The sequence below is a fragment of the Paenibacillus sp. FSL R10-2748 genome (assembly GCF_038005565.1).
In the GTDB taxonomy this organism is placed as follows: Bacteria; Bacillota; Bacilli; order Paenibacillales; family Paenibacillaceae; genus Paenibacillus; species Paenibacillus polymyxa_B.
In genome coordinates this window covers 461,372-519,042 of sequence record NZ_JBBOTK010000004.1, presented here as the reverse complement: position 1 = coordinate 519,042, position 57,671 = coordinate 461,372, and the positions used below count along the sequence as shown (strand labels likewise).

General features: G+C 46.2%; 53 protein-coding genes and 1 other annotated feature (2 of these 54 running past the window's edge). Of the genes, 8 read left to right on the top strand and 45 right to left on the bottom strand.

The annotated features are described in order from the left end of the window. From NSS66_RS15345 to hrcA, 8 genes are all read right to left on the bottom strand, one after another. Nucleotides 1–940, bottom strand: partial view of an NAD(P)-dependent malic enzyme gene (locus tag NSS66_RS15345; protein ID WP_025723348.1) — the 5' portion only. It extends 257 nt beyond the left edge of the window; 940 of the gene's 1,197 nt are visible here — the first part of the coding sequence; it begins with the start codon at nt 938–940; the stop codon falls past the left edge of the window. Between the two features lie 63 nt (nt 941–1,003). Further along, complete coding sequence (locus NSS66_RS15340) at nt 1,004–2,350, bottom strand: 2-hydroxycarboxylate transporter family protein (RefSeq protein ID WP_023989508.1); 1,347 nt, start codon at nt 2,348–2,350, stop codon at nt 1,004–1,006. Nucleotides 2,351–2,471: 121 nt separating this feature from the next. Next, a complete protein-coding gene (gene dcuR, locus NSS66_RS15335; protein ID WP_028540448.1) occupies nt 2,472–3,179 on the bottom strand; it encodes a two-component system response regulator DcuR in 708 nt (235 codons plus the stop codon). Then, nucleotides 3,172–4,827: a DcuS/MalK family sensor histidine kinase gene (dcuS, locus tag NSS66_RS15330; protein ID WP_340858312.1), complete on the bottom strand. Its 1,656-nt coding sequence runs from the start codon at nt 4,825–4,827 to the stop codon at nt 3,172–3,174. The genes dcuR and dcuS overlap by 8 nt, the downstream gene beginning before the upstream one ends. Before the next feature lie 155 nt (nt 4,828–4,982). Next, nucleotides 4,983–6,113: a molecular chaperone DnaJ gene (dnaJ, locus tag NSS66_RS15325; protein ID WP_023989511.1), complete on the bottom strand. Its 1,131-nt coding sequence runs from the start codon at nt 6,111–6,113 to the stop codon at nt 4,983–4,985. Nucleotides 6,114–6,360: 247 nt separating this feature from the next. Then, nucleotides 6,361–8,205 (bottom strand): molecular chaperone DnaK, encoded by a 1,845-nt coding sequence (gene dnaK / locus NSS66_RS15320; RefSeq protein ID WP_068942392.1) that lies wholly within the window; start codon nt 8,203–8,205, stop codon nt 6,361–6,363. A gap of 87 nt (nt 8,206–8,292) precedes the next feature. Further along, complete coding sequence (gene grpE, locus NSS66_RS15315) at nt 8,293–8,865, bottom strand: nucleotide exchange factor GrpE (RefSeq protein WP_013311172.1); 573 nt, start codon at nt 8,863–8,865, stop codon at nt 8,293–8,295. 121 nt (nt 8,866–8,986) lie between these two features. Further along, nucleotides 8,987–10,018, bottom strand: a complete 1,032-nt coding sequence (gene hrcA, locus NSS66_RS15310; RefSeq protein ID WP_013372178.1) for a heat-inducible transcriptional repressor HrcA — start codon at nt 10,016–10,018, stop codon at nt 8,987–8,989. 330 nt (nt 10,019–10,348) lie between these two features. On the opposite strand from hrcA, the gene NSS66_RS15305 reads away from it, so the two are divergent. Then, nucleotides 10,349–10,915 carry a hypothetical protein gene (locus NSS66_RS15305; protein ID WP_231517115.1) on the top strand — a complete coding sequence of 189 codons (567 nt, stop codon included), beginning with the start codon at nt 10,349–10,351 and terminating at the stop codon, nt 10,913–10,915. An 82-nt stretch (nt 10,916–10,997) separates the two neighbouring features. Here the strand turns inward: NSS66_RS15305 and NSS66_RS15300 are convergent, their stop codons facing one another. The 6 genes from NSS66_RS15300 to gpr form a co-directional block, all read right to left on the bottom strand. Beyond that, the gene (locus tag NSS66_RS15300) at nt 10,998–11,474 is read right to left on the bottom strand and encodes an N-acetyltransferase (RefSeq protein ID WP_013311174.1); all 477 of its coding nucleotides are present in this window, start codon (nt 11,472–11,474) and stop codon (nt 10,998–11,000) included. Nucleotides 11,475–11,638: 164 nt separating this feature from the next. Then, complete coding sequence (gene hemW / locus NSS66_RS15295) at nt 11,639–12,826, bottom strand: radical SAM family heme chaperone HemW (protein WP_025723343.1); 1,188 nt, start codon at nt 12,824–12,826, stop codon at nt 11,639–11,641. A gap of 409 nt (nt 12,827–13,235) precedes the next feature. Then, a complete protein-coding gene (lepA, locus tag NSS66_RS15290) occupies nt 13,236–15,050 on the bottom strand; it encodes a translation elongation factor 4 (protein WP_023989515.1) in 1,815 nt (604 codons plus the stop codon). Nucleotides 15,051–15,121: 71 nt separating this feature from the next. Beyond that, nucleotides 15,122–15,634: a hypothetical protein gene (locus tag NSS66_RS15285; protein WP_023989516.1), complete on the bottom strand. Its 513-nt coding sequence runs from the start codon at nt 15,632–15,634 to the stop codon at nt 15,122–15,124. Nucleotides 15,635–15,661: 27 nt separating this feature from the next. Beyond that, nucleotides 15,662–16,921 carry a stage II sporulation protein P gene (locus tag NSS66_RS15280; RefSeq protein WP_023989517.1) on the bottom strand — a complete coding sequence of 420 codons (1,260 nt, stop codon included), beginning with the start codon at nt 16,919–16,921 and terminating at the stop codon, nt 15,662–15,664. Between the two features lie 223 nt (nt 16,922–17,144). After that, nucleotides 17,145–18,146: a GPR endopeptidase gene (gene gpr / locus NSS66_RS15275; protein WP_023989518.1), complete on the bottom strand. Its 1,002-nt coding sequence runs from the start codon at nt 18,144–18,146 to the stop codon at nt 17,145–17,147. 198 nt (nt 18,147–18,344) lie between these two features. On the opposite strand from gpr, the gene rpsT reads away from it, so the two are divergent. Beyond that, entirely contained in the window at nt 18,345–18,617 is a 273-nt protein-coding gene (gene rpsT / locus NSS66_RS15270; RefSeq protein ID WP_013311181.1) for a 30S ribosomal protein S20, read from the top strand. Nucleotides 18,618–18,758: 141 nt separating this feature from the next. Here the strand turns inward: rpsT and holA are convergent, their stop codons facing one another. The 8 genes from holA to NSS66_RS15230 all read right to left on the bottom strand — a co-directional run bounded on the left by holA (nt 18,759) and on the right by NSS66_RS15230 (nt 27,452). Beyond that, on the bottom strand, nt 18,759–19,790 hold the full coding sequence (gene holA, locus NSS66_RS15265; protein ID WP_340858311.1) for a DNA polymerase III subunit delta: 1,032 nt from the start codon (nt 19,788–19,790) through the stop codon (nt 18,759–18,761). Nucleotides 19,791–20,003: 213 nt separating this feature from the next. Next, a complete protein-coding gene (locus NSS66_RS15260) occupies nt 20,004–21,467 on the bottom strand; it encodes an anti-sigma factor (RefSeq protein WP_340858310.1) in 1,464 nt (487 codons plus the stop codon). Beyond that, nucleotides 21,464–22,012 carry an RNA polymerase sigma factor gene (locus tag NSS66_RS15255; RefSeq protein WP_023989520.1) on the bottom strand — a complete coding sequence of 183 codons (549 nt, stop codon included), beginning with the start codon at nt 22,010–22,012 and terminating at the stop codon, nt 21,464–21,466. Before NSS66_RS15255 ends, NSS66_RS15260 begins: the two co-directional genes overlap by 4 nt. A 228-nt stretch (nt 22,013–22,240) precedes the next feature. Further along, nucleotides 22,241–23,230: an iron-hydroxamate ABC transporter substrate-binding protein gene (locus NSS66_RS15250; protein ID WP_340858309.1), complete on the bottom strand. Its 990-nt coding sequence runs from the start codon at nt 23,228–23,230 to the stop codon at nt 22,241–22,243. A 165-nt stretch (nt 23,231–23,395) separates the two neighbouring features. Beyond that, nucleotides 23,396–25,936, bottom strand: coding sequence for a DNA internalization-related competence protein ComEC/Rec2 (locus NSS66_RS15245; RefSeq protein ID WP_340858998.1), 2,541 nt, complete (start codon nt 25,934–25,936; stop codon nt 23,396–23,398). Beyond that, nucleotides 25,866–26,018 carry a hypothetical protein gene (locus NSS66_RS15240; RefSeq protein ID WP_340959360.1) on the bottom strand — a complete coding sequence of 51 codons (153 nt, stop codon included), beginning with the start codon at nt 26,016–26,018 and terminating at the stop codon, nt 25,866–25,868. Before NSS66_RS15240 ends, NSS66_RS15245 begins: the two co-directional genes overlap by 71 nt. A 179-nt stretch (nt 26,019–26,197) precedes the next feature. After that, a complete protein-coding gene (locus tag NSS66_RS15235) occupies nt 26,198–26,716 on the bottom strand; it encodes a deoxycytidylate deaminase (protein WP_025723414.1) in 519 nt (172 codons plus the stop codon). An 88-nt stretch (nt 26,717–26,804) separates the two neighbouring features. After that, the gene (locus NSS66_RS15230) at nt 26,805–27,452 is read right to left on the bottom strand and encodes a ComEA family DNA-binding protein (protein ID WP_023989524.1); all 648 of its coding nucleotides are present in this window, start codon (nt 27,450–27,452) and stop codon (nt 26,805–26,807) included. A 295-nt stretch (nt 27,453–27,747) separates the two neighbouring features. On the opposite strand from NSS66_RS15230, the gene comER reads away from it, so the two are divergent. Beyond that, complete coding sequence (gene comER / locus NSS66_RS15225; RefSeq protein ID WP_028540440.1) at nt 27,748–28,593, top strand: late competence protein ComER; 846 nt, start codon at nt 27,748–27,750, stop codon at nt 28,591–28,593. On the opposite strand, the gene leuS is transcribed toward comER, so the two are convergent. Further along, the gene (gene leuS, locus NSS66_RS15220) at nt 28,574–31,012 is read right to left on the bottom strand and encodes a leucine--tRNA ligase (protein WP_340959298.1); all 2,439 of its coding nucleotides are present in this window, start codon (nt 31,010–31,012) and stop codon (nt 28,574–28,576) included. The genes comER and leuS overlap by 20 nt on opposite strands. Nucleotides 31,013–31,073: 61 nt before the next feature. Then, nucleotides 31,074–31,331: a binding site (T-box leader), on the bottom strand. 184 nt (nt 31,332–31,515) lie between these two features. Here leuS and NSS66_RS15215 point away from each other — a divergent pair. Next, nucleotides 31,516–31,905: a tautomerase family protein gene (locus NSS66_RS15215; protein WP_340959297.1), complete on the top strand. Its 390-nt coding sequence runs from the start codon at nt 31,516–31,518 to the stop codon at nt 31,903–31,905. A 72-nt stretch (nt 31,906–31,977) separates the two neighbouring features. On the opposite strand, the gene NSS66_RS15210 is transcribed toward NSS66_RS15215, so the two are convergent. The 15 genes from NSS66_RS15210 to spoVAC form a co-directional block, all read right to left on the bottom strand. Continuing rightward, entirely contained in the window at nt 31,978–32,751 is a 774-nt protein-coding gene (locus NSS66_RS15210) for a class I SAM-dependent DNA methyltransferase (RefSeq protein WP_023989528.1), read from the bottom strand. Nucleotides 32,752–32,754: 3 nt separating this feature from the next. Next, nucleotides 32,755–33,663: a CvfB family protein gene (locus NSS66_RS15205; RefSeq protein WP_028540438.1), complete on the bottom strand. Its 909-nt coding sequence runs from the start codon at nt 33,661–33,663 to the stop codon at nt 32,755–32,757. Continuing rightward, complete coding sequence (gene rsfS / locus NSS66_RS15200) at nt 33,660–34,007, bottom strand: ribosome silencing factor (protein WP_013311194.1); 348 nt, start codon at nt 34,005–34,007, stop codon at nt 33,660–33,662. Before rsfS ends, NSS66_RS15205 begins: the two co-directional genes overlap by 4 nt. Continuing rightward, entirely contained in the window at nt 34,004–34,600 is a 597-nt protein-coding gene (gene yqeK / locus NSS66_RS15195) for a bis(5'-nucleosyl)-tetraphosphatase (symmetrical) YqeK (RefSeq protein ID WP_340959295.1), read from the bottom strand. Before yqeK ends, rsfS begins: the two co-directional genes overlap by 4 nt. Further along, nucleotides 34,584–35,174 (bottom strand): nicotinate-nucleotide adenylyltransferase, encoded by a 591-nt coding sequence (nadD, locus tag NSS66_RS15190; RefSeq protein ID WP_023989531.1) that lies wholly within the window; start codon nt 35,172–35,174, stop codon nt 34,584–34,586. The genes yqeK and nadD overlap by 17 nt, the downstream gene beginning before the upstream one ends. Before the next feature lie 17 nt (nt 35,175–35,191). Next, the gene (yhbY, locus tag NSS66_RS15185) at nt 35,192–35,488 is read right to left on the bottom strand and encodes a ribosome assembly RNA-binding protein YhbY (RefSeq protein WP_013311197.1); all 297 of its coding nucleotides are present in this window, start codon (nt 35,486–35,488) and stop codon (nt 35,192–35,194) included. Nucleotides 35,489–35,556: 68 nt separating this feature from the next. Beyond that, the gene (aroE, locus tag NSS66_RS15180; protein WP_023989532.1) at nt 35,557–36,426 is read right to left on the bottom strand and encodes a shikimate dehydrogenase; all 870 of its coding nucleotides are present in this window, start codon (nt 36,424–36,426) and stop codon (nt 35,557–35,559) included. 105 nt (nt 36,427–36,531) lie between these two features. Then, on the bottom strand, nt 36,532–37,659 hold the full coding sequence (gene yqeH, locus NSS66_RS15175; RefSeq protein ID WP_023989533.1) for a ribosome biogenesis GTPase YqeH: 1,128 nt from the start codon (nt 37,657–37,659) through the stop codon (nt 36,532–36,534). After that, a complete protein-coding gene (locus NSS66_RS15170) occupies nt 37,652–38,182 on the bottom strand; it encodes a YqeG family HAD IIIA-type phosphatase (protein WP_013311200.1) in 531 nt (176 codons plus the stop codon). The genes yqeH and NSS66_RS15170 overlap by 8 nt, the downstream gene beginning before the upstream one ends. A gap of 146 nt (nt 38,183–38,328) precedes the next feature. Next, the gene (locus tag NSS66_RS15165; RefSeq protein ID WP_340959293.1) at nt 38,329–40,575 is read right to left on the bottom strand and encodes a transglutaminase TgpA family protein; all 2,247 of its coding nucleotides are present in this window, start codon (nt 40,573–40,575) and stop codon (nt 38,329–38,331) included. Continuing rightward, nucleotides 40,572–41,819, bottom strand: coding sequence for a DUF58 domain-containing protein (locus tag NSS66_RS15160; RefSeq protein ID WP_340959291.1), 1,248 nt, complete (start codon nt 41,817–41,819; stop codon nt 40,572–40,574). The genes NSS66_RS15165 and NSS66_RS15160 overlap by 4 nt, the downstream gene beginning before the upstream one ends. 3 nt (nt 41,820–41,822) lie before the next feature. Further along, entirely contained in the window at nt 41,823–42,782 is a 960-nt protein-coding gene (locus NSS66_RS15155; RefSeq protein WP_028540432.1) for an AAA family ATPase, read from the bottom strand. A gap of 213 nt (nt 42,783–42,995) precedes the next feature. Next, nucleotides 42,996–43,352 carry a stage V sporulation protein AE gene (gene spoVAE, locus NSS66_RS15150; RefSeq protein WP_013311204.1) on the bottom strand — a complete coding sequence of 119 codons (357 nt, stop codon included), beginning with the start codon at nt 43,350–43,352 and terminating at the stop codon, nt 42,996–42,998. Beyond that, nucleotides 43,349–44,371 carry a stage V sporulation protein AD gene (spoVAD, locus tag NSS66_RS15145; protein ID WP_023989537.1) on the bottom strand — a complete coding sequence of 341 codons (1,023 nt, stop codon included), beginning with the start codon at nt 44,369–44,371 and terminating at the stop codon, nt 43,349–43,351. Before spoVAD ends, spoVAE begins: the two co-directional genes overlap by 4 nt. Beyond that, complete coding sequence (gene spoVAC / locus NSS66_RS15140) at nt 44,368–44,874, bottom strand: stage V sporulation protein AC (RefSeq protein ID WP_023989538.1); 507 nt, start codon at nt 44,872–44,874, stop codon at nt 44,368–44,370. Before spoVAC ends, spoVAD begins: the two co-directional genes overlap by 4 nt. A 185-nt stretch (nt 44,875–45,059) precedes the next feature. Between spoVAC and NSS66_RS15135 the strand changes: the two genes are divergently transcribed. Beyond that, the gene (locus NSS66_RS15135) at nt 45,060–46,133 is read left to right on the top strand and encodes a M42 family metallopeptidase (protein WP_340959289.1); all 1,074 of its coding nucleotides are present in this window, start codon (nt 45,060–45,062) and stop codon (nt 46,131–46,133) included. A gap of 99 nt (nt 46,134–46,232) precedes the next feature. Here the strand turns inward: NSS66_RS15135 and NSS66_RS15130 are convergent, their stop codons facing one another. Continuing rightward, on the bottom strand, nt 46,233–46,949 hold the full coding sequence (locus tag NSS66_RS15130) for a metal-dependent hydrolase (protein ID WP_028540431.1): 717 nt from the start codon (nt 46,947–46,949) through the stop codon (nt 46,233–46,235). A gap of 438 nt (nt 46,950–47,387) precedes the next feature. Here NSS66_RS15130 and NSS66_RS15125 point away from each other — a divergent pair, with 438 nt between their 5' ends. Together NSS66_RS15125 and NSS66_RS15120 are read left to right on the top strand one after the other, a co-directional pair. Then, a complete protein-coding gene (locus NSS66_RS15125; RefSeq protein ID WP_023989541.1) occupies nt 47,388–48,101 on the top strand; it encodes an expansin EXLX1 family cellulose-binding protein in 714 nt (237 codons plus the stop codon). A gap of 225 nt (nt 48,102–48,326) precedes the next feature. Next, the gene (locus NSS66_RS15120; protein ID WP_340959288.1) at nt 48,327–50,588 is read left to right on the top strand and encodes an AraC family transcriptional regulator; all 2,262 of its coding nucleotides are present in this window, start codon (nt 48,327–48,329) and stop codon (nt 50,586–50,588) included. 125 nt (nt 50,589–50,713) lie between these two features. On the opposite strand, the gene NSS66_RS15115 is transcribed toward NSS66_RS15120, so the two are convergent. From NSS66_RS15115 to NSS66_RS15095, 5 genes are all read right to left on the bottom strand, one after another. Continuing rightward, nucleotides 50,714–52,255: an extracellular solute-binding protein gene (locus NSS66_RS15115; protein ID WP_023989543.1), complete on the bottom strand. Its 1,542-nt coding sequence runs from the start codon at nt 52,253–52,255 to the stop codon at nt 50,714–50,716. A gap of 111 nt (nt 52,256–52,366) precedes the next feature. Next, nucleotides 52,367–53,260: a carbohydrate ABC transporter permease gene (locus NSS66_RS15110; protein ID WP_013311212.1), complete on the bottom strand. Its 894-nt coding sequence runs from the start codon at nt 53,258–53,260 to the stop codon at nt 52,367–52,369. 18 nt (nt 53,261–53,278) lie between these two features. Then, nucleotides 53,279–54,274, bottom strand: coding sequence for an ABC transporter permease (locus NSS66_RS15105; RefSeq protein ID WP_023989544.1), 996 nt, complete (start codon nt 54,272–54,274; stop codon nt 53,279–53,281). A 234-nt stretch (nt 54,275–54,508) separates the two neighbouring features. Continuing rightward, nucleotides 54,509–55,285, bottom strand: coding sequence for an NAD-dependent epimerase/dehydratase family protein (locus NSS66_RS15100; RefSeq protein WP_340959287.1), 777 nt, complete (start codon nt 55,283–55,285; stop codon nt 54,509–54,511). 229 nt (nt 55,286–55,514) lie between these two features. Next, nucleotides 55,515–56,402, bottom strand: coding sequence for a DMT family transporter (locus NSS66_RS15095; protein ID WP_209942958.1), 888 nt, complete (start codon nt 56,400–56,402; stop codon nt 55,515–55,517). Between the two features lie 217 nt (nt 56,403–56,619). On the opposite strand from NSS66_RS15095, the gene NSS66_RS15090 reads away from it, so the two are divergent. Continuing rightward, nucleotides 56,620–57,369 carry a YdcF family protein gene (locus tag NSS66_RS15090; RefSeq protein ID WP_254325220.1) on the top strand — a complete coding sequence of 250 codons (750 nt, stop codon included), beginning with the start codon at nt 56,620–56,622 and terminating at the stop codon, nt 57,367–57,369. A 103-nt stretch (nt 57,370–57,472) separates the two neighbouring features. Here the strand turns inward: NSS66_RS15090 and NSS66_RS15085 are convergent, their stop codons facing one another. Further along, a protein-coding gene (locus NSS66_RS15085) for a DUF523 domain-containing protein (RefSeq protein ID WP_053325809.1) crosses the window boundary here: on the bottom strand, nt 57,473–57,671 show its end. Its footprint extends 263 nt past the window's final position; only the last 199 of its 462 coding nucleotides appear in the window; the start codon falls outside the window, past its right edge — the gene reads right to left on this strand; it ends in the stop codon at nt 57,473–57,475.

The following is a 57,671-nucleotide window of genomic DNA, read 5'->3' as shown; positions in this document are numbered from 1 at the left end:
TGTTAATTTGATTTGGAAAATCGGAGCGGCCAGTAGCAAGCACACGTACATGAGGTGCGGCTACAGCCGGATCAATTTCCGGCTTCGGATTCGCCATGGCGAACACGATAGGATCAGTTGCCATGCTCTGTATATCCTCCACAGTCAGTATATTCGGGCCTGACACACCGATGAATACATCAGCTCCCACAATCACATCGGATAAACTTCCACTTAAATTGTGCGGATTAGTCATGTTCGCATACTCTGTCCAATGCGGGTTACTGTACTCCACGTCACGATGAATAGCTCCCTGTCGATCAACGCCAATCAGATTGCGCACACCTGCCTTAAGCAGCATACGGGAGCAGGCCATACCCGCCGCACCGATCCCTGCAAATACAACTTTGACATCCTCCATTTTTTTGCCACATACCTTTAATGCATTGACCAGACCCGCTAATACAACGACTGCCGTACCATGCTGATCATCATGAAATACTGGAATGTCCAGTTCCTGCTTCAACCGTCTCTCGATTTCAAAACAGCGTGGCGAAGATATATCTTCCAAATTAATGCCGCCAAAGGCAGGAGCAATCATTTTGACAATTTGAACAATTTCATCAGCGTCCTTCGTGTTGAGACAGATTGGGAAGGCGTCAACACCTGCAAATTGTTTGAACAAGACTGCTTTACCCTCCATCACAGGCATAGCGGCCTCCGGTCCGATATCTCCTAATCCAAGTACCGCAGTTCCGTCTGATACGACTGCTACTGTATTCTTTTTGATCGTTAATTGATACGCTTTGGCTGGGTCATTGGCGATTTCCATACAGATTTCAGCTACACCCGGCGTATAAACTTTGGACAGCCCCTCCATCGTTTCAATTGGCTTCTTTGGTAAGGTCTCCATTTTGCCACCTGCGTGTAATTCTCTAATTTCATCTATTAAACTGCTCATATTTTTCTCCGTCCTTCCATGTCTCTATTTGGATATGAATCTCAGTCCTGTGTATAAAACTCATCAGCTCCATAATTGGAGTAACAAAGTTGCTAAAATGACCGTGCCTGCCCCTCCAATACGTGTTGCAATTTGCGCAAAAGGCATCAGTTCCATCCGATTGGACGCAGACAGAATGGCTACATCTCCCGTGCCCCCTAATCCACCGCGACAGCTAGTCACCAAAGCAGCTTCTACGGGATACATGTGAATCCATTTTCCTGTGAAGTATCCGGTAACAATCAATGCAACTACAACAGATGCGCAGGTGATGGCATAAGGAACCGTTAAAATCCCAACTACACTATCCAAAGGTACATACAAAATACCCAATCCCACCATCAAGGGCCACGTCAGACTTGCCGTTATACATTTGTACAAGTGAAAAGCTCCCTGCTCCAATGTGTTCGGCATGATCTGAATACACTTAATTAATGCCGCCGCCAGAATCATGAGGATCGGGCCTGGAATATGGAGATACGGCTCCAGCAACTTACCCACAATAAAGAAAGTGCAAGCTAACAGCAGGCCTCCTCCCATCAATGGAAAAGAAATCGATTGCTCCAAACTTGCCGGAGCTAACTTGTCTGCATCTTTCTCCAGTTTTAATAACCTCCCGTTACCTGAAGTTTTCGGATTTTTCTCTGCTAATCTCTTCAGAACACCCGCACCTATGATTGCAACAATGTTCCCGATAATTGCAGCCGGGATAAACTGGGATACGAATACTGCGGAATCCTTGCCCAGCACCAATCCATACGAAATGGACAACGGTAAAATGCCTTCCCCAATCCCACCGGAGATAATCGGAATGATGATGAAAAAAAATGTATGATAGGCGCTATAGCCAAAAGCCATCCCCACCACCATCCCCACGGCAACAGCTGCAATAGATCCTATAATAATGGGGGCAAAAATTTTGACAATTCCGTTCATCAGCATTTTCCGATCCATGCCAAGAATACTTCCCGTTACTAGACATGCGATGTAGAAGTAAAGAAAATTCGAGGTTTTCATAAGCGTGTGTACAGCACCCATCGCAGATGGACTGAACATATTCCAAAATACCATTAACGATGGAACCATAAGAGATAAAATGGCCGGCCCGCCAATATGCTTAAGCAACGGAAGTTTGGCCCCTAAATCACTGAGAAGTATACCTAAAATCATGATGACGGCAAACCCGCCCAACAGATCGTTCGGAAGTCTTTCAGTAATTGCAGCTGCATAAACAATTAGCGCGATCACGGCATAGAGTGGAAGAGGAATAACCCCCACCTTTACCCTACCCAGCATTCTGATGCCATCTACAAAATTTTTACTCCATCTTTGCCCCTTTTGAATGACAGGCTGATTCGTAGCATTTTCCATAAATCTCCCTCCATAAAGTGAAGAATGATGATCATGTTTCCATTCTACACCTTGGAAAACGCTTTATTTGGTTTTAAAACTAATCATTCACTTTTGTAATTAAAGTAATCAGAAAGAAGATTTAAATAAAACTATTCATGATGCCTTCTGCCTGTGGCAATATTCGGTATTGGTAAACAGGACGCCCTATGGTACCGTATATGGTTTCCATGGAAAGAGCCTCAATCTCTGTCATAAAAGCCAGGTACTTGCGCATAGACACCCTGGATATTCCTGCACTTTCCGCAATATCCTCGGTGGAAAATAGCACCTTATTATGCTGCTGGATACAATTCCATATCATAGCCAGCGTGGATTTAGTTATGCCTTTGGGCAAACGTGCCAATTCTTTAGTCAAGCTTTTATGATAAATCAGTCGGTCCAGTTCTTCCTGCGAAAGTAGGCTGCGCTCACGCACGATGCTAATGTGCTCTCGGTACCCCGTGAGGGCCTCCAAAAAACGGTTAAAGTGGAACGGCTTAATCAAGTAATCCACCGCACCGAAGTTCATCGCTTTTTTGACACTGTTCATGTCACTTGCAGCCGAGATGACAATGACATCTATATTTACACCTGTCTCCCGTATGAATGACAGTAAATCGAGGCCATTGCTTTCCTGCATATACACATCTAGCAATATCAAATCAATGGCTTGTTCAGCTATATATTTCTTAGCCTCTTCCACAGAAGAAGCCCAACCCCCACATCGAAAACCTTCTACCTGCTCCATATATTTGCGGTTAAATTCCGCAACCATCGGATCATCTTCTACAATCAGGACATTAATCATGTTCATCATTCCCCGCTATAATGTATGGAATCGTAATCTGAAAACAGCACCCTTGCTCGGCTGGGATCAACTTTATGCTTCCCTGTAATCTTTTCACACTTTGCGTCACCAGATAAAGACCCATCCCTCGTGACTCTCCCTTGGTCGAAAAACCTTTTTCAAATATAGCCTTCACAAGCCCTTCCGGTATACCCGGACCATTATCGCACATGATACAGGTCAGATAGCCGTTCTTCTGGCTTTCCTCATAATAAAGTGAAAGGGTAATCCGTTTGTGCTCCAAAGATTCCATCGCCTCCACCGCATTATCAAACAGATTGCCAAGAATAGTAATCAGTTCATGCGTCGTTTGAGTTTGACTGGATTCGGGCAAGTAACTACCTGGAGTCAGTTCAAAATTCACCCCTACTTCTCTGGCCCGGCTTAATTTCCCCAACACAAACCCTGCCATAACTGGGTCCCTGATCTGCCGGGTGATGGAGCCAATCTCCACTTGATGATGCTCGACGGCATCCATAATGTAATGCTCCAGTTTATCGTACATTCGCAAGTGTACCATCCCCATAATGACATGCAGCTTGTTCATAAATTCATGAGCCTGCGCACGTAGTGCTTCCGTGTACAGGGACACTCCTGTCAAACGTTCCGCAAGCTGGTTCATCTCCGTTTTATCCCGAAAGGTTACAATTGCTCCCACAATTTCCCCTTTGACCCGTATCGGAACACTGGTGGTCAGCAAGGTTATTCCACCCAGCTCCATTTCCTCATCCATCTGTGGAGTACTCGCTTCCAAGACCTCTTGCAATCGAAAAGCGGATAAATAAACGGTAATCTCCTGTCCGGAGAATGAGAAATCTTCAATCCCCGCTTGCCTAAGCAGACGTATCGCTTCTGCATTCATCAGCATGACGCGACCGAATTCATCTACCGCAATAACCCCTTCCTTGATGGATTGCAACATGGCGCTGCGTTCCTCCAGCAAGCGTGCGATTTCCGGCGGCTCCAGACCGACTAGCATATTTTTGATTTTACGAGCCAGCACAACCGCACCTCCAGTGCCAATCAACATTCCAGTGCCAATGGCGATAGCAATAAGACGGTTGTTGCCTTCCTGAGCCATCTGTACATCTTGCATGGATATACCAACAACAATCGCCCCTACCTGTTTCCCCGTTAAACTGAACACGGGGGAAAAGGCTCGCATGGACAAGCCCAATGTTCCCTTCGCAACGGACACGCTCTCATGGCCATGAAGTGCAGTATACTCGTCTCCGCCGACAAAGGCTTTGCCGATCATCCTAGCATCCGGGTGCGTTTTACGAATTCCCTTCATATCCATAGCCACGATAAACTGGATGTGATTTGCTGCTGAAACCCTCTTCACATACTCCTGCATAGAAGGAGACGAACCCGTCCCTTGCAATTGCTCGACAATAAGCGGCGTATGGGCGAGTGTACGCGCGATGGACATTGCCTTTTCTTCCAGTCCCTTCTCAGTTTCATGTTCCACTCTCTCAGCAAATAACAGGGTTACAGGCAGAAGCACAAGTGCCATAACTAGACATACTAGCAGTGTAATTAGGCCTCTGAGCTTTAATAGCGGTTTACCCCGACGTAGCTTGAGCTGTACATTTCCGATGAAACTCACCCCTTTCTACTTGATATTAAGTCTCAACAGTTCAACATGCCTATACAAAAATGGTTATGTATGTGTTTACGTGAATATAAAAAAAGGAACTATCCCGCAATTGCGGAATAGTTTCCTTTGATTCATGGTTGAAGCTCCGCGATTCCTAATTGGGCTTAGTCGCCTCGGAAGGCGCGCTTCACACGGTCAAAAAAAGACTGCTCATTCTCATGTGTCTGCTCTCCGCTAAGCGAAGAGAATTGACGCAGCAAATCCTTTTGTTCCTCACTCAGCTTACTAGGCGTTACCACAACGACCTTAATATGCTGGTCACCCTGACCTACGCCACGCAGTTTTGGCACACCTTTTCCTTTAAGACGGAAGTAAGTACCTGTTTGCGTACCTGCTGGAACTTTCAGCTTCACTTTCTCGGTCAACGTTGGGATCTCGACTTCATCTCCCAATGCTGCCTGTGAGAACGTCAGCGGAATTTCACAGTAGATATCGTCTCCCTCACGCTCAAAGAAGTCGTGCGATTTCACACGGAACACAACGTACAAGTCACCTGCTGGTCCTCCGTTGACACCGCCTTCGCCTTCACCGTTAATACGCATTTGCGCGCCGTCATCCACACCCGCTGGAATACGAATATGAATTTTACGTTGCTTGCGTACACGACCCGAACCGCTACAAGTCGTACATTTTTCTTTAATGATTTTACCGGAACCGCCGCAATTGGAGCAGGCGCGTCGATTAACCATACGACCAAACGGTGTATTCTGCACCACTTCTTCCTGTCCGCTGCCGTGGCAGACGGAGCAGGTTTGTGGTTGAGTACCCGCTTTGGCTCCCGTACCGTGACACGTATCACATGTTTCCGTACGTTCAATATGAATGTCGGTTTCTTTACCGAACACCGCTTCCTTGAATTCAATCGTCATCGTATATTGAAGATCGTTCCCACGCTGCGGTGCATTCGGATCACGTCGACCATTGCCGCCGCCACCAAAGAACATATCAAAAATATCGCCAAACCCGCCACCGAAGTCGGCGCCACCACCGAAGCCGCCTCCCATGCCCTGGTTCGGGTCTACATGACCATACTGATCGTATCTTGCCCGCTTCTGACCATCGCTGAGAACATCGTAAGCTTCTTTCACTTCTTTAAATTTAGTTTCCGCGTCCGCAGCCTTGTTCACGTCCGGATGATACTGACGCGCAAGCTTACGGTAAGCCTTTTTGACTTCTTCATCCGAAGCGCCCTTCGCGACGCCCAGCACCTCATAATAATCACGCTTATCAGCCAATGTTCCACCCCCATGCCTACAACGTGTCTGCACTACATATAAAAGGAAAGCCAAAGGCACGGGATGACCCGGCTTTGACCTTCCCATCATTTCAAGGCAGTACAACCCGTAATATGCTTATTTATCTTGGAAATAACTGTTACCCTTCGGCTAATTGTTATTTATCAAGGCAGCTACGCTGCAATTACTATTCAGTATATCATAACGCATCGGTGTACCGTAAAGCTACCACTGCCCGATCCGTAGCTTAGTCTTTCTTCTGGTCTTCGTCAACAACTTCATAGTCCGCGTCAACCACATTGTCGCGGCCTTTGCTGTCTGCTGCGCCATCTTGAGCTTGTTGAGCCTGTGCTTCTTGAGCAGCTTGCTCATATAGCTTCACAGACAATTGCTGAACGATTTCAGTCAGTTCTTCAGTAGCTTTTTTGATGTCTTCCAGGTTGTCGGTTTCCAGCATTTTTTGCAGATTTTCTTTAGCTGCATTTGCTTTTTCGACTTCGCCTGCATCCGCTTTTTCGCCCAGATCTTTAATCGTTTTGTCTACAGAGTAGATCAGTTGATCCGCAGCATTTTTCGCTTCTACCAAATCTTTGCGTTTTTTATCTTCTTCCGCATGCAACTCGGCATCCTTCATCATACGTTCTACTTCCTCGTCGCTCAAGCCGCTGGAAGATGTGATCGTAATTTTTTGGCTTTTGCCTGTGCCTTTATCTGTAGCGGATACGTTCACGATACCGTTCGCATCCAGATCAAAGGTAACTTCGATTTGTGGTACACCACGTGGTGCTGGAGGGATATCTCCCAATTGGAAACGACCCAGTGTTTTGTTGCCTGCTGCCATTTCACGTTCACCTTGCAACACGTGAATTTCTACGCTAGGCTGATTGTCGGCATATGTCGAGAATACCTGCGATTTGCTCGTAGGGATCGTCGTGTTACGATCAATCATTTTAGTAAACACGCCACCTGCGGTTTCAATACCGAGGGACAGTGGAGTTACGTCAAGGAGAACGACGTCTTTCACATCACCAGTCAGTACACCCGCTTGAACTGCCGCGCCCAAAGCTACCACTTCATCAGGGTTTACGCCTTTGTGTGGCTCTTTACCTGTCAGCTTTTTGATTGCTTCTTGTACAGCCGGAATACGTGTGGAACCGCCGACCAGAACGATTTTGTCGATGTCGCTGGCACTCATGCCTGCATCTTTCATTGCTTGACGAGTAGGTCCCAATGTACGTTCTACCAGACCTTCAGACAATTCTTCAAATTTCGCACGAGTCAGGTTCAACTCCAAATGCTGTGGAACGCCATCAGCTACTGTGATAAACGGCAAAGAAATCGTCGTTGTCAGTACGCCGGACAGTTCTTTTTTCGCTTTTTCCGCTGCATCTTTCAGACGTTGTACAGCAGCTTTATCTTTGCTCAGGTCGATGCCTTGATCTTTTTTGAACTCATTTACGAGGTAATCAATAATCACTTGGTCAAAGTCATCGCCACCCAGCTTGTTATCGCCGCTTGTTGCTTTAACTTCGAAGAAACCGTCGCCCAGTTCCAGAATGGATACGTCAAATGTACCGCCACCCAAGTCATACACGAGGATCGTTTGGTCTTCGGATTTTTCCATACCGTATGCCAATGCAGCTGCTGTTGGCTCGTTGACAATCCGCAGAACTTCCAGACCAGCAATTTTACCTGCATCCTTGGTTGCTTGACGTTGACCGTCATTGAAGTAAGCTGGAACAGTAATAACAGCTTGAGTAACCGTTTGTCCCAGGTAAGCTTCAGCATCGGATTTCAGCTTTTGCAAAATCATAGCGGAAATTTCCTGTGCGGAATATTCCTTGCCGTCAATGCTTTCTTTATGGTTTGTACCCATGTGACGTTTGATGGACATGATTGTACGATCCGGGTTCGTAATTGCTTGGCGTTTTGCCGTTTCCCCTACAGTACGTTCTCCATCTTTTTTGAAACCAACAACGGAAGGGGTTGTGCGTGCGCCTTCCGGATTTGGAATAACGACCGCTTCGCCGCCCTCCATAACAGCCACACAAGAGTTGGTTGTACCTAAGTCAATACCGATTACTTTGCTCATCGGACAATTCCTCCTTCTGTATATACGAGGCCCGCAGGCCAGAATGGTTGAATCAAAATGATGTATTTCTAATGTATATTGAAAAAGCTACATGCTCACTTTTACCATCGCTGGACGAAGCACCTTGTCCTTCAGCATGTATCCTTTTTGTACCTCTTCAACGACGATGCCTTCCTCATGCTCTTCGCTCTCCACCTGCATAATAGCCTGATGGAAATCCGGATTAAACGGTTGTCCCACCGAATTCATGGCCGTTACACCCTCTGCCTGAAGCACACTCTCAAACTGGCGGAAAATCATTTCCACGCCTTTGCTGAATGACTCAGACTCCGCTCCTTGCGGTGCTGTTGCCAGCGCACGCTCGAAGTTATCCAAAACAGGCACCAACTCGGTAACCAGCTTCATAGATGCATATTTGGCAAGGTCTTCTTTTTCTTTCAGCGTACGACGGCGAAAATTATCAAAATCCGCCTGAGCGCGTAAAAACCGCTGTTGATGCTCTTCCGCCTGTGCGCGAAGCTTAGTCAGCTCTGTTTCGCTTTCTTGGTCTTCCAGTGCTGCCGCTTCATTAACCGGCTCTTCCTGCTGGCTCGTTTCGGCGGCTTCCTCTGTGCTTACATTTTGTTGTTTTTCTTCTTGGAACGCTTGTTCTTCCTTCAAAATGTTTCACCTCCTTCAAGTCATAACTACCTTTACAAAAACACGCAACAATGCACCCGCGCAGGATACAAACCGTATCCCGGCGCGGAACATGTAGTACCGCAACCTATGCGGTCTTGTTCTATTTAAACCGTTGCGTTAGCATTGCGGTCAAATCCTTAGACAGGATACCCAAAATATTAATAACTCTCGCATATTCCATCCGTGTCGGACCCAGTATGCCTATAGTGCCCAACGCTTCTCCATCTACTGCATACGTAGCAGTAATCAGGCTGCAATTGGCAAACGCCTCATGATCATTTTCAGTGCCGATGCGGACTTGAATTTCAGGTGCCCCGGCAACAGGTGTCATTAGTTTAAGCAGCGTTGGTGTTTCCTCCAGCAGATCGAGAATATGTTTAACCTTTTCTACATCTTTAAATTCAGGTTGATTGAGCATGTTCGTCGCACCGCTCAAATACAAGCGCTGATCCGATTCATTATCCAGTGCTTTATCCAGCACCTTCATAGCGTCCTCAAAATGAGACACATGCTTCTCCATCTCCTGACCAAGTGCGGTGTAAAGGCGTGATTTAAGCTGATAAATCGGCACACCGACCAGCTTGCTGTTCAGTAAATTCACAACCTTCTCCATCTCGGAAATCGAAATTCCCGGTGGAATATCTACCGTTTTATTCTCCACCTGACCGGTATTGGTCACGATAATCGCTACAGCCGTCGTTTCGTTGAGCGGCAGCAGCTGAAAATGACGCAATGAAGTATGAAAAACCTCCGGCCCAAGCAGGATGGAAGTATAATTGGTCATATGGGACAAAATGCCTGACGCATGCTGGATCACTTGCTCCATTACATTCAGCTTTTCGGCGTAAAAGGCTTTCAGTTCCCGCATTTCCATAGGCTTCAGTGTATTCAGTGGCACCAAATGGTCCACATAATAACGATAGCCTTTATGAGACGGGATGCGTCCCGCAGAAGTATGGGGTTGCTCCAGATAGCCCTGTTCCTCCAAATCCGACATTTCATTACGGATCGTGGCCGGGCTGAATCCGACATCCTGCCTTTTGGATATGCTGCGGGAACCCACTGGCTCAGCCGAACGAATGTAGTCATCAATAATCGCATTCAGAATGAGCCTCTGACGTTCGGTTAACAAGCGAATCCCCCCTTGTTGTTTATCCATAATAGCATGATTGTTAAATGGAATCATTAGCACTCGTTCGCGATGAGTGCTAACCGATAATACAAAAATACCAAACCGACCTGATCATTGTCAAGTCAGATCAGTATTTTCAATAAACAAGATTTATTACAACAGTTTAGTTTACTGCAGCAAATGCAAACCGTTTACACTTTTTTGCGAAAAATCTCATTATTCATCGTATTAATACCGTATTTATGTATAGAGATTCATAAAACAGAAAATTCGTTCGAGACTATGTCTTCATACCGTTACATCTTCTTTGTCCTTGAGGAGGAATTATATTTGAGAACTAATCGCCGCAACCTTTTATACGCATCGACCGCACTTTTACCTACAATTTGTATGTTTCACATTTTAATCAAGTTGTTTCCGTATACAGGACTAGGAAGAATAGTGGCTTTGCCATTAGTTTTCACCCTGAATGCAGCCCTTATTAATTCAGCCATCCATTTAATTCGTAAATTAAGCCCCCTGTGTTGTGCCTTAATCTTGGTTCCTACAATACTTTTAAGCATATGGAATACCATTTTGTTTTACCCTCAAGAATTCAGTCCAAGTATTCCCAAGCAAATAAAATACAGTATATCGGCAATACAACATTACGATGATTTAACACTAGCCGATTGGGAAGGATATACATATAGTCCAAGCAGAAGCGGAGCGTCTGAAAGATATGTTGTCGCCTTGTATAAATATAAACACCGAGTTCCATTAGACGGCACTTCATACTTTTATAATGATACTGATTATCATAAGGACCATCCCATAAGAAGCCTGAATGGAATACCTTCCGAACTGGAGCCTCATCATCAATTCATTTGGTGGTTGCTCAAAGCATATGAGAAATGAACCAGGATTAAACAATGTAGGCTGTATAACAAACGCACGATTATGGCCTGATGAAAAAAGAACTGACCTCATTATTGACAGGTCAGTTCAGTACTTTCAACACTGCGATTTCATCACAATTGTTTTGTTTACTACAGTGAATGCAGTCGGTCCATACCTTTTCAGGGAAAATCTCTTTACTTACTACATCAAAACCGTTTTTTATAAAAAAGGAGACCTCGTAGGTCAATGCCATAATTTTAGGAATACGTTGCCGCCGTGCTTCTATAATAAGGCCCTCCACGAGCTTGGAGCCAATACCCATACCTTTATGTCCCTCAGAGATGCCAAGGGAGCGAATCTCTACCAGATCAGCGCCCAATTTGCATAAAGAACCACAACCAACAACTTCGCCGTCCACCTCTGCAACAATAAATAGCTCCAGTTGGCGCGTAAGCACTTCCCTCGAACGTGGCAGCATAATCCCCCGCTCTGCATAGCCGCTAATCATTTGATATAAAGGCTCCACATCCTCAGGAACCGCACTTCTGCACAATACATCTTTACACACTGAAGCCATCTTGCTCTCCTCCTGCCGCTTGCCGCATATAATGAATAAATATACAACATCACGCATAGAATCGCAATACTCCATTTACCCTGCTTTGACAGAATGTTGTTATAAAATGATTGTCCCAGCTTACGAAGTTGAAACGTACTGTATTGAAGCCTACGACTTACGACTTATGAATTTACCGTGATTGAACCGATGAACTCTGCAAATACATCATTTCCGAATAAAATGCCGCGTTCACTCAAACGATAACCGTCCTCAATTGATTCGATTAACCCCGCATTGAGCATTTTCCCGAGAGGAGCAGTAAACGTATCCTCCAATGCCTGACCGAATTGAGCTTCAAAGCGGGACTTGGATACGCCCTCTAGCATTCTCAAACCGACCATAAGAAAATCCTCCATGGCTTCCGCCGCCGGCACCTCAAAGCTATCCAGACGTGGTAAACCATTACGACTAGCCTCCACATAAGGGTTAATGCCTTTAATGTTCATATGACGCTCTCTGCCAACATATCCATGTGCCCCAGCGCCGAGACCGTAATAGTCCTCATTTCGCCAATAGGTCATGTTGTGCTTGCTCCCCAAGCCTGGTTTTGCGAAATTACTAATCTCATACTGCTCATACCCCGCTTCTTTCATGCGACGCATGAGGAGTAAATACATTTCCAGTTCGTCATCCTCATGTGGAAGTGGCAGCTGATTTTTCTGGTACAGCGTATGGAAGAGTGTGTTTTCTTCAACCTTCAAGCTGTAGATAGAGTAATGAGGAAGCTCCAGCTCTAGCGCTCTACTGACGCTTTCATGCAGCATCTCCACCGTTTGGTTCGGCAAACCGAACATCAGGTCAATCGACAGGTTGTCCAAGCCAACCTTACGGGCGTTTTCCAAACTGCGATATACGTCATCTGTACTGTGAATACGACCTATGCCTGTGAGTAGCTCATTCTGAAAAGCCTGTACACCAAAGCTGAGTCGATTGACGCCGCCTTCTTTCATCACAGAGAGTTTTTCAAAATCAGTGGTGCCTGGATTGGCTTCCATGGAAAACTCAATATCTTCCGCCCAATTTGGGAAATAGGTTCGGACGCTCTTCAGGAAATATTCCATTTCTTTCGGGTTTAGGGTAGTTGGTGTTCCGCCCCCGACAAAAATGGTTTTAATCTCTCCTGGCGGGTGAAGCTTGACTGTATGTTCCATCTCCCGTTCCAGTGCATACAGATATTCCATAACAGGTTGATCCTTGAGCACATAAGAGTTGAAATCACAGTAAAAGCATTTATTCGTGCAAAAAGGTATATGCAGGTAAACCGCTTGAGGCGCGGATGAATGTTCATGTTTTTGTATGGATGCGGTCATACCGATCCTCCTTGTCAATTCAGTGTGTGGTGATTGAAAAAAATGGCGAAGAGGGGGGAGAACGCTCCGTGGATGGATCATTCTTCCGATCGCTGTTACCCCCGGATTTTTTCTTTGTAAATAAACTTAATAGGGTAAGATCCGGGGATAAAGGCGAACGCTAACGCTTCTTCAGAACGATTCCATCCACTCCGCTGCTGCCCACCACCATCGGTCATTTTTTGTGATGTAGGTGTTGCAGTAAGAGTAAAGCATCTTTAGAAATACGCTAAAGCTACTGTTGTTATACTATTTTTGCAACCGAGATAACAAACATTCCATCTTTGGATAGCTTGCTCAAATAAATAACGTCCATTCTCCATGCACGGCAAATGCCCCATGAAAGAATGGACGAATACTTCAAGCAGCTTTACTCATCTATTTTCAGTACCGCCATAAATGCTTCCTGTGGTACTTCTACGTTACCGACCTGCTTCATACGCTTCTTGCCCTCTTTTTGCTTTTCAAGCAGCTTCCGTTTACGGGAAATATCGCCGCCGTAGCATTTGGCCAAGACGTTTTTACGCATCGCCTTAACGGTTTCACGCGCCACGACCTTTGTTCCCACAGATGCCTGGATTGGCACCTCGAACATTTGACGCGGGATTAGCTCGCGCAGCTTCTCACAGATAATACGTCCGCGATGATAAGCCCGATCTCTATGCACGATGAACGACAGCGCATCGACCTGCTCGCCATTCAACAAGATATCCATTTTCACCAGGTTGGACTGGCGATAGCCTGAAATCTCATAATCAAAGGAAGCATAACCTTTGGTACTTGATTTAAGCTGATCGAAGAAATCATATACGATTTCAGACAGCGGAATTTGATACGTAATGGTTACCCGTGTCGTATCCAAGTATTCCATATTTACGTACTCACCACGTTTGGTTTGACAAAGCTCCATCACCGTACCTACGTAATCATTAGGGACGATAATACCTGCTCTTACATAGGGCTCTTCCACATGTTCAATCCGTCCGATTTCCGGATAATTCGATGGGTTGTCGATCTGGATTGTTTCCCCATTCGTCAACTTAATACGGTAAATAACGCTTGGTGCCGTTGTAATCAGTGGAATGTTAAATTCACGTTCAATCCGTTCCTGAATAACGTCCATATGAAGCAGACCAAGGAATCCACAACGGAAGCCAAAACCCAACGCGCTTGATGTTTCTGGCTCAAAGCTGAGCGAAGCATCGTTCAGTTGTAGCTTTTCAAGCGCCTCACGCAGATCGTTATACTCCGATGTTTCGATTGGATACAGACCGCAATATACCATCGGATTAATTTTCCGATAGCCTGGCATCGGTTCTAATGTTGGATTTTTTGCATCTGTCACCGTATCCCCGACACGCGTATCACCCACATGCTTGATACCAGCAACGATAAAACCAACATCACCGATGTTCAGCTCGTCCACGATGCTCATACGTGGCATGAAAGCACCAACTTCAATAACCTCAAACGTTTTGTCAGTTGCCATCATTTTAATTTTGGAACCTGCCTTGATGCTACCATCTACGACGCGGACATACACAATAACGCCTTTATATGGATCATAATGCGAATCGAAAATAAGCGCCTTCAGCGGATTATTCGGATTCCCTTGCGGAGCAGGTACGCTTCTGACCACCTGTTCCAAAATTTCCTTGATACCGATTCCAGCTTTGGCCGATGCGTGGACAGTCTCGCTCGTATCCAAGCCGATAACATCCTCGATTTCCTGCTTCACCCGTTCAGGATCGGCACTTGGCAAATCAATTTTGTTAAGCACTGGCAGAATTTCCAGATTGTTGTCCAACGCCAAATATACGTTAGCCAATGTCTGTGCTTCAATACCCTGTGCCGCGTCTACAACTAGCAAGGCCCCTTCACAGGCCGCCAAGCTTCGGGAAACCTCATAGGTAAAATCGACGTGTCCCGGTGTATCAATCAGATTCAAAATGTACTCTTCGCCGTCATCGGCCTTATAAGTGAGTCGCACTGCCTGGAGCTTGATTGTAATCCCGCGCTCCCGTTCCAGATCCATCTGATCAAGCACTTGCTCCTGCATTTCACGGGATGTGAGTGCACCGGTGTATTCCAAAATCCGGTCAGCCAGCGTGGATTTACCGTGGTCTATATGTGCAATGATACTAAAGTTCCGAATTTTACGTTGTCTTGCCAATATGTCAGTCATGCCTTACCCCCACACAATGCCTAGTGTCAATCAGCTTATTATAGCAGTTGTATAGGGGGTCAGCAATATTTCTATTCTGTCACTCCGTCAAAAACAGACACAACCCATCGAATCCCCTGTCTTGATAGGTTTTGCAGCAGCCCAGCCGTTTTGTCCGCCATGGTATCCACCGAAGCTTGTTGTCCCTTGACGGCTAACAGTTCACGCGGTGTCTCCAGGTCCTGAGTATTGACATGCTGCGCAGTCGTCGAATACCACCTGGATGCCCCGAGTTCCGTCTGCTCCTCATTTTCTTCCCTTCCACTAGCTTCATTTATACCCGCTCCCGTTTTCGGCTCAACCTTAACATTTCCACTTGTGCTATACGTACCGCTATATGCACGAGCGTTAGCTGCGGGTGTATCCTCAATAACCGTCTGTTCATATCCGACTTTCTGTTGATTTACCGATTGAATCGTATCCCCGTTCCATTCCGGTCCATACACTGAACGCAGGCCAGATCCTGCCAGTTGCATACCCAGTAGAATACCTGCCCCCATGAGCAATACAAATCCAAGTGCTTTATTACGAAAATGTCCAGACATTACCTTCCCCCCTTACCGCTACCTCATTTAATTGCCGCTGTTGCTCTTTTTTGTATCCGATACGTTAGTGCCCGCTTTCTGAGCTTTCTGATCTTCCCAATACACTTCACCGATCATGTCCGCCAAAACGTCTGAGGTGCGTTTCAACTCCTCCTCGGTGTTGTCAATACCCCCGATTTCAATTAAAATGCTATGCGAAGATAAGCTTTGATTGTATTCACCGTTGTTGCCTTTGCCACCATCTTTCCCCCATACACCACGTGATACGCCATGATACGATTTTTCCAGCTTTTCATGAATACGAGCAGCAAAAGCTTCATTTTCGCGCCAATTTTTGTTGTCATGTCCGATAATAAAATACACCTTGGCATAAGAGAGTCCATTAATGGTTGCTGTTGTTTTTCCGTGACGTTGTGAATCTCGATGAATATCAAGCAAATAAGTTAAACCTTTATTTCCAGCTAAAGCTTCCTTGACTGTTTCGCGTGAATATTTATAGGAATAGTTCCAATTGTAATTTTGAACTGTAGTGGCATAATCCTTGTTTACATGCAGTGTGGATATCCCTTGCTTTTCCAGCCTCTTCTTTACGAAGTCCCCTACCCTTGACACATTGGCTGATTTAGAACCTGAATTGGGGTTGGAACTGGTTTTGCTGAGTAGTGGGTTATATGCTTCTCTGGGATGAGAATGGTAGATTAATATACGCTTGTCCCCTTTGGCCGTATCACCTGGATGATCTTCACGTGCCGGATCTGTTTGCGGTGTTGTCGGAATATCCGGCGTAGTAGTCGGTGGGTTCTCAGATGCATCTGAGCCACCAGGGGCATCCGTCGTTCCCTGATCGGGCTGATAATCCGTAGGACCCTCTACCTTTGTGTTCCCCGAACCCTTGCGCAGCAAGACAGGCGCTCCCGCAGACATGCCAGGAATTTCACGAGAAATGAGACTTTTGGGATCCTGCGGATTAATACCTGTAAGCATCTGAAAAACAAAAGGCGACCATTGTTCACCCGACAACGAAGATTGCTGCTTCTTTTGTGCCAAATGAGGTACTTCCATACCTAGCATATCCGCAAAAAAACCGCTAGACACCGAACCTGCCAATCCTTTCATCGAAGAAACAGGAGATGTTTGTAGACGATTTTCTGCCAATCCCCCTAGCCCCAAAACGACAAATAAAAGCGCCGAGCCCATGATCAGCAGCACAAGCGTATGTCCCATCGCCAAAATTTCGATACCTTTTCTTCTCCATCTTCCGACGTTCCAGGTCTGAATTTTTTTCATGTGAGCCTTGTCCTCCTTCGTCCCGTCGAAACCCGCTTTATATTCTGAACATAGGGTTCCTATCTGCTGCGGAAATCTCTTATACTTCAACTCTATGAACGGAGAACAATTGCTAGAACACAAAAAATCTCTACCACAGGTATATCACCTCCCTTTTTGAAAGAGATTAGATTCCTGTTAAATAGAGACTTTTGGTATAAAATATGATTTTACCAACCCTTGATTAATGCGTATAGGCGGCGACATTGCCAGGATCAACAGCTTCATGCAGAGCAGCGTTCAATCCAGTAGCAATGATGTTCGCGATATCTTCAATAAATTCATCGATCTCTTTAGGAGTCACAATCAGATCATGCCCCAGCGGCTGCAGTACCTCTCTCACCAGCCCAAGTCTCTCAGGTTCTGAAATATCGTCCAACATCCCCAGGATTGCTTTTGTAGAAGCCTTTTCTTTGGTAAAATGTGTTTTCATCAGTTCGATTACGTTATTGACAATGGTAGAAGCGTAGCATACCGTCGGAACGCCGATAGCGATACACGGAACACCCATAATATCCTTGGTGATACCGCGCCGCTTGTTGCCAATACCTGAACCTGGATGTATCCCGATATCAGCCACCTGAATGGTCGTATTGACGCGCTCCAGTGAACGTGACGCCAGAGCGTCAATTGCAATAATCAGTTCTGGCTTTGTGCGATCCACGATGCCTTGAACGATTTCACTGGACTCGATCCCCGTAATACCCAGGACGCCCGGTGCAATTGCGCTCACATCTCGATAGCCCGGGTTGATTTGATCAGGTGTCAGTTCAAAAAATTGACGAGTCACCATCAAATTTTCAACGACAAGCGGCCCCAGCGAATCGGGAGTAACGTTCCAGTTGCCCAGACCTACCACCAGTACCTTTGCCGTATTAGAGATCCCTATTTTTTGTATAAAATGCTCCATTTCTTTTGCAAATGCAATAGCTACACGTTGCTGGAGCCCCGTGTCGCCTTCACGCAAGCCTGGTACTTCCAACGTGACGTAATGCCCTTGTACCCGCCCAATACGGTTGGCTCCTTCTTCATTCAGTACGTCCAGCCGTGTGATTTTGATTCCGTTATCTTCCTCCACGTTCTCACTTATGCCCGACAGAGGTACAGGCTGATCCCGTTCGGCCAGTTCTCTTGCCTCTAATGCCAAATCCGTGCGTACCGCATACTTCTGCAAATCCAGATCCATCTTTTAAGCCTCCTTGGATACCATCTTTGACTATAGTGTGCGAGACACCCAACAGGTTTATGCACATCCATTTTCATCCTGTAATTCGCATCGCCTCAGAATGTTTTCTTATTGCAATTTGAGGTGTGGCATGCTAAAATATTTTAAGTTGTGAAACGTTTGTGTTCATAAGTAATGCCTTTACAGGAGGTGAATGTAATGCCAAACATCAAATCCGCTATCAAACGCGTTAAAACTAGCGACAAACGCCGTGCGTTGAACGCTTCCCAAAAATCCGCGCTTCGTACAGCAGTAAAAGCTGCCGATACAGCGTTGGTAGGTAACGAAGCTGAAACTGCTGCTGCTGCTTTCAAAGTAGCTTCCCAAAAGCTGGACAAGGCTGTAACTAAAGGTCTGATCCACAAAAATGCAGCTGCTCGCAAGAAATCCCGCTTGGCGAAAAAACTTAACGCTCTTACAGCTCAAGCGTAAGCAAGAGCTACTTTCATACGTTAATGAAAAAAACCTGACCAGCCTTGGCTGATCAGGTTTTTTTAGTTTATAACTTTTGTTAATTTATAGAGTCAGCTTTCCACGCTACATGAGCTGACTCTATAACAGCACATGGGGGGATTAGATTGAAGCCCCCGCACCCATTTTCATCAAAAATAGCTCCAGTCCCAGTACCTTGTCAACGACACCTGTTTTCATATGATAATCCAGCTCGCCCAATTCGTAGAGAAGCTGACGCAGCTGCTCAGGACGGAACCTCCGCGCTTGGTCCCCTGCAACTTTCACCCCATAAGGATGCAAACTAAGCTGACTCGCAATTTGTTGCTGGGAATAGCTTTGACCTGCCAGCTCTTTGACCTGCAACATAATACGGAACTGTCGCGTGATCAAAGCGGCAATCTTGATCGGTTCCTCTTTTTGCTTAAGCAACTCATAAAAAATACTGAGCGCCTTATCCAGCCGCAAATTAGCCAGATCCTCAACCATCGCAAATACGTTTTGCTCTGTGTTACGAGGCACCAGGGATTCTATATCAGCGGATGAGATCGTTCCCTGTGCTCCTGCGTACAAGCAGAGCTTGTCTATCTCGGCAGCCAAGGATTGCAGCCCGGCACCTGTGAATTGAATGAGGCTTTCAGCAGCTCCTGCAGCCAATTGCACTTCTCTTTCTCCTGCACGCTTATGGATCCAAGCTATAAGATCATCTCCACCCATTGGAGCAAAAGCAATAACCGAAGCATCACTTTTCAGCTTTTTGACAATCTTTTTCCGTTCATCCAACTTTTCAGCCTGAACCGTAAAAACGATGACGCTATAGTCAGTCGGGTTATCCATATAAGTCAACAGCGTCTCAAGCCGGTGCTCTATCTTACCGCTATCTTTGCCTGCTGCAAATACACTGGTATCCCGTACAATAATCAGCTTCTTTGGCACCAGAAAAGGCGCTGTTTCCGCCTCCTCCACGACCACCTCAATTGGCGTTTCGGTTAAATCATAAGGAATGATGGCGAAGTCACGATGCTCCTCTTCCACCACTTTCTCTTTAAGCATCTCAACAAACTGCTTCATTTGATATTTTTCACTGCCGTATAGCAAATACACTGGCGAAATGTCGCCTTTGCGAATAGCCTTAGAGGCTGTTTTTACATCCATTTTCCGTTCCCCCCACCCACTGATCGTACCCGACATCCGACCGGAAGGCAAGTCATGATACAAACGAAGGGACCCTGCCTATAGACAGGATCCCTTCACCACCATCTATATCAACACGGCAGCAGAAAGCTCTAGAAACTTTCGGCCGTCGGGATACGACGTCGGTTCATATAGTATATTCTCTGTTTTTAAAAGTGTGCCAACTTACGGAAACTATTTTCCAGTGCTGCGCGGGACGGTGTACGTATATTTACTTGCTGTCCCATCCTGCTCCGTCTCATACATAAAGGTCTGGCTGTCTTCTGACCAGCTTCCTTTGACCCAGGCACCTTTTAGAGTACGGACTTCCAGTGTTGTTCGGTCTACACCGTTATCAGAAAGCTTATACACTTTCAGCTTTTTGCCCTCAATAGCCACCGCATAGCTACCATCTGGCGAGTTGAGCTGATCTGTAGAGGCAGATTGGGCACTATAGCTGGAAGCATTATTGTTGTCCGGAGAGACCAGTGAATTAGATACAAATCCTTCTTTACGAACCGGGTCTTGCGACACGGATGATTGCTGATCATTAGAAGCTGCATTGCTGCTATCCGTTCCCAAGGCATTGCCCGAATCCTTTGTGATACTTTTGGAAGTCGTTTCTTTCGACGTTTCATTTGACGCAATTCGATCCTGTACCTTCAAATCCTGACTAAGCGACGAAGAAGAATCATTCGTACTTGTATTACCATTATTATCGTCCTGAGCGGTACCCGTATCCGCTAGGGGTGCTTTTTCCATTTTCGGTTCCACCTGTTCAGCAGGAGCAATCGTGGATCGATCAGATTTTTCCTGACTTAACTGTTTGTCCTCAGATTTAGGAGCATCTCCAGCAGACGGATTTTCCTTTGTCACCTGACGATCCGTACGTAGCTGTCCCTGCCCTTCATCCTGATGAGAAGAATGTTCAGCTGGTGCAGACTTCGTCGAATCTTCCTCCCCAGCTCGCTGATCGTCACGTTTCCCAGCATCCCGTTTGGAAGAGTTCTTTTCATCATCTGCATTGGTTGCACCTTGTTTGCTCAGGTCAGGATCTTTATCCGCAGGTAGCTGAGATGCATCCGTTCCTTGCCCCTGCTCTGACGGCTGCTGTGTAGAATCCGAACCAATGGCTGCATCACGGCCTCCACTGCCATTGGCTGTACCTGGAAGAATTTCCGTCTGATTCTGCGGATTCGTCACTTCGGGCGTCTGGGTTGTAAGTATGCCTTCCGCATCCTGCACTGTTTTAGGCTCGAAGTTAAACACTACAATCCCCAGTACAACAGCAGCGGCAGCCACGCCCATGGCAGCGCGTCCAGCCATTCGGTTCCACCAAGGTGTAGGCTGGGTACTTTGTCTAGGCACTGGTCCAGGCTCTACAGCCACAGGCTGCATTTCCTGAAGCGCACTTCCCTGTTCTTCACGTGCGCGGTCAATGGCATCAAGCTGAGGCATGATGGAATCCACCAGGCTGAACGCCGGGGAAACCGCAGGCAATTCCTCCAGCTCGCGAGAGAGTGTCTGAAGAATAAGAAATTTTTCCGCACAGTCCGGGCAAGTCGCAATATGGTTCATTAATTGGGACGTCTCTTCTTCGCCCAGCTCATGATCCACATAACGCTGCATCCAATCCATCACCTCTTCCCCACACTTCATCCTGATACACCACCTTTCTGATATTCCTGAAGTAGCCCTTGCAATTGCTGTCTTGCACGATATAAGTATGACTTGACCGTATTTAGCGGCAAATCCAGAGAATCTGCAATCTCGTTATAGGAGAAATCCTGCAAATATCTTAAGACAATTACCGTCCGGTGGTGCTCCGGAAGTTGTTGTATAGCTTCACGAACATCCTGTGCCATGTAAGTGGTCAGCACCTCGACCTCCACGTTTTGGGGATCGTTGAATATCATGTCGTGCTCGTCAATGGAAACCGAGGGCTTCGTTCTTCTGAATTTGTCGATGCATATATTCGTTACAATGCGTTGGACCCAGGTTTTAAACTGCGCTTTTTCCTCATAAGAGTTAATTTTGGAATAGATCCGTATGAGGGCTTCTTGTGAAGCATCCATGGCGTCCTGCTCATTGTTTAGAATGTAATATGCCGTACGGTACACATGCTGTTCTATCTCTCTTAATAGGGTAATGAGAGCGTCGCGATCGCCCGATTGAGCGGCTCGAATGAGTCCCTGCTCTACCACAAAGGATCCCCCTCTCCCTGCAATATTACAGACGTATCCCTTTTGCAAATTGTTGCAGGATAGACGTCTGACACTAATTTTATTTTTTTAACAAAAAAAATTATACCAAAAAGCCCAGAATCCCCAGCGTATCCTCCCTTAGAATAACAGAAAAAGGGAAGGTAGTCACCTTCCCCTAGCTCCTACATACATCTAAATGCTAGCCTATCGAGCTGCAAGATCATATTGTTACTTCTTGGAAACCAAAAAATCAGATATGAGTTCTAATTGATAAGTCAGAGCAATCGGATCTTGAAAATAAAAATCGTCGATTGAGTATTGATATACTTTACCTGTTTTAACGGCAGAAAGGTTCTTCCACACACTTTTAGATAAAATATCTTTTCCTTGGTCTGTTCCGTCGCCTCTAATACCCAACATTAAATAATCGGCATCGCCCAGCATCTCCGGTAAAGCCTCTATTGAAATGCTGGCCCATCCCTTCTCGAACGCTGCCTTTTCTACCTTCTCAGGAGCATGAAGTCCCAGCTCATCATAAAGTATGGCTCCTCCACGTCCATAAGATTTTCCATATAGATATAATTCTTTTCCTGTAATCTCAAAAATAGCGATTTTTTTACCCGAATCAATGACGTCAGACAAAGCCTGTTTCTTCTCAGCAATCTTGGTTGCAAAATCAGCCAGGCAATTCTTCGCTTCCTGCTCCTTGTTTAACACTTTGCCCAGCTCCATCAGACGGTCCTTATATTGATATTTACCATATGGAATATATACTGTAGGTGCTATTTTTTTCAGATTTTCATACGCTTTCTCATCATAGGTAATGATCAAATCCGGCTTCAGGGTGATTACCTTTTCAAGGGACAATGCGGAACTGTCACCGATATTTGCAACACCATTCAAATATTTTTTATAGTATGGAGCATCAAATACAGTGTCTGGAGCCCCTACAGGTGTAATACCAAGTGCTAGCACATCACCTACATAATCATCGACTGCCACTACGACACGCTGGGGATGCTCAGGAAGAGTAATTGTACCTTTATCACTTTCATATGTACGTGTGGCAGCTTCATCTCCAGTTGATGTGGTCTTGAGAGCAGTCGATTGACCGCTTTCTGTTACAGTCCCACTCCCACTTGTAGCGCATGCGCTCAATACCAGCATTAACGAAATGATGAACAAACAAGCTGATGCTCTGAATTTAAAATAACTCACAATATTCCTCCCATTAATAATGATTCTCATTTTCATTACTCATATGATTCTATCAAAGCTTACAGCTACTGTCCATGCAGATTGGATTCAAAGCAAACAGCCCACTCCTGAGAGTGAGCACCCGTTTTAGTGTGTTGTTGTACTGATAAAAAAGGATCGAAAAAACTATTTGCGTTGGTACCGCACACTCAGTTTTCCTTGCTGTGCTCGAATCTGTATCTCTCCCATCGTATCTGTTCGATATATAGCAGAATTAACTGCCGATAAACGTTCCAATACCGCTTCATTCGGATGTCCGTAAGTATTGGTCGCACCGACCGAAATAACAGATACTTTCGGTCGCCAGTAGGATAACCACTCTTCCGAGGTGGAGTACTTGCTGCCGTGATGTGCTATTTTCATGACATCTATAGCTTTCCTTACTTCCCCCGTTGCTCCCTCATCTTTCACACTTGATGAAAAACGAGTTAATTCAGAGAGCAACGACGACTCTGCTGCATCATCCATATCTCCTGTGAACAAAAAAGAGGCTCCCTCCATCTCCAATATCATGGCAACAGAGTAATGATTCTGTTCCTTCATAACAGGCAACTGCTCAGATTCGTTCTCCGGTAGTGTAAACGGATAGAGAAAGCGGATTTTCGTAGCCTGGTCTGGTTCCCATTCCATACTATGATGTGCACCATACAGCTTGATCTGCTTGTCTAAAGCCGTGTTCAACAGCTTACGGAATGGGGTTTTATCTGTCAGGGTACCGTTAAAAAACAAAGTAGATACGGGAATCTGGTCAAGCACAGCCTGTAGTCCTCCGGCATGATCATGATCTCCATGCGTTAAAATGACAGCGTCCAGGCGATGCACACCTCGTTGCTTTAGCAAGGGTACAATCGTATCTTCACCCACCTCGTAGGGATCTGCACGCTTGCGCCAAGCATTTTTCCCTGTCGCAAAATCCATTGTACCCCCACCATCAACCAAGATATGTTTCCCGCCCGGTGTTGTAATTAAAATGCTGTCACCTTGGCCCACATCCAGATATTGAACAATTCCCGTATTTCCCTCACCAGGAGATTGGTAACCTGTATACAATATTCCAAGCCAAGCAATAACACTTAGAGCCAGTGCCAAATGACGATAACCATTCCACTGTCGACTTGCAAATTTCCCTGCTCCCTCAGGTTCAGGAGCCGTATGCAATATAGCCGCCCATTCTGGAGAAGCTGCTAATCCTGTATATATAGGTGATGAAATGGCAGTAGAATTCAAGACGGTAATGTCGTTCGTTTGCCTGCGGGATGTCAGCCACCTTTTGAGCCAGTACAAAACACTGTACAGAGCTGCGTAATACGCCATGACCCACAGGATGGAAGAAGACGGCCAAATACTCACATAAGCATCATCTACATTCAGCCATTTCACTAGTAAAAAGGTCAAATCGTTCAATTGCTCTGCCGGCCACGCAAGAATACGAGCCCCATCCCCCCACAAAAAGGAAAGCCCCATCGCCACCGTACCTAATGGAAGCACGATATATGTAATAAGGGGTACAAGCACAAAATTGGCCGCAAATGATAACAACGAAAATTGATTAAAGTAGAATACTGTCATTGGAAACGAAACAAGCTGTGCCGTAATTGTAATCGCAACTTCACCGCCGATTAGGAAAGGCCATTTGGCGAAAAACGGCTTCATAAGCGGCATATAAATGAGCAACCCACCCGTCACCAAAAAGGAAAGCTGAAAGCTGACGCTAAGTAGATAATATGGATTCCAAATCAGCATGAGCAACGCGGATATACTTAGAATATTAAGTCCGTCTTTGAGCATACCTCGTCGGGCTGCAAACAAGCCGATCATCGCCATAATTCCCGCCCTCACAACAGAGGGAGAGGCACCTGTCAGCAGGACATAAGCCGGAATGAGTATCATCACGACCGTAAGAGATGTCTCGCGGCTAACTCTTAGTAGCTTGAGTAAATATAATAGTGTAGCTGCATATACCGCCACATGCATGCCCGATATTGCTAAAATATGCGTTAAACCAAGCTGCGTAAACTCGTTATACGTTGCTGGGTCCAACTCATCTGTTACCCCAAGTACCAGTCCTTTCATATATCCTGCGTGATGAAGTGATGTAAATGCCGATTCCATTCTCTGCCCTAGCTGCTCCCTAAGCTGATCATTCCATCTGAACAAAGTGTAGCGGTTCCACAGTGAAGCCTCCTGCTTCTGTAACGAGGCTGCCCCATCGCCTTTGAAAAGCCAGTGGATTTCCTGTGTGTGCAGGTATTCACTGTAATCAAAGCCACCAAAGTTCCCCGCTTTTGCAGGAGCCTTTAAGGTGCCACGCAGTAGGATTGCATCTCCACGTTGCCACGCTGCCGCAAGTTGCTGTTCCTGCTTGGCAGCCAACTTGATATGAACAATGACCTGTTCTGATATTAGTGCACGATTCTCGTCCTTTTTCGAATGACTTCCGTAGTGATTGATTGAGGTGACTCTCATCTCAAACTGTGTTCGATCACCATCTACCTGTACTTCAGAAGCGATAAGCCCTGCTGCTTGAACAGACATGTCTTCCACCATAGAAGACGATACATGGAGAGCATCGGGAATACTGCTAACATTATGCGTATCATGCCAATACCAATGAAATCCACCACCGCTGAATGCAAGCCAAAGTAATACCATATGCCGGATGGAGATTTTCATCCATAAAGCTATAAGCGGAAAGATCAGGGTAACCCCCGCCCAGAGCAACAAAAGCATCCGTCCAGAATACAGACATGCCCCTGCACTTCCTGTAATCCAACAAACAGTAAGGGTCAATATAGGTCTAGTTAACACAAGTTTAGCTTGAATACAATCACCTTCCGGTAGGAAACATTGCTTTCTGTCCAAAAAACACAAAACAAAAAGAACCTCTGACAAAATAGCATTTGTCAGAGGTTCTTCCTCGTTTACTTTTTAATTCATTACATCCATCAGCGTTTCTTTCGGTGGATGATAGGTCTTCAGCATACGAAAGGCGATTCCCTTTTCCTCCATCATAGCACGAACCTTGTCGGCATCTTTGGGATAAGGTCTGTGGTATACAATCTCCACAATACCGCTGTTCGCCAACATATTGGCACACGTCCAGCATGGCTGGTCAGTGACATATACTGAAGAGCCTTCACGATCAATTCGGTCAGTAAACAGTAGCAGGTTCTGCTCCGCATGAATAGTGCGAATACAACGCTGCTTCTTAACCATTTCCTCGCGCCCATCACGGTGAACGACCTCATACTCCTCTGAGATCATACAGCCTGCCTCAGAACAGTCAGGCACCCCGGATGGTGCTCCATTATAGGCCGTCCCCAAGAGCTTTTTACCTTGTACAAGTACGGCTCCAACATGACGCCGCGCACAGCGCGAACGGGTGGATACCATATAAGCGATATCCATGAAATAGGTGTCCCAGTCCTTGCGTACATCTGCACTCATTTCCATCTCTCCCGTATAAACAAGTTAAAACGTAAACCATATCCGCTACCGCCGTTCTCAGGGCCTGTACATTGTAATCTTATATAAGTTACAAGCTGACATACGGCTTCATTTTCGCCAACATTTTAGCTCCGATTCCCTTTACATGATCCAAATCGTTCACACGTTTGAACGCCCCATGCTGATTACGGTAGTTCAAAATAGCCTCGGCTTTTTTAGCCCCAACCCCTGGTAGCTCCATTAACTCGGCAGCAGTCGCCGTGTTGATGTTTACCTTTTTTTCGCCGGAAACGGGTGTAGTAACCGAATCACTTACCGTATTGGTCCTACTCGTCGTTGCACCACTCGAACTAACAATACCTGTGTCTGAGCTCGGATTCGCAACACCTGACTGCTTTACGGTACTTGAATTTCCCGCAATAGAGTTTTCGCTCACAGCAGCAGATACACCAGTAGAAATCTGCACAGTATCACGTTTCACATTGTCAGCGGCTTCGGCATTCCTACTGCGCTCAGCTTTGTCTGAGGGTTCTTTTACAGCAGGCTTTTTCTGGGCATAGTCACTGCTGCGCTGCGACTCATTTGGCTCTGAATCCATCGCCACAGCCTGCTCCACCTTATGGTTAAGTAAAGTCCACTCTTCTTGCGGCTCAGAGCGCTGTCCTCCGGCAAATAAAATAAGTCCACTCCCGATTACAGCAAGCGTTATCGCTGTTCCTGTCCATACGCGTTTCATTTCCGTATCGTCCCCTACTCCACATGGATTTCGGGAAATTGAGCCGACTGAAAACACCGTCTCAATCAAACAGAGCAAGTCTGTTCAATTCCCGTTAAACCGGAGGGTGCAAACAACCTCCATACGGTCTCGCTGTGAGCATTTTTACAAAAAAGTGGTACGACCCCGGGCACGATCTAACATGCTCAGACATAAAATTCGTCATGTCGGCCAAGACCAGGCGCATACACTAAGAAGAATGACAGCTGACAGCACAGCGTCTATACCGCAAAGTATGAAAGGAGGACGTTGAACAATGAAAGTTGGATTTATCGGGACTGGCAGCATGGGAAGTCTGCTAATTGAGTCTTTTATTAATTCTAACGCACTCAAGCCGCAGCAAATATCAGCAAGCAATCGAACGCATTCCAAGGTAACCGAGCTAGCCCGTCGTTATCCAGGTTTGCATGCAGCCCAAAGCAACCGTGAAACGGCAGCGGAAAGCGATGTTTTGTTTATCTGTGTGAAGCCGCTGGAATCAAAAGCCGTAACGGATGAAATACGCAACGTCATTACAGAAGAGCAAATCGTCGTATCTATCACAAGCCCGGTGCAGATTCGTATTTTGGAGCATGCACTGAAAGCCAAAGTGTCCAAAATTATTCCCAGTATCACCCACCAAGTGGGCAGCGGAGCCTCACTATGCATCCATGGAAGCCGGATTACAGAGGAGGACCGCACCCTTCTGGAAGAGCTTATGTCCCACATCAGCAGGCCGATTCGGGTTAAAGAATCTTATACTCGAATCACGTCGGATTTTTCGAGTTGCGGTCCTGCTTTCTTGGCCTTTTTTATGGACCAGTGGATTCAAGCCGCAGTTCAAGCTACAGGTATAGACCGTACGGAGCTATGCGCCCTGGCCGGTGAAATGATCATCGGCACTGGAAAGCTGCTCACGGAAGGCGGGATGACACCAGCCGAGTTACAGGCCAGAGTAGCGGTTCCCGGAGGTATTACTGCCGAAGCTCTCGCACTGTTGGACATCAGCCTGCATAGTGTCTTTCCCGAGCTGATACAGGCCACGCACAACAAGTATGAAGAAGACATGCAAAAGGTGGATGTCTCCTTCGGCTTAAAGCCAATTAACCGGCAACAATATTAACCAGCTTACCTGGTACAGCAATTACCTTGCGGATCGTTTTGCCGGCCAGTGCCTGCTGAACATTGTCCAACGACACAGCGAATGCTTCCATCGCTTTAGCATCAAGATCCTTGGCAATCGTTGCACGCTGCACAATTTTACCATTCACTTGCACAACAATTTCCACTTCGGCGTCCACCGTCCATGCTTCATCATAAGCAGGCCAGGCCGCGTAGGTAATGCTATCATTGTGCCCCAGCAGCTGCCACAATTCCTCGGCCAGATGGGGTGCAAGCGGCGACAGCATTTGCACGAAGTTTTCCATTGCTGCACGCGGCAGAAGGTCTGCTTTGTATGCATCGTTGGTGAAGATCATCAGCTGGCTGATCGCTGTATTAAAGCGCAGTGCATCCAGATCTTCGGTTACTTTTTTCAGCGTTTTATGCCAAGTACGATTGAACTCATCGCTACCACCGTCATTTGTAATTTTATCGTTCAGGCTACCATCCTCGGAAACAAACAGGCGCCATACGCGGGACAGAAAACGATGTGCTCCCTCTACCCCATTCTCATTCCATGGCTTGGTCGCTTCCAGCGGCCCCATAAACATCTCATAAATACGCAGCGTATCGGCGCCAAACGTATTGACAATATCATCAGGATTAATGACATTACCGCGTGATTTACTCATTTTTTCATTGTTGTTGCCCAAAATCATACCCTGGTTGACCAGCTTATAAAAAGGCTCTTTCGTTTCCACTACGCCGATATCATACAGTACCTTATGCCAGAAACGGGCATACAGCAAGTGAAGAACCGCATGTTCCGCTCCGCCAATATACAAATCAACAGGCATCCATTCACGTTGTTTCTCTTTGGAAATAAGCTCTTTGTCATTTTTCGGATCAATAAAGCGCAGGTAATACCAGCAACTGCCTGCCCATTGCGGCATTGTATTTGTCTCGCGGCGTGCTTTCATACCTGTCTCAGGATCAATGGTTTCGATCCAATCTGTTGCGTTCGCCAGCGGGGATTCACCTGTACCTGAAGGCTTGATATTGTCCATCTCCGGCAGTACGAGCGGAAGTTGGTCCTCAGGAACCGTTTTGATCGTTCCATCTTCCAAATGAATTACCGGAATCGGCTCGCCCCAATAGCGTTGACGGCTGAACAGCCAGTCACGCAGGCGATAGGTGACTTTGCCGTGTCCTTTGCCCTCGGCTTCCAGCCATTCAATCATCTTCGGAATCGCTTCCTCGTTGGTAAGTCCATTCAGCGGGCCGGAATTGACGTGCGGTCCATCCTCAGTATATGGCTCATTAGCCACATCTCCACCTTGGACAACCTCAATGATATTCAATCCAAATTGCTTGGCAAATTCCCAGTCACGCGCATCGTGAGCAGGTACAGCCATAATCGCTCCAGTTCCGTAGCCTGCAAGTACATAGTCAGCAATCCAGATCGGCAGCTTTTCGCCGTTCACCGGGTTCACTGCATAAGCTCCTGTGAATACGCCTGTTTTATCCTTGGCCAGATCTGTACGCTCCAGATCGCTTTTACGAGCAGCTTGTTCACGGTACTGTTGCACAGCATCCTTTTGCTCAGGCGTAGTGATAATATCCACCAATTCCTGCTCTGGTGCCAGCACACAGTAGCTTGCGCCGAACAGTGTATCTGGACGGGTTGTAAATACTGTGAGTTGCTCGTCATAGCCTTCAATTGGAAAACGAACCTCTGCCCCAGTAGACTTACCGATCCAGTTCCGCTGCATATCCTTAATACTCTCAGACCAATCCAGTTCCTCCAGATCCTCCAGCAGACGATCCGCGTATTCCGTAATTTTCAGCATCCATTGACGCATTGGTTTACGGACGACCGGATGACCGCCACGCTCACTCTTACCGTCAATAACTTCTTCATTCGCTAGCACCGTTCCCAGCGCTGGGCACCAGTTCACGGGTACTTCAGCTACATATGCAAGGCCGCGCTTGTACAGCTGGATGAAGATCCACTGTGTCCATTTGTAATAATCAGGATCCGTCGTGCTGATTTCACGATCCCAGTCGTAGGAGAAGCCGAGCGATTTGATTTGACGGCGGAAGTTATTTACATTTTTCACCGTAATTTCGCGTGGGTGCTCCCCTGTATCCAGCGCATGCTGCTCGGCAGGCAGACCGAAGGCGTCCCAACCCATCGGATGCAGTACGTTGTAGCCGCGCATTCTTTTATATCGTGAAACAATATCCGTAGCTGTGTAGCCCTCCGGGTGGCCTACATGCAGGCCGGCTCCAGATGGGTACGGAAACATATCCAAAGCATAAAACTTCGGTTTGCCCGGCTCTTCCCCGGTGCGGAACGTCTTGTTCTCATCCCAATATTTCTGCCATTTTGGTTCAATACTTTGCGGTTGATAGCCGTGCTTCGGCTGTGTGTCTGTCATTGTCTTTTCCTCCTCAAACGGTATGCAACAAAAAAACCTCTGCATCCCGTAGCGTGTCAGCGCTAGGGACGAGAGGTTATATTCCCGTGGTACCACCCTAGTTAGCAGAAAGCGTTCTTCGCGTTCTACTCCCTTTGCACCTGATAACGGAGGTGATCCGATGCGGGTTAATAACAGGATACAAGCACCTGTATAGGGCGTTCCTGCGTTGGACGCATATCTCCGAGGCGAGTTCACTTTGCACTGTCAACCGGCTTGCACCACCCGCCAGCTCTCTACATGTCCAGACAAAGCTACTATTCCTCATCAGCGATTGTTTAACCGTTAATAATGGCACTATTATATTGAAAACCGCGAAAAAAGTCAAATAAGGACTACCTTTGGTGTTAAAGACCCTCTTCATACTAATTGTTCATGACACATGCATATGAATGTTTTATAATAATTCCAAGTTAAATCGCTTCAAGTTGAGATGAGTTGAGATAAGAAAGGTGAGCTGAGAAATGGCACAGATTAAAATTTACGGAATAAAAGAAACTCTAAATCCAATCAAAAAGCAACTTTCAGAGGTGATTCATACTGCTGTGGTGGATGCGTTCAAATATCCTCCTGACAAGAGGTTTCATCGTTTTTTTCCTATGGATCAGGAAGACTTTATATATGCCGATGGTCGCTCTGAGGCGTACACCATTATTGAAATCAGTATCTTTGAAGGCAGAACGACAGAAGCTAAGAAGCAACTCATTAACCTGTTATTCCAAAGAATTAACGATCTTTTGGGTATTTCTCCACAGGATCTTGAGATTATTATATTTGAAACACCCAAACACAACTGGGGCATTCGGGGTGTACCGGGTGATGAGCTTCAGTTGAGCTATAAAGTGAATATATGAGTGCAAAAAGACGCCCTTCATGTCATCATGAAAAGCGTCTTTCTTTTCCCATACTCGCTAAATGAAGCCTTGCTATTTTACAGCAACATAAAACAGTCTCGCCGCGTCATCTTCTGCTTCTACCCATTCAAAATCCGCATATACCTTCACATCACGAAAACCCGCTTTGGACAATTCTGCCTTCATCCAGTCTGGGTCATAGGCACGTTGAACATGTATTTCCTCGAAACGCTGGTATAGATCGCGTCCTTCTTGTTCTGCTTTCGCAAAGATACTAAGATGATGCTCAATTTCACAACGGGGAGTGTCCAACGCACATGTCCAGATATACGAGATAGAGCGTTCATCCAGTACGAATGGTTGCTCTTCATCATAACGTAAAAACGTCTGCGGATGATGTACATCAAACAAGAAGGTTCCGCCCGGCTTCAGACCAGCATGTGTTCTGCGAAAAGTAGAAATTATATCTTCTTCCTCCAACAAGTAATTCAAACAATCGCAAAAAGAAATTACAGAATCCACAGGCTCGGGTAAAATCCATTCTCTCATATCCTGCTGTATCCAGCGAACGCTTCCCTCACGAAACAATCGCTGTCCCTGTGGAGTGGTTTCCATTTTGCGACGGGCTACTGCCAGCATGTCAGAGGATAAGTCGATTCCAGCCACCTCGAAGCCCGAGTTAACTAGAGGAATCGTAATTGAACCCGTTCCGCAGCCCAGCTCGGCCACCGTATGCGGCATCCCGTACTGATCCCAAGCCTGCCGTGCAAAGCGCAACCAGTCCGGGTACGGCATGTCCTGCATCAGCTCATCATACACATAGGCAAACTTCCGGTAAGAAGCCATTTTTTATTCCCCATTCCCGTCCTTCGGTTTCGGCATTTTCTCCACCAGGTAGGTCCAGTTTTCCTTTTGTGTAATCATTCCTTCCTTCATCAGCTTGCCCATTGCACGCTTGAAGGCGGATTTACTGATACCGAACCGTTGCTTGATAATATCCGGCGGTGTTGCGTCGGAATAAGGCATGCCGCCGCCCGGACGCTCTTTCAGAAAAGCAATCAGCCGATCCGCATCCTCATCACGGCCTACTTCCTTGCGTGGTGACATCGCCAGATTGACCCGACCGTCTTCCCGAACAAGCGTGACCCGTACCTTGACCTCTTCGCCCAAGCGAAGCATCCGGTTACGCTCCGAGGAATGAATCATTCCAATCGCTCCAAAACCAAGCACACCTCCGTCCACCAGGACGAATGTGCCCATCTGAAGCGGCTTGTACACAGTCGCCTGCACCCATGTATTTAACCACGAATCAGGGGCGTGGAAGCACAACGGAGCCAGCTCCTGTTCCCCTGCCAGCTTAGCCCGCAGTCTACCTTGCTTGTCATGCTCCATAATGGCATATACGTAGTCGCCCACCCGAGGATGTAAATCTCGGTTTTCTGGCAACTCACGAATCGGCAGCAAAAGCTGACGACCCAATCCCATCTCCAGGAAACAACCCAAACGCGGATGCACATCAGCCACTTCAAGTTTTGCCATTTCGCCCAACGACAAGAACGGCTTTTTCATGGTTGCGGCCAAACGGTCCTCTGTATCGTGAAAAATAAATACCTCCAACCGTTCACCAACTTCGATTTCACGTGTCAGCTCCGTATAATGCAGCAGCACATCCTGCTCACCAACAGTGAGAAAATAACCGAAAGGAGATACCTCACGATCCACCATAATGGTGACATAAGTACCGGCGATCAAACTCATACCTTTTCCACAACCTTAGCATCCGACCAGAGTCGTTCAATGTTATAGTATTCGCGCTCGTCGCGATGGAAGACATGCACTACGACATCCCCCAAATCCATTAGAACCCAACGGGCGGAATCCATTCCTTCGATTCCTTTGATGGTTACACCTTCATCATGAGCGCGTTTGCGAATTTCTGTTGCAATCGCCTGTACCTGTGTATCCGAATTACCGTGGCAGATGACAAAATAATCAGCTACTAGTGATATTCCCCGCAAATCCAGTGCGACAATATTCATTGCCTTTTTATCATTTGCAGCATCAACCGCTGTTTGCATTAATTGCTCATTAGTTAGGGTCATTCATGAACCTCCGTTTTTCTCTGTTTTAGTTGTTGAATCAAGTCATTGCGCGACAAGACTGTCAGTGGAAAAATAACCTTTTTCTTTTCCAGCAAAAATGTAATCGTGGAGTCAAATCCAGCGATAAGGCCCTGCTCCAAGCTTTTCTTTGCCTGTTTACGGATATGCTCACCCCCCGGAAAATCCCGTCCCGGTTCGATGTAATCAGCGAGACACACGACTTTATCCAGCAGGCTCATACCTACGCGTCCTGACGTATGCCAGCGGATCGCATTCCTTATTTCCGGATCATCCACTCCGTAATCTCTTGCTGCAACGCAGTATCCTACCTCTGAATGCCAGAGCTGCTTGTCATGTTCCAAAAGCTCCTGATCACATTCGGGATGACTGCGAATCACCTCTTCCATCTGCTGGACAGGCCAATATTTCGCTACATCATGCAAAATAGCCGCCAGTTCGGCCTTATCCGGATCTGCTCCATATCGCTGCGCAAGCTCAACTGAGGTATGCATAACACCTAGTGTGTGCTTCCAGCGCTTTTCAGGCATTTGACCAGATACGGCTTCCATTAATTGCTCACGGCTGTACTTCATACAAACCGCCCCTTGTAATATAGTCATGCACACGATCAGGCACAAGATAACGGATGGTACGCCCTTCCGCAGCACGCTCTCGAATATCCGTCGACGAAATGTCCACCACTGGCATATCCGCCAGCAGTACCTTGTCCTGCAAATAATGCGGCAACTCATCCAACGCAAGCTGGAACCCTGGGCGCCGAACACCAATAAAATAAATTCGCTGCGCCAGTTCCTCAATTCCCTGCCAATGAGGCAAGTAGTTCACCATATCCGCACCAATAATAAAATAAAAATCCACAGCAGAGTGCAACTCCTGAAGCTCCTTGATCGTGTCAATGGTATAGGATACTCCCCCGCGAAGCACTTCAATATCCAGCACTTCAAAAGCAGGATGACCCGCTACCGCTTCACTCGTCATCTCCAGACGCTCCTTACCGCTCGCCCCCGCCTGATGCTTGTGCGGAGGAATATGAGAAGGCATAAACCATACTTGATCCAGATCATAGGCATCTCTTGCCGCTTCTCCAGCCAGCAGATGTCCAATATGAATTGGGTCAAATGTACCACCCATAATACCGATTTTCATAATTTTCTCCCCGCGTGTTATCCTCTAGGCAACTCGATTTCCTTATGATCACGGGATTCTTTGTACAAAATAATAGTGCTCCCGATGATCTGAACAAGCTCAGAACCTGTCTCCGCGGCCAGTTCTTCCGCAATTTCATGTTTGTCGTCCAAACAGTTGTTCAAAATTTGCACTTTCATCAGCTCACGCTTTTCAATCGCATCGTTGATGTGACGCATAAGATGCTCATTCGTACCGTTTTTGCCTACTTGAAAAACCGGGTCCAAATGATGCGCCATTGAACGCAAATATCTTTTTTGTTTACCTGTTAACATGTATATTTAACCCCTTCGTCGCCACATATGCAATGCAGCATTTCCATAATTTTAATGTACAATCTTACTTACGACAGGCTACTCAGCACAGCCGCTCTCATTTGCTCTACAGCAGGGACAACCCCTGTAAAATACTCAAAAGCCACAGCCCCCTGGTACACGAACATGCCCAAGCCCCCATGTACAGTGCAGCCGCGCTGTTCACGGCTTTCCCGTAAAAGTCTCGTTTCCAGCGGATTGTAGATCAAATCACTCACAATGATTCCCTCCGGAATCAAGCTCGTTTCCAGTGGAAGTTCATCCGATAAAGGGGACATTCCCACCGAGGTTGTGTTAATCAACACATTCACTGTGGCGAGCACGCTCTTGGCATCCTCGTTGGAATAACCCCTCACTGGGATCGCCTCCGTCGTCCACTCTAATGCCAGTTGCTCAGCTTTGTCACGTGTTCGGTTCAAAATAATAACCGATTCCGGTTGCTCCTCCAATAGAGCATGAATTACGCCACGAGCAGCCCCTCCGGCTCCAAGAACAGCAATTCTTGCGCCCTTCAAATCGACAGAAGTCTCTTCTTTGAGGGAACGTACGTAGCCAATTCCGTCCGTGTTATAGCCCTTGAGCCGTCCATTGTCATTCACTATCGTATTGACAGCGCCAATGAGTCTGGCCCCTTCATCAATCTCATCCAGATATTTCATAACCTCGACTTTATGGGGAATCGTCACATTGACTCCGCGGAAATGCATAGCGCAAATCCCCTTCATGGCATCTTCCAGCTGATCCGGTTTGACATGAAGAGGTACAAAATCTCCTTCAATCCCCGCTGCCTGTAAAGCTATTTTATGCATAAGAGGCGATTTGGAGTGCTTGATCGGATCACCCAATACGCCCAATAGTACAAGACCTTGTTCGGTCGCTTCAGACTCCCCGCTGTTCATCGTTGCTCTCCCCCATATTGCAAAATATTAGGCCGCACAAATACATGAATGGCGGCAGGAACCAGTACCTGTTCCTTGCCGCCCTATAACATGGTTACAGCAACGTTATATCAACGCAGGCCGCAAAAGCACACGGACTCCCCGAGGAGCATGAACCGCAACCAGAGCTCCGTTCTCGCTATTCACTCTGATCCATCCCAAACCGGAAATGTAGATGTCCGATGGAGATTTGCGTGGAACGCGGAACTCATGTCTTGTCCATTCCGGCATTTCTGCCAATTGATCGCGTGTTGGCGGAGATAACAATTCCCCGGCATGATCAGCGAACAACTGATCAGCCCGCTCCAGCTTCGTGCGATGTATTTTAAGACCACCGTTAATGTAGCAGGTAAATGATTGGTGCTGACCCTCCACAAAATCAAATCGAGCCATACCGCCGAAAAACAATGTTTGTCCGGCATCAAGCTGATACGCAGCAGGCTTCAGCGGCTTGTCCGGCATAATAGCACTCAAGTCCTGACGGGAGACAATCTCACTGAATCGCCAAGGGTATACAATACCCGGAGTATCAATAATGTGCTTGCCGTCGTCGAGCGGAATATTCACCATATCGAGTGTAGTCCCCGGGTAACGGGACGTTGTAAGTTCCTGCTCCATATCGCTATAATCACGAATCAAGCGGTTAATGAGCGTGGATTTACCCACATTTGTCGCTCCGACCACATATACATCGCGGTTACCACGGAGCTCAGATACCACATCCAACAGACGGTCAAAGCCCTGATTTTTTTTAGCTGAGCACAGTACGATTTCTTCTGTGCGTAGTCCTTGCTCCTTCGCTTGCTTTTGTACCCAGTTACGCACCTTGTTCCAATTCGTTACCTTAGGCAGCAAATCGGTCTTGTTCACAGCCAGTATAACCGGATTGGAGCCTACAAAGCGTTGCAAACCGGAAATCAAGCTACCTTCAAAATCAAAAATATCTACAATGTGGATGACGAGCGCATTCTTGTCACCAATTTGACTGAGCAGCTTCAAGAACTCATCTTGATCCACCGTCACTGAAGACGTCTCATTATAGTTTTTGATCCGGAAGCAACGCTGACAGATGACAGGTTCGCGAGTAAGCAATTTTTCAGGAATATATCCCGGAAGCTCCGGGCTAGTGGTCTGCACGGTGATACCGCAACCACTACATTTGACGGCAGTGCCGCCGTCAGGTCTTTCAGTCATTCTTCTTTTCCTCCTCAAGCCATAAGCCTTTCTTACGTAACCTTGTGAGCGCGATTCGCTCCAACCGCCGATTAAATCGGGTCATGACTCCTTCATCATGAATGGATATCGGTAGCACCAACACCGTATGCAATCCCAGTCGGTTACCTCCCAATACGTCCGTCAACATTTGGTCTCCGACCATAATAGTCTCTTCCGGAGTCAGCCCCATCATACGGATGGCTCTACGAAAAGACGAGTTGGAAGGCTTCCGTGCGGCATGTATAAATTCAATGTCCAAAGGCGTAGCAAACACGGATACACGGTCCATATTGTTGTTAGACACGATGACAAGCTTAAAACCCGCCTGTTTGACCTTCTCAAACCAGGCCACCAGCTCGGGAGTCGCATTCGGCGCTTTTGCGCCGACCAGCGTGTTATCCAGATCCGTAATAATGCCGCGATATCCTTGAGCATACAAGCCTTCGAGATCAATATCAAAGACGGTATTCACCCGTAATTTGGGCATCAGCATTTCAAACAACGTCGGTCACCTCAGTTTCATACGACAAACTATACCATATTACTATGGCTTAGTAAAAAGCTATCCGCAACAAACGGACAGCTTTTTCACTAAATATATAGCTAAAGATTAAAATAGACGGCAAATTGAACCAAATCAAAAATAGACTAGTCTTGATCCTTCTGATCCGTCGCAGCTTTTCGTCCAGCCCATCGTTTTATCCATCCTTCTTTGTGTAACAGAGAGGCTTGCTGGCGAACCATATGCCAATCTTCTGCGGTTACGGATGAGGGACTATAACGCGCTTGTTCAAATCGTCCAAGCAGCTGATGTAAAATAGAAGCTTGTTCCGGTACTTCTAGCGACCATCTATCAACTGATTCCCTCAGCGTTTCGTGACTGGCGCGGACAAATCCCTTTCTTCGCATGTACCTTAACCAATGCTCAGTTTCGACGACCACCTTTTCATCCGGGGTCAGCGGCTTACCTCTGCGTAAACGCAGCAGATAAAAGTGAATGTCTGCCCGATTACGCCAGATGATATAAGCAGCCCACAGCAGCAGAATTGCAGCAGCAGAACCTATAATTACAGGATGAATCTTTGAACCTTCCTCCGGATCAGTCTGCGGGGTCTGCTCAGGCTGTTCTGGTTCAGGATGATCTTTAACCTCTGGGGCTTCTGGAGTCTTTGAATCCTCCTGTTCCGTAAGCAGCGGCATATCAAAGCCAGGCGTAGCTTCTACAGGAACCCAACCGTATTCACCTAAATATACTTCCGCCCAGGAATGAGCATCCGCATTTGTCACGGAGTAAGAGGACATATTTTCATCACCTTCGCCCGTTGTTGCATCATCTGAAAACGTCTGCTGACCAGGTGCATACCCTTTAACCCAACGGGCTGGAACCCCAACAGAGCGAGCCATCATGACTAATGAGGTGGAATAATAATCGCAATAGCCCTCCCGAATCTCAAACAGAAAGGCATCCACAAAATCTCTGCTTCTTTTCCGTGAGAGGTCCGGGTTGTTCGTATATGCATAATTTTGCTGCAAATACTGCTGTAGTAATCCGACTTTTTCATACGGCGTTTTCGCCGTTGACGTTACGTTCTGAGCCAAATCACGAACCCGCTGTGGCAACTCATCTGGAATTTGTAGATAGGCATCCTGTTTGTTTTTTCCGTACAACTCATTAAAAGTTTTTGTGCGTAGCTCTTTCTCAGGGATTACAGGGACATGTGATACCAGAGTATACGTTTTAGGATAAGCAGTTCTTCGGGAGGATGGATTCCAAAGCAGTTCCGCCTGTTCCGGGTTCCAATGTAACCCATCTGCCCGTGAATCTCTGTCCACCGATTGAACACGCTGCACCGAATAGGCGCCAAACAGAACAGGATAGCTCTGGTCATTTTGCATCGTAATGGTCTGAACGACCTGCTCAGTCGAATGCCGCGTTTCTTGTGTGTTTTCAAGCTCTGCGGTCATCGGCACATCATTTAGCGTTTGATCATCGTTTCCCCCGTCACTCCAGCCTGTACCGGAATAGGTTCGTTTCGTTTCCCCCCGCCAATAGCTTCGTTGAGTGGTCGTGATGGTCATGACAGGAGAATAATCAAAATTAAAACCTCCACCCAACCGATTATCCTGGCGACTATACCCTGATGCGGTGTTCATCCGCTGATTCAGTGCCCCAGATCCATTGCTAATCCCGGCGGTGGTTGAGCTATTTCTCTGGGTCCACGCTGTATAGGGATCCGTCAAAGCTGGCTGTACCTCGGGCATATTGACACCAGCCATAATAATGAGCGCAAAAATGACCGCAATATTGGCTGCTATTTTATATGGATAGCGTCGAATATGCTTCCACCCTTGAGGATAATGCTGCCGAAAATACTGCAGATGCTGTGTCACTAGCCAACCCATACCAGCAAAGACGATCCAGGCAACCTCCTCCCACAGCACAGTTGGCGTAAAGGAATCAAGCACTGCCAGCGCGGCGATATTAATACCCACAAAAACAAGAATCCGCTGTTTCGTTGTAACGATGAGCGGCACCATTTCAATAACTAGCCAAGCGATGAGGGAAAACCAAATATAAGGAGACATATTGGATATAAATTGGTCCAGGCGATTGGCTACCCCTCCGAAGGGGATAATGATGGAGTAAGACACCAATGTCCGATACAAAATAAAAAACAGCGCCGCCGCCTTAACAATAAATTCAATCCAAGGACGAAATGGTAGTACAATCTTCACCAGAGCCAGCATTGTAATGGTCATCAGTACAAGTGCTCTTGTCTCTTCCAGCCATAATTCGGAAGCAAAAGAAACCCATTGCATGGCAATAATAATAATCCATAAAAATGTAAAAGCGGGGGCCCAGGAACCCTTTAACGATTGTAACCAGCTCTTCATAGTGTCCCTCCCCCCATTACAGCCGGGAGCTCTTCAAGGCTCTCAACATCGTAGCCCTTGATTCCCCTTGCACGAAGCATGCTCATCCATTTTTCAGCTTCTCCCTCAGCAGAACCTTCTCCGATATAGACATGGCACGGAGTCATCCCTCGGGTATCGGCCCAACGAAGAAGCTCCATCGCCTGATAATCCTTCAGCGGACTAATCAGTATAAAATAACAGCCTTGCGGAAACTGGCGCACACTGCTTTCTACAGCGGATTTCAAGCTACCTTGTGAAGTTGTGTGTATGTCTACCAAGTGATGCATCATTCGTTGTCGTTCCATTGTCTGCTCACTTGGCTGAAAGACAGTGCCTTTTTCTCCAGCTGTGCACAATCCAACCCCCATTCGCTCCCGTCCACCATATTCCAGCAATGAAGCGGTGGAGGATACAGCTAGCTCAAACTGTTCGGCGTTTACATAATGCTTCATGTGTACGTCCAGCACAAGCATCGTTTTTGGAACGGTCTCATGCTCAAATTCCTTGGATTTCCAGCTACCTGTACGAGCCGTCGCATTCCAATGGATGCGCGAAAACCGATCTCCATATACATAGTCCCGTACACCGTTAATTTGTGTCGTCTCACGCCGCGTTCGAGTTTGAACGGTCTGCGGTCCAGACATCCTTGAGCGACGGTCATTCATCTGCCAATACGGAATGAATACCGTTCGGGGCAGCACCCGAAATTCACCGCGTGCGTTCAAGCTGCCTTTGTGCTCTAACAGACCGAAGATGTCCTCACTCACACATTCAGTTTCCTCAAAGTGGTAGCTTCCTCGCTCTAAAGCGGGAGTCTGAAATGTAAGCTGACCGCCCCCTTTTAGACTGGGAATGACACTGTCCTCAAACGACCAGGATTCACCTGTATGCCGCTTGAGGACCTCACGGACAATGACATAGGGTAACGGAAGAAAACCAGGAATGCTGAGGCTCAGCTTTACATGCACCTGATCTCCCGCATGCAGCAGTTCTCCAAACTCCGAGCCTTGCGAAAGCTGCCGGGAGCCTTGCACACGGCGAACTCCACTCAGACCAACGATCCATAAATAAACGATTAACAGCGTAACCATAGACAACAGCATGACCGACGTCTTGCCGCCCTGAAACAACAAATATAGCAGGCACACCACCCATATGACCACCAGAAGCCAGATGCGGCCTGACAGCCGGGGAAGCCTGCGCTTCCTTTTGACCATATTCATTCCCTAAGGACGCTCCATTCGTACGGGTACATGAACCTGCCGAAGGACAGCTTGGAGCACGGACTGGGCATTGGAACTGTCCAGACGCGCCTCGGGACGCAGCAACAAACGATGCGTTAGCACATAAGGTGCCAGCGCCTTCACATCATCAGGCAGCACATAGTCACGGTTGTCCAGAAAAGCGTATGCCTTCGCAGCCATTACAAAAGCAAGCGCCGCCCGGGGGCTAGCTCCCAGCAGCACGGATGGATGTTCTCTTGTCGCACGCACGATATCAAGTAAATAGGACGTCACTGCTTCGTCCATATAAATTCCTCTAATTTCCTGCTGGATGTCAGCAACCTGCTCCATATGAGCTACAGCCTCCAGACGGTCTGCTGGCTGGCCTGCCTGATGATGAAGCAGCATGTTTCGCTCCGTCTCCATGTCAGGATAACCCAAGCTGATTTTGAGCATAAAACGATCTAACTGTGCTTCCGGCAGCATATAAGTGCCTTCAAAATCAATCGGATTTTGTGTCGCACACAGCATAAAAGGATGAGGCAACATATGAGTGTCCCCATCCACTGTCACACTGCGTTCCTCCATAACCTCCAGCAGAGCCGACTGGGTTTTCGTCGTCGCTCGGTTAATTTCGTCCGCCAGCAAAATATTAGTCATCACAGGACCCGGACGGAAATAAAAACGCTCGTCCCGTGGATGAAATATGGATACCCCTGTAATATCACTCGGGAGAATATCAGGATTACATTGAACACGGCGGTAATCACCGCGCATGGATTTGGCAAGCGCCTTGATCATTTGCGTTTTCCCCGTACCCGGAACGTCCTCGATCAGAATGTGTCCACCCGCCAGCATAGCCGTAAGCAGTAATTTTATTTCAAAGGATTTACCTAATATACATGATTCCAGATTAGAACGGATTGCAGATACAATCTGCACAGATTCTTGACGTACGGGCATAGCTCTGTAAACCTCCTAGATAGCAACATGTTTCCTATTATTGTACATGAAGGCGGGCACAGAGTACACTTAACCCCCTGCCCGTATTATTCAAACTCCATCCTTCTTTCGATCTTTCATGTGCAGAACAATTAAAAACCCTTCGGTCATTAGATCCGAAGGGCACATGTATATAATCATTTATTTTTATGTCATTTCTAAAGTACGCTGCTTTTATATGCTTCCTTTTGGACGAACAAACAAGCATGCCAGAAAAGAGAAAATAATCGCAGAGGAAATTCCTGCACTTGTCAGACTAAAGATCCCTGTAATGACACCCAACCATCCGTCCTTCTCCAATTCGGTTAATGCGCCGTGTACAAGTGAGTTACCAAAACTGGTAATTGGAATGGTCGCACCCGCCCCTGCAAATTTAATAAGCGGATCGTATATCCCAACAGCATCAGCAATTGCACCTGCAACTACCAACGTACTCATCGTATGTGCCGGCGTCATTTTGAACACATCCATCATCAACTGGCCCACGACACAAATGGCACCACCCACTAAAAAAGCCCATAGAAATATCATACCGTTCCTCCCGCTTCAAAAGCTACAGCATGTGCAACACAAGGAATGCTTTCACCCTGCTGTGTAGTCAAAGGAGATAATAACGCTCCGGTCGCCACGACCAGTACCTTTTGCAGCTCTCCTTTTTCGATCCGCTTCAACAAATGCCCGTAGGTTACAACAGCCGAGCAGCCACAACCACTGCCTCCTGCAATGACTTTCTTTTGCTTATTAATATCGTAAATCAGTAAACCACAATCATTAAATTCCGTCTGATTCATATCGAATCCATCTTTTTTGAGCAGCTCCTTGGCAATCGGTAGCCCCACTGAGGCTAAATCGCCCGTTACAATGAGATCATAGTAACCAGGGTCACGGCCAGTATCTCGAAAATGAGACAACAACGTATCTGCAGCCGCGGGAGCCATGGCTCCCCCCATATTAAAGGGATCTTTAATACCCATGTCCATTACACGTCCAATGGTAGCACAATCCACCACCGTCCCTGACTTGGCATGTCCTACAATTGCGGCGCCTGAGCCGGTAACAGTATACTGAGCCGTAGGGGGCTTCTGTGATCCGTATTCATTAGGATAGCGGAATTGTTTTTCTACAGTACAGTTATGGCTGGTCGTACCCGCCATCACGTAGTCACCGGCCTCTGAGTCCACAATAAGTGCGGCTAAGGCTAAGCTTTCCATTGATGTTGAGCAGGCTCCAAAAACACCCAAATAGGGAATGGCCAGCTTGCTAGCCGAGAAGGAGCTACTGATAATCTGATTCATCAGATCACCACTAATAAAAAACTGCACTTCTTCTTTGTTCAAATTGGCATTAATTAGCGCCAGCTCTGTAGAATGCTCAATCAATCTACGTTCCGCTTTTTCCCACGTTTTCTCGTTGATTTCTATATTGTCATAAATATAATCAAAATCTGTGGATAACGGTCCCTCTCCTTCATCCGGGCCCACAACGGTGGCACTTCCAATGATGCGCGGTCTTGATTCAAACTTCCAGGTTTGTCCTCCCTGTCTCCTCATAAGTGATTGCCTCCCACACCAAGGATGGCATATATAACGCCTACGATAAATGCGGCCACCACCCCGAATACGATAACTGAGCCTGCCAGCTTGAACATATTCGCGCCCACTCCGAGCACCAGTCCCTCAGAACGATATTCCAATGCAGCCGAACACATGGAGTTAGCAAAGCCTGTAATTGGCACAGCGGTTCCCGCGCCCGCCCATTGGGCAACCTTATCGTAAACCCCGATACAGGTTAATATGACCGCCAGCAAGATCATCATGGATGAGGTTGGCGGGGCGGCCTCCTTGGCTGATATGTGCATTCCTGCCATAAAAGCCTCTTGAATCGCCTGTCCAATCACACAGATCCCGCCTCCAACCAGAAAAGCGCGCACACAATTGGCAAATACTTTTCTCGAGGGTTCATGCTTTTGTGAAATATTCTGATAGTCCTTCTCATTTATGGACAGCGGCGACGTATTGGTACGAAAACCGCGCTGCCCTGATTTAGCTGGCATCATTCACCACCCCTTGTCTGTAAGTTTTCGCGCTTGGCGGTTCGAATTGCTTGGGTCTTTTTCATTATGAGCTTTTTGGAGAAATGTTATGTCAGGAAAATGATATCGTGGACATTCGATACAAATCCATTCATACTGAATACATGACGACCACTGGTTAATTAATAAGGAGTGAGGTATACATCATGGAATCAAAAACATTGGAATTGTTTAAAACCTTAACGGAGTTTCCTTCCATTCCTGGACATGAGCGTGAGTTGCGGGCATGGGTTGAGGAACGGATATCCGGTTATACCGATGAAATCGTGCAAGATCGATTGGGGAGTCTTTTTGGGGTGCTACGCGGTCAAGAGAGTGGACCACGAGTAATGGTGGCAGGCCATCTGGATGAAGTCGGTTTTATCGTGAATGGTATTACGGAAAATGGAATGATTCGTTTTCAGCCGGTTGGAGGCTGGTGGAGCCAAGCCATTATGTCACAACGTCTTCAAGTATTAACTCCAAAAGGCCCAGTTATCGGTGTAGTTGGCTCTGTCTCGCCTCATTTGCTGGATGAATCGCAACGCAGCAAACCTATGGACATCAAGCATATGTATCTGGATATCGGCGTAGACAGCAGACAAGAAGCGCAAGATCTGGGGATCGTACCAGGAACGGCCATTGCGCCGATCTGTGATTTCACTCCACTGGCAAATCCTAAAAAAATCATGGCTAAAGCGTGGGATAACCGCTACGGTGTAGGCTTGGCTATTGAACTACTTGAAGCGTTACATAAAGAAAAGCTTCCCAATACATTGTATGCGGGGGCCACTGTTCAAGAAGAAGTGGGACTGCGTGGTGCACGCACAGCGGCCAATCTGATTCAGCCGGATATATTCTTTGCACTGGATTGCAGTGCGGCTAACGATATGGGCGGCGACCCGAATGCTTACGGGCACCTCGGTAAAGGCGCACTGCTGCGGGTATTTGATCCGGGTATGATTACACATCGCGGAATTGTGGAATACGTGCAAGACATGGCGGAAACTCACAAAATCAAGTATCAATATTTCATCTCCACAGGGGGAACCGATGCAGGCCAAGTACACTTGAGCGGAATTGGCGTGCCATCCACCGTCATAGGCATCTGTGGACGATACATCCATACTTCCTCGTCCATTATTCACACTGATGATTATGATGCAGCCAAAGAGCTGATCATCAAGCTGGTTCAAAATCTGGATCGTACAACGCTGAATACCATTATTGAACGAGCCTAAGGTGTAACAGAGAATCGCAATCTATAAAAAAACAGTCAAGACACGTACAACGTGCATTGACTGTTTTTTTAATTTAATAGAAACAAAAGATAGAACATATCAAATCAAATGCTTATAACGAAGCAAAGCAATCACTACAAGTACAGTAGTTAAAGCAACGCAGACGTTTTCTACCTTAGCTCCCTTCCGGGTTCCAGTACTCATCAATTTAAATCGCAGCTTCCATTTAAACGGCGGCAAAGGTTTAATTCCATTATTCGTCAAGGAATCTGCCAGTAAATGCAGCAAGTACGCCATACCTCCAGCCAACCATATGCTGTCACCGTGCAAACGTGTCGTACCATAAAGCAGCGCAGTCCATGCGACGGTTCCGTATACCGTATGTGTCAGCCCCCGGTGTGGGACTAACGTACAAATGATCAGCAGACACCCGGCGATATAATTCCAAGGTGCATATGATTCTCCGTACCAGGCTAGGCCGATACCAATTAAAAAGATAATAACCTTGCGCATGGATCGTGAAGGCATAAAAGAAGCACTGATCATCAGCAAAGCCAACACAAGATTCCATGGCGGTGGAGCCAAACGGGTGAAAAACACCCAACCAGCAGCCCCAATCATTAGAAGCTGTACGAGCCTAAGCATTTTGGTTGGTAGCGCTCGGCTCACGAGCATGGAGTTAGGCTCGTCAATATCCGGCAACAGTGAACCGACCACAGCAGCTGCCACGGCAGCCGGGGTCACTTCGTATCCACTTAGAGCTAATACCGACAGGGAGACCCCGGTTCCAATAATCAAATGGGCTCTTCCCATCATGGTGCAAAACATCCTTTCGTTGCAGCATACAACAGAGTTCAACATCACTCCATTTGAATCAGCATGATTCGATTGTATACGACAAACAAAAGGAGAACAATAGTTCGCTTATTCTATTTAAAAGACTTCATTCAAAAGTCCTAGTTTCGTCCCCATTATTAAACCCCTCCTCTGTGCTTACTCTCCAGTCAGCCCTGCCCTCTGTTATAAGGCTACATCTTCCTGACCTTATCGCGGCTGCCCTGCAAACTTTCTGCGAAAAAGAGCACAGTTCAACCATTTCCCAAAAAACAAGACATATGGCCTATGAGTATGTTGACAAACATCTTCAATATTTTCTTTTTGCCTCAAAGTCCTATTGTACAATTTGAAATATTAGGTAATATAGTGTTTATATTTACTATATGAATCTATTAAATGAATAAGGAGGAAATGATTATGCAAAAAAAATCGACGTTTCGAAAGTTCAAAACCATCGGTCTGACATCGTTGCTAAGTCTTGTATTATTCGCCCTTCCCGCTTCAGCTGCTTGGAATGATACATACACGGGGTACGCCACATATACGGGATCAGGATACTCTGGAGGGGCATTACTGCTTGATCCCATCCCTTCGGATGCCAAAATTACAGCGCTTAACCGCACACAACTGAATTATAACGGAATCAAAGCTGCATTAGCTGGAGCCTATTTGGAAGTTCAAGGTCCCAAAGGGAAAACAACCGTATATGTAACTGATCTTTACCCTGAAGGTCCAAGTGGCGCGCTCGATCTGTCCCCAAACGCGTTCAACCTGATTGGAAATCAAATAGACGGAAAAATCAATATTTCATGGAAAGTTGTCAAAGCTCCGGTTAACGGCAATGTCTCCTACCGCATTAAAGAAGGCAGCAGCCAATGGTGGGCAGCCATTCAAGTACGCAATCATAAATATCCGGTCTTGAAGATGGAAGTCCAACAAAACGGACAATGGCTCAATCTCGAAAAACAGGATTACAACCACTTTCTAGGTACTAACTTAGGAAAACAACCTCTGAAAATACGGATTACGGACATTCGTGGTGTCGTGCTGAACGATACAATCCCAGCTCTAGCGGAAAATGGTACAGGCGGAGCCTATATCGTTAAAGGTAACGTTCAATTTCCTGACTAATTGTAGTACCGTTATCTTTCCTTCTTTTATTTAAATAGACAAACCCGGCCGGGAACCGACGCAATCCAATGCGTATAAGTGTTCCTGGCCTTTTTACGAAAAAATTATTATTTTTCACAAAGAATCGGTTTGTTCACTGTCCTGTTCACAAGATCACACGTATAATGAATACATAAATAGGGTGTACTTTACAGCTACGTGCACACAGACAGGAGGCCTGTTCATATGAGCAATTTCAAAAAGCATCACAAGCTTCACAGCAAATTGCTGGTCAGCATTACGTTATGTATTACGCTAACGTTGCTGGTATCCACCACTGTGTATTATTTTTACTATATTCGCGTGGAAAAGGAGCAGGCATTCGAGGCCAATCACAACAGCTTGACGTTGAGAAGCAGAGAGGTTATTAACATGACATCTATTGCTCAATCGTTGGCATTCCAAATGTATCGCAGCAGTACCCTGTCCAAGTTGTTGTATTATCCAAAACCTAATGTATATGATGTAACCGCTGCCATGACCGAATTGAACAATTATCTTAACTCTATGCCGTATATCGAATCCATCTACGTGTTTAACCCTAAAAGCGGCACCTTCTACATTGCTTCCTCACAAGGTCAAAACGGGCTATTCAGCAAACATGAACTGGCTGATACAGATATCATTCGCGTGCTGGATCATTATCAGGACTATAAACCCTTTACGCCTATTCCACGCACGTATCCACTGCTGTCTGCCTCAGACTCCAGAGCTGAAGTAGAGCAAGCAAGCCCAGATATCGCAGCCTATACGTATTTATGTTATGACGCAATTAACTCGAACGAAGCGATAAATTCGGCTGTGATTGTGAATGTGTCGGCGGCCTGGATGAACAAGGAAATGGCGGCGAATCCAATCTCAGGCGGGACCGCTTATATTTTAGACGATCAGGGCAGACTGTTGTCTGGTACAACATTGACAGACGAAACTTTGAACGAAAAAGAACAGCTATGGCTGCACACGAGAGTCAAAAAACAAGAAACAGGCTATTTTGTAGAAGACTTTCATGGTAAAAGATCACTCATTTCCTACACCTCTCCGGATGGACTAGGTTGGCAGTATATTAGTGTCACACCGTATGAAAGCGTTATCAAAATGGCAAGTGTTATTCGTAATGCGATGTTACTGATAGCCGCCATCATTGCATTGGCAGGATTCGTGGCTTCGTGGCTGCTGTCCAAAATGCTGTATACGCCTATTGGCCAAATTGTTGTGCATATGAATTCACTGGAATCAGAGAAACGAAACAGTATGTACACGATCCGGCAAAACATTTTAAAAAATGTGATCCGGGGAATCCGAAATCTTCCTACCGGTGAAGAACCGGAACGATTGCGCGAGCTTGGGATTACGTTCCAGTTTGACAAAGACTACCGCCTTGTGCTGCTGCGCATAGATGAATATACCCGATGGCAAAGCGAACGTGGACCTGATCTGCTACCCTATAAGTTTGCAATCATGAACATTGCTTCTGAAATATGCGGACAGACGTACCAGGTGGAGACCGTTGATATGGATGAGGACAGTGTACTGCTGATGCTTAACATTCTCGATCCCGCAGAACATACAGACACTGTACTGCTAGAAACCTTATTACGCCAAATACGTGAAGCTTGCTTTGAATATTTGAAGCTGAGTGTTTCATTAACTTACAGTGCCATCACGAGTCAACCAGAACGGCTGCATCTGCTGTACCGCCAAGTACAAGACGCATCTATGCACCGATTTTTTCAGGGGCACAGATGCATTATTAATGCGCAAAACACTACAGAGGAGGATATCCAAAATACTTACGTATATCCAGCCGATAAAGAGAAAAAAATGCTAGATATGCTACTGTCTGGTCATACGGAGGATGCACACAGTATGTTCAAAGAATTATTGATGCATATGGAAAAATATCCTTTTTCCTCTGTTCAAGTGGCGATATCCCGGCTCATCATGAGTGTAAATAATGCTGTTCGGCATATCAGTGAGCTCAATGGATTTGCTATAGAATCTAAATCTGAATTACCATCCGCTGATCGGTTAGAGACCGCTGAGAATCTTATTGATCATTATCAATTGGTCTTTGATCATATTCGCTCCAATCTATCGGAAAAACGAAACACGAAGCAGGAACGACTGGTACGGCAAATTAATGAACGAATGGAGCAAGCCTATACGGATCCCAATTTTTGTCTCAATCAGATTGCGGAAGAACTGGATATGTCGCCGATCTATGTCAGTAGGCTATATAAGCAACAGACCATGTCAACTATCGTGGACGTCATCCAACAACTTCGTATTCGCAAGGCCTGTGAGCTGCTGGAACAGACCGACTGGTCCGTAGCTGACGTAGCAGAACAAACCGGATTTGCGAGTAGCTCTTATTTCCATCGTATGTTCAAACGTAGCTTGGGTGTAACACCGACAGATTTTCGCCGTTCTAAAGCAAATGCGCAATAAGTAAACTGCTCTACACGCCTGCTCCGAGAACGGAACATTGCTCCCAAAAAATAGACTGACATTAAAAAAGCAAGCCTCCAGCATTCTGGAGACTTGCTTTTTTCTTTATCACAATTCTTTATGTTTTATTTAATCCCCTTCTCCTTTACATAGGCTTCCCATTGTTTTGTATATTCGGTTTGAATTTTCTCCAAACCAGCTTGGTTTGCCTTTTGCAAGAAGGTCTGCAAGCCTTGATCTACATTGTCGATCAGTCCAGCTTGGAGCGGATACAGATATTGCTTCTCAACCTGTTCTAGAGCTGCTTTTTCTGCTTGATATGTCGTGTAGTCCTCTGCAAAGCCGGTAAACAGGTCAGGCTTCTGGATTTTATCCAGCTCGGCAAAAATTTTCTTCACACGGTCAAAGCCAGAATCAAACAGCATGTATTCCGGGTTACGCCAAGCCCAACTATTCATACCTTCGCGTGAAAATCCATTAGTACTGCCGCTACCTATCATTTGGTAGTAACCATCTTTGACTTCGTAGTTTTTGCCTTCAATACCATATTGCGTGAGCAGGTTATAGCGTTTGTCCGTCACCAGCTTTTCATAAAAGGCCAATGCGCGCGCTGGATTCGGGCTGCTTTTTGGAATCGCAAAGCCGTTATGAATCGGATGCACTGGAGTTGCATAACCTGTCGTCAAAGGGAATGGGTAGTACTCGAGCTTCCAGTCCGGGTGAGATGCTTTGAGCTTAATGACCATATCATTAAACCGGGTTGGATTGTCACCGAAAATACTCGCTGCTTTACCAGAAGTCACTTGATCCTGAAGCGTATCTTTTACGTTTAATACGTTTTTGGGAATGAATCCTTTATCGGCCCAGCGTTTGTAAGTGTTCAGCTCTTCCTTTTGTTCATCCGAGCCCCAAAATTTATATACCTCTGTTGGTTTTTCGTATTTAATACCGATACCGTAAGGCAGTGTGCCCACGCTCTTCGTTACTAATTCAGTATATCGATCATGCAGATTTCCCTTAATATCGCTGTTCAGAGATACTGTTTTCATATTTGGCTCATGCTGACGTATCCCATCCATATAAGCCTCATAACTTTTCATATCTGTCGGTTTAGGCAAATTGTACTTCTCACGTAAATCCTCACGCCATACAAAACCGTTTGTGACATATTCTTTATACGTGCCAGGCACGGTATAAATTTTGCCTCCGATTTTAACTCCATCCCACATGTCCTGAGGAACAAATTTTTGCAAGGCAGGTGCAGCCTTAGGCAGCAGATCGTCTAGCGGCAGGAATGCGCCCTTTTTGGCATAGGCCTGATACTGCGTCCAATCTGCAGTGAAGATCAGGTCGATAGGCTGACCCGAAGACAATAACAGCTTATATTTTTGATCCCAGTCTGTCCACGTCGTATAGTTAAATTTGACGGTGGCATTCAGATCTTTTTCCGCCAACTTATTGATCTCTGTCTCAATGGTAGGCAGGTCCTTAGGAGCATCCCCCAGCATATAAAATTGCAGCTGTACTTTCTGGGATTTATCATCCTCTCCATTTGCTTTTTGAGCGCTGTTTCCACTACCTCCTCCACATCCGGCTAATAGCGCCGTGATGACCATTACTGCAATCAGGATGGACATGCGTTGTTTTCTTTTCTTTGTGAATGTCATGTGAATCCTCCCTTTGAAATGGTAGTCTGATTAAATAAAACGCTTACAAATAGTGCTATTTAGATGGCACAACGTCAGCACGTCATGCCATCACAGTCCTTGAGTGCCACTTTAGCCTTTTACCGCACCAATGGTCAATCCCTTAACAAAATAGCGCTGTACGAACGGGTACAGCAGCAAAATAGGTCCGGTAACCACGATAGCCATTGCCATTTTGGTCGACTCTGTCGGCATATCGTTGGAAAGGGTTACGCCAGTACCTGCACCCATTTGAGCGATAAATTGCATGGAGTTAATTACATTATACAGATAATATTGCAACTGGTATTTATGCGGATCGTTAATAAAGAGTGAGGATGAGAACCAGTCATTCCAGTAAGCCAAGGCCAGAAACAGTCCCACAGTGGCAATACCCGGTGTAGATAAAGGCAACACAATTCGATAGTAAATTTTAAAATCACCCGCACCGTCAATTTTAGCGGACTCGAACAGCTCTTCCGGCATGGAGGAACGAATGAAGTTTTTCATTAAAATGATCAGAAACGGAGTCATCAATCCCGGGAAAATAAGCACTGTATACGTATCAAGCAATCCTAAATACTTCGTCAGCATAATGTACCAAGGTACCAAACCGCCTCCGAACAGCGTCGTAAAGTAAATATAGAATGAAAACGCATTACGGTATTTAAAATCTTTGCGTGCCAGCACATATCCTGCCATCGTCATCAGGAACAGGCCCAACGTCGTACCTACAACCGTGGTAAAAATCGTCACCCCGTATGCCCTTAACACCTCTTCAGGAAAGGTGAACACCGTCCGGTAACCTTCCAGTGAGAATTGCTGTGGTATAAAGTGATATCCATCCCTGATAATCGATTCATTACTGGTCAGTGAAGCCGAAATAATAAGTAGAAACGGGAGTAAACAAGCAATGGAAGCAATAATGATAATCACATAAGAGATAATTTTAAAAATTCGAGTGTATACATCCTCTTTGATCGCCATCCGTTTGGGTCCTCCTTTCTAGAATAAGGCATACTCGTCGTTCAACTTGCGGATGATATAGTTCACGGTCATGATCAGTACAAAGCCGAATAATGATTGGTATACGCCTGCCGCCGAAGCCATCCCCACATCAAAAGTCACTTTCAGCGAACGGTACACATAAGTGTCCAAAATATCCGTCGTATTGTACAGCACCCCATTGTTGCCGATTAACTGATAAAAAAGATCAAATTGTCCTTTCATAATACTACCAAGCGCAAACAACAGCAGCACAACGAATGTCGATTTAAGCATAGGAACGGTAATGTACCAGATTCGTTGAAAAATGTTGGCCCCATCCATTTTAGCTGCCTCATAATATTCGTCACTGATACCTGTAATCGCTGCCAGATAGATCACCATACTGTAGCCGAGATTTTTCCATAAATAGAACAGGATAATCAGGAAAATCCATACCCATGGTTTGTTGTATACATCCACGCGTTCACCACCAAATTGCAGCAGCAGCGTATTCAGGAAACCATTATCATAATTAAATATGTTATACACGATAACACTTAGAATAACGAAAGAAACAAAATAAGGCAGGAACATCACGGATTGAGCGATCTTTTTAAAGTAGCGGCCTCTCAGCTCATTCAGCAAAATAGCGAGAACAATCGCTAGCACGTTACCGAGTAAAATAAACGCTGCATTGTATCCGACCGTATTCAATGTCAGTTTTGTCAGCGTGCCGGATTGCCATAGAAAGCGAAAATTTTGGAGTCCGACGAACTTGGCATCAAACAGGCTGGTATTAAAGTCGAACTGGGTAAATGCATAATAAATACCCACCATAGGAATGTAGGAATTAATGAAGAAAAAAATTAAAGTGGGCAACAACATCAAAAATAATACCCGATTGCGGAACAGTTCATAGAAGAACCCGTGTTTCCTACCCGTTCCCAGCCTCTTACCGTTCAGGCGGGAATCCGTTGTAAGCATTGCAGAATTTTTGGGCATAGGCTGATTCAATGTGAGTCACTCCCCCTCTGTATACGTTACCGACAGCAAGGTTTGTAGCACCGCCGCCGTATAACTATATATTATGTAAGCGCATTCAAAATGAAAAGTGAAGCCTCTCATGCTTCATGAACAAAGGAGTGTCCTGAGGAGTGAACAATTCGGATATTTGTGAAGTTTTGTGTAATATGAGGCGTCTAATCGACGCCTTAAGCCTATTCATAAAGCATATTTGAACGATCTACTCTACTCCTTTTGCCCACCCTGGAATGTGGTTTCATCCTGTTTTACCCGAAATCCGATTTTCTTGGCCTGCTCCAGCAGCTCAGCGGCATTATCCTGCGGCTTATATCCGATTAGTTCTTCCAAGTAGCCAATGTCATAATAATTATCCGTATTGGCTGACGTACCGTACAAATTAAGATAGCTCATCTCCGGACGAGCTTCGATACAGCAGACAGTCAGACGGATCATATCGCGCTCGGAGATCCAAATATGAGCGGCGCGCTCCGAACGGGGCCGATCATCTCCAGGAAAATTTCCGATACGGATATTCATTGAAGATATTTTGCCCTGATCGGCATACAGCCGGCCTAACAGTTCAATGTAGCACTTACTCAATCCATAAAAACTGTCTGGTCGGTAGGGATCTTCTACATCTATGCTTTCGCCTACTTTATAAAACCCTGTGGCATGATTGGAACTGGCAAAAACAATGCGTTTTACCCCATTTTTCACCGCAGCTTCATACAGCTTGTAGGCTCCACTAACATTGCCAGACAGCACTTTGCCGAGGAAATCCCCTTCATCCTTGATCCATGCAAAATGCAGTACCGTATCCACTCCGCGTGTAAGCTCAGCCAGTCGTGCAGCATCATGTATATCCATTTCCACAATCCCTGCCTCTTCATCCCTCTTCACATCAGCAGCGATTATTTCATATTTACCTTCCGCTTTTAGCCCTTCATACAATACTTTCCCAATTGTACCTGCTGCACCTGTAATCAACAATTTTCGTGCCATCGTCCGCATCTCCCTTCTTTGCTTGGTTGTATGCTGTCATCCATATCATAATCTTAACCAACTCCCCAGGGAGGAAACCCCTTAAACTCTCGAATTAGGCAGGTCAAAGCCCACGTAGCTGTGTCTCCTGTCGGCATATAAAAAGGGACCCTGCTACTGTGCAAGAGTCCCTTGTTGTTACTATAGTTTCAAGTTCTATCTTTCAATCTCTTGGTTTCAACTACTACGCTCAAGCTTGTCGTACTACTCTCGCTCTGCGATTAACCAAATAAATGCTAAGCCCGATTAAGATTAACCCGATAAGCAGGAAAGCCGTAATCGCTTCGCCCAGCACCAACGAGCTGACAAACACCGAGATCACAGGCACCAAAAACGTATAAGACGCAACCTTACTCGCATCCCCTGAATTAACAAGTGTGAAATACAGCAACCAGGAAAGTGAAATTCCCAACACCGTGCCGAATATCAGCCCTGACACATACGGGACATTCCATACGATATCCGACCAGTTTTCCGTCACCGTTCCAGCTCCCGTCAGCACGATGCCTCCCAGTGTACATTGGAATGCAACCAGCCACAGCGAATCCACACGCTGGTTTACCTTTTTCACATATACCGTTCCCAATGCCCAGCTCACGGCTGTAATAATGGCGATGATTACACCTGCCACAGCCACATGCCCTGAAAATCCGCCCACACTGACAGCTGCAACGCCCAAAAATCCGATGATCAATCCAATCACCTTGAGTCTGGACATCGCTTCCCCTAGCCACATCCATGCAAAAATACCGACCAACACAGGCTGGAGATATACCAGCACAGAAAACAAGCCGGAGGGGACGTACATTAGTCCCACTGTTTGCAGGCCATAAAACAGTACCACGTTAAAAATACCTGAAATAGCATACACCCGCCAATTTTCTTTCCAACGAATGCGATTCCATCTCGGTACTAAAATCACTCCCAACAGCAGACCGCCCAGCAGTGTACGTAGCCCTGCAAACAACAATGGAGGTGTGAATTCCAATGCCACTTTATAAATGGGCCAAGAAATGCCCCATAATACAACCAGTAGCGCGATCATCATCATCCGCTTGGCTGTCGTTAACTCTCCCATGACGCTATCGCTCCTCTATGAAAAAAATCACTAGACTTTATATACTACGCCTACAGAACAACTTTATCAAACAAAAAATATGTATTGGAAAGCTCCACCTTTCATGCCCGCTTGTTCATCGAGGTATGTCTTCGGACAGAGGAATCCAGTCATTTTCCTATGTTACAATATACCAAAAAGATAGATAAAGCTTATAAGGATAGGAGGTTGTCTGCACTTGATTTATATCATCAAATTTTTGTACAGCTTTGTGCTCCCTCCCGGTTTGTTCATCCTGGTGATGGCAGGGCTCGTGATCTGGCTATGGAAAAGGGCACGTATACCTGCGGTCGTACTGCTTCTTGTCACATTGCTGCTGTATGTTTCCTCGACCAATCTGGCTGGAGATTTGTTAATCAGTAGCCTGGAAAAACAGTACCCACAACCCCGTACCGTTCAAGGCGATGTCATTGTAGTACTTGGGGGCGGAGCCACACAGGGAACCCCCGACATCAATGGACAAGGCAATCTGCTAGGATCTGCGGCTAATCGACTGCTCACTGCGGCCCGACTGCACGAAGCAACAGGCTTACCTATTCTTTTCTCCGGCGGGCAAGTGTTTGGAGACAGTGGTAATGAAGCCAATATTGCGCAAAGGCAGCTACTAGGACTCGGTATTCCGGCAAAGGACATCCTGATCGAAAACCGTTCTTTGAACACACAGCAAAATGCCGTATATACATCGCAAATTTTGGGAAAACATCAACTCACTAGACCTGTTCTGGTGACCTCCGCTTTCCATATGCCACGTGCTGCACTGGAATTTCAGCGTGCAGGCATGCAGGTCATAGCTTATCCTACCGACTATCTGGCAAGTGAAAAGCTGTCACTGTATGCTGGCAAGCTCTCGCCGTCTGCTGGGGCCATGTCTACAACCGGAACAGCCCTCAAGGAATACCTAGGAATTCTTGCATTAAAGCTTAAATAATGTGATGTCTATTCGTATAGCGGCACATAGCACAAACAAGCGTCTTGCGCTCGCAGGTATAAGCCTGTAAGCTAGCAAGGCGCTTGATCTACTCTTATATATTTTAATCCAAGAAAATATCCGATATTTGTTCTTCCGATATGACCTTAAAGCCTTCCTTTTTTAACAAAGCCGAGGTTACCCCGTTACCTGCTATTTTACGGTTTTCGAATGACCCATTATATATTGCTGCTGATCCGCAGGACGGGCTATTTTCTTTTAAAACAACAAATGTTGCGTTAACCTCTCTGGCTATATTCAGG

What these genes read in the sequence shown, in the direction of transcription:
- NSS66_RS15340 (WP_023989508.1), bottom strand. Translation starts at nt 2,350, where the DNA reads ATGGAAAATGCTACGAATCAGCCTGTCATTCAAAAGGGGCAAAGATGG.
- dcuR (WP_028540448.1), bottom strand. Translation starts at nt 3,179, where the DNA reads ATGATTAATGTCCTGATTGTAGAAGATGATCCGATGGTTGCGGAATTT.
- dnaK (WP_068942392.1), bottom strand. Translation starts at nt 8,205, where the DNA reads ATGAGCAAAGTAATCGGTATTGACTTAGGTACAACCAACTCTTGTGTG.
- NSS66_RS15300 (WP_013311174.1), bottom strand. Translation starts at nt 11,474, where the DNA reads ATGGCTTCAGTGTGTAAAGATGTATTGTGCAGAAGTGCGGTTCCTGAG.
- hemW (WP_025723343.1), bottom strand. Translation starts at nt 12,826, where the DNA reads ATGACCGCATCCATACAAAAACATGAACATTCATCCGCGCCTCAAGCG.
- lepA (WP_023989515.1), bottom strand. Translation starts at nt 15,050, where the DNA reads ATGACTGACATATTGGCAAGACAACGTAAAATTCGGAACTTTAGTATC.
- NSS66_RS15285 (WP_023989516.1), bottom strand. Translation starts at nt 15,634, where the DNA reads ATGTCTGGACATTTTCGTAATAAAGCACTTGGATTTGTATTGCTCATG.
- NSS66_RS15280 (WP_023989517.1), bottom strand. Translation starts at nt 16,921, where the DNA reads ATGAAAAAAATTCAGACCTGGAACGTCGGAAGATGGAGAAGAAAAGGT.
- gpr (WP_023989518.1), bottom strand. Translation starts at nt 18,146, where the DNA reads ATGGATCTGGATTTGCAGAAGTATGCGGTACGCACGGATTTGGCATTA.
- rpsT (WP_013311181.1), top strand. Translation starts at nt 18,345, where the DNA reads ATGCCAAACATCAAATCCGCTATCAAACGCGTTAAAACTAGCGACAAA.
- holA (WP_340858311.1), bottom strand. Translation starts at nt 19,790, where the DNA reads ATGGATGTAAAAACAGCCTCTAAGGCTATTCGCAAAGGCGACATTTCG.
- NSS66_RS15260 (WP_340858310.1), bottom strand. Translation starts at nt 21,467, where the DNA reads ATGAAGTGTGGGGAAGAGGTGATGGATTGGATGCAGCGTTATGTGGAT.
- NSS66_RS15240 (WP_340959360.1), bottom strand. Translation starts at nt 26,018, where the DNA reads ATGTCTGTATTCTGGACGGATGCTTTTGTTGCTCTGGGCGGGGGTTAC.
- NSS66_RS15235 (WP_025723414.1), bottom strand. Translation starts at nt 26,716, where the DNA reads ATGAGTGCAGATGTACGCAAGGACTGGGACACCTATTTCATGGATATC.
- NSS66_RS15230 (WP_023989524.1), bottom strand. Translation starts at nt 27,452, where the DNA reads ATGAAACGCGTATGGACAGGAACAGCGATAACGCTTGCTGTAATCGGG.
- comER (WP_028540440.1), top strand. Translation starts at nt 27,748, where the DNA reads ATGAAAGTTGGATTTATCGGGACTGGCAGCATGGGAAGTCTGCTAATT.
- leuS (WP_340959298.1), bottom strand. Translation starts at nt 31,012, where the DNA reads ATGACAGACACACAGCCGAAGCACGGCTATCAACCGCAAAGTATTGAA.
- NSS66_RS15215 (WP_340959297.1), top strand. Translation starts at nt 31,516, where the DNA reads ATGGCACAGATTAAAATTTACGGAATAAAAGAAACTCTAAATCCAATC.
- NSS66_RS15210 (WP_023989528.1), bottom strand. Translation starts at nt 32,751, where the DNA reads ATGGCTTCTTACCGGAAGTTTGCCTATGTGTATGATGAGCTGATGCAG.
- NSS66_RS15205 (WP_028540438.1), bottom strand. Translation starts at nt 33,663, where the DNA reads ATGAGTTTGATCGCCGGTACTTATGTCACCATTATGGTGGATCGTGAG.
- rsfS (WP_013311194.1), bottom strand. Translation starts at nt 34,007, where the DNA reads ATGACCCTAACTAATGAGCAATTAATGCAAACAGCGGTTGATGCTGCA.
- yqeK (WP_340959295.1), bottom strand. Translation starts at nt 34,600, where the DNA reads ATGAAGTACAGCCGTGAGCAATTAATGGAAGCCGTATCTGGTCAAATG.
- nadD (WP_023989531.1), bottom strand. Translation starts at nt 35,174, where the DNA reads ATGAAAATCGGTATTATGGGTGGTACATTTGACCCAATTCATATTGGA.
- yhbY (WP_013311197.1), bottom strand. Translation starts at nt 35,488, where the DNA reads ATGTTAACAGGTAAACAAAAAAGATATTTGCGTTCAATGGCGCATCAT.
- aroE (WP_023989532.1), bottom strand. Translation starts at nt 36,426, where the DNA reads ATGAACAGCGGGGAGTCTGAAGCGACCGAACAAGGTCTTGTACTATTG.
- yqeH (WP_023989533.1), bottom strand. Translation starts at nt 37,659, where the DNA reads ATGACTGAAAGACCTGACGGCGGCACTGCCGTCAAATGTAGTGGTTGC.
- NSS66_RS15165 (WP_340959293.1), bottom strand. Translation starts at nt 40,575, where the DNA reads ATGAAGAGCTGGTTACAATCGTTAAAGGGTTCCTGGGCCCCCGCTTTT.
- NSS66_RS15160 (WP_340959291.1), bottom strand. Translation starts at nt 41,819, where the DNA reads ATGAATATGGTCAAAAGGAAGCGCAGGCTTCCCCGGCTGTCAGGCCGC.
- NSS66_RS15155 (WP_028540432.1), bottom strand. Translation starts at nt 42,782, where the DNA reads ATGCCCGTACGTCAAGAATCTGTGCAGATTGTATCTGCAATCCGTTCT.
- spoVAE (WP_013311204.1), bottom strand. Translation starts at nt 43,352, where the DNA reads ATGATATTTCTATGGGCTTTTTTAGTGGGTGGTGCCATTTGTGTCGTG.
- spoVAD (WP_023989537.1), bottom strand. Translation starts at nt 44,371, where the DNA reads ATGAGGAGACAGGGAGGACAAACCTGGAAGTTTGAATCAAGACCGCGC.
- spoVAC (WP_023989538.1), bottom strand. Translation starts at nt 44,874, where the DNA reads ATGCCAGCTAAATCAGGGCAGCGCGGTTTTCGTACCAATACGTCGCCG.
- NSS66_RS15135 (WP_340959289.1), top strand. Translation starts at nt 45,060, where the DNA reads ATGGAATCAAAAACATTGGAATTGTTTAAAACCTTAACGGAGTTTCCT.
- NSS66_RS15130 (WP_028540431.1), bottom strand. Translation starts at nt 46,949, where the DNA reads ATGATGGGAAGAGCCCATTTGATTATTGGAACCGGGGTCTCCCTGTCG.
- NSS66_RS15125 (WP_023989541.1), top strand. Translation starts at nt 47,388, where the DNA reads ATGCAAAAAAAATCGACGTTTCGAAAGTTCAAAACCATCGGTCTGACA.
- NSS66_RS15120 (WP_340959288.1), top strand. Translation starts at nt 48,327, where the DNA reads ATGAGCAATTTCAAAAAGCATCACAAGCTTCACAGCAAATTGCTGGTC.
- NSS66_RS15115 (WP_023989543.1), bottom strand. Translation starts at nt 52,255, where the DNA reads ATGACATTCACAAAGAAAAGAAAACAACGCATGTCCATCCTGATTGCA.
- NSS66_RS15110 (WP_013311212.1), bottom strand. Translation starts at nt 53,260, where the DNA reads ATGGCGATCAAAGAGGATGTATACACTCGAATTTTTAAAATTATCTCT.
- NSS66_RS15100 (WP_340959287.1), bottom strand. Translation starts at nt 55,285, where the DNA reads ATGGCACGAAAATTGTTGATTACAGGTGCAGCAGGTACAATTGGGAAA.
- NSS66_RS15095 (WP_209942958.1), bottom strand. Translation starts at nt 56,402, where the DNA reads ATGGGAGAGTTAACGACAGCCAAGCGGATGATGATGATCGCGCTACTG.